Genomic DNA, 57,671 nt, shown 5'->3' with positions numbered 1-57,671 from the left:
AGGTAAACCAGATAAAGGTAAAGCGGATACGCATTTAGCGACTAAAGCGATAGATTATGTGGCAAGTGGCAAGCCGATTTTAGCTGAATTACCCGATGGTGAAACATCAGATTTTTTAAGACGACACGCCACACAACTTTATGAAGTGTCAATAGAAGAGCCAGCGATCTATTTAGATCAACTAAGACATTTATATCAATTGTTTGAGCGTAATAAATTAAGCGTAAAAAAACCGTCTTCTGATTTTTACTACCAGTATGGTTGTGAAAAATTAGCGTCTGACTTTATTCAGGTATTAACAGATGTCACAACTTCTAGCTTTACTGAGCGAGTTAAAACATAACGGTGCTGTTGTACTACCGGAATGTATTACAAAAGATGAATTAGTTAAAATGCAAAGGATCTTTCAATCTCAATTGGAGCGCCCTGCTTTTAACTCATGGACAGGGTATGCGCAAACGGATAGAAAACGATTAATGGTCGAACAACTATTAACATTAGATTCTTATTTTTGCCAATTGCCCTTAATGCCATTAATTAATAGTCTTATTGTTGAATATCTAGGGAAAGATGTTTGTTTGCAAGAAGCGAAAGGCTGGCAAAGTCTTCCGTTTAAAGACAATTTTCATCCACTACATCGTGATGAATGGTATTGCACTGAATATTATCAATCTAAGTCTATTCCAAGATCATTAAAATTAGCTTGTTATCTTGATGATGTAGAGTCAGGAGCATTTGCGTTTGTTGCTGGTTCTCATCGGCATCAGTATCAGGGGCAAGTAGGGGAGTTGCACCATCAAAAAACTGAAGATTATGAATTAACAAGAGTAATTGGTAAGGCTGGAACGCTCTTTTTGTTTGATCCAGAGTGTTTACATCAACAAAGTTATCCAAATTTGACAGCAAGAAATGCGCTGTTTTATCACTTTTTTTCTCCTTCTGTGGTGTTGTCAAATAATTTCACGCAGTGGGGGCGCTTTCAACGTTTGTTGATAGAATCAAGCTTTTTATCGGGACTAAATCATCAGCAATTGGCTTTCCTTGGCTGTTCTCGGCAACCTTGCAATGATATTCCGGATATACAGCATTTTTTGAGCTTAACTAAGCCGTTGAATATAGCAGTGCGTTCTTTGAACGAAGCGCACTTTTTGTTCGAGAAAATCAAAGCGAGATTCTTTGGTAGATAGAGTTAATGGTGGTGAGTCATCTCTTTCGATTATTTTTGTTATTAAATAATGCTTAAATAACAAATAACGTTGTTTTGATAAGCGATTTTTTCATATTATAGTCCATTATATTGATGAAAATACGATCAGTAATCAATGAAACGAGTAGTTGCTGTATTTACCTATTCTTCTTGGTTATAGGGTAGTAAAGGTGTGGTTACAGTATTGCAAGTATGTATGGATATTGTCGAATAGTAATGAATTCAGTTATACAAATATCACAATTAATCGATATTAAACAACACATTAATTACAAAAAAACATTATATATGACGATAAAATGAAACTTAGAACATTATCTATCGAGTAAGAATGCTTATTGGATAGTTATTTAGTATCATTATCGTAGTAATTGATTTAATGGTGAACAACGTGAAAACAACAGATTTTTCGGCAGTAGATGATGATAACGGTGATGTTATGCTTTCAATGCGTGCAGAGCAGCGATCTCAATCTACAAAAAAGTCGTCGTTAACTGCAAAATCATCGAGTCAAGCAGGGGTAGCAACGAGATCTAAACGTTTAACGGATTGTCCTGCTTGTGAAGGTATTGTGTCTCGTCGTGCACATTTTTGTCCTCACTGTGGTGAGCCTGATCCTTCTCGTCATATGCAGCGCTCTAAATGGGTATCGCGATTGATTTGGACTGCAATTATTGCGGCGGGTTGCTGGTATGCCTATGACCAATTAATGCCATGGGTTATTGAACGTCTGAAGTGATTTTTTAGCAAATTTATAAAAAAACCGACACGAATGTCGGTTTTTTTTTATCTGTAGCATTTGATTAACTAAGTTTGTGATAAGGTAATTTCTTCAATTAGTTAAAACCAAATGTCATACCAGCAGCAACGCCCACATTATGATTAGAGTTATATGATGTATCTAACGTCATAATAGTATCAGGCGAGGTATTAATTTTAGCGGCTAATGCAATAGCATCTTGATCGCCATAGTAACCAAGTCCCATACCAATATTATATTTGCGGTTTGGTTTAACTGTGATAGCTGCCATTGCCATAGCAGATGCAACTCCCGCATCTTCTCTATGTTGTAAACCTTCTAATTTCTCATTAAAAGTATTTGAGAGTTGATTTATACGTTGATCTGTATAGTTATTAGCACTCTGCAATGTTTGCTGCGACTTTTCATCCGTATACTGTTTCGAACGGTTGTAATATTCGAGCACATGGCTGTTGGTGTAGTTCACAGACTCTTGATGTAACTGACTAATATTATTTGCATTTGTATGAATTTCTGTACTGTTTGTTGTAATGTTTTGGCTATTGTTACCTATAGCTATTTTGTTGTTGTTAACACCGACAGTATTTTGTTTTATGCCACTGCTGTTATCTGCTATTTCCGTTTTATTGGTCGTAATGGCTTGGCTATTGTTAGTGATATTATTGGCATTATTACTAATGCTCGTTTTGTTATTTGTAATTGATTGCGTATTTGAACGAATATTCGTCTCATTATTGGCAATTGAATTTTTATTAACATCAATAGCTTGTGTGTTTTGGTGGATATTAGCCGTATTGTTTTTTATATCACCAGCATTGTTTTTTATATCACTGGTATTGTTTTTAATGTTATTAGTGTTATTGCTAATATTTTCACTATTGTGGCTTATTTCACCTTGTAAGGCATCCTTTGCCTTAGTTAATTGGCTAACATTGACTGCGTCAGTAGCATTAATACCTGCGCTAACATTAGTAAGACGACGCGTTAGATCTGTATCTGTTACTTGTATTTTCCCGTTAACGATTTTTCGGTTGACGACTTCACCACCAAAGCTCACCGTATTCTTTTCTTCTGCTTTGCTGTTATTACCAATAGCAATACTGTTATTTGTCGCATACGCCTTAGTACCGATAGCAAGCCCATCATTAGCATAAGCCTGAGTACCAATAGCAACGCCATTATTAAGTGAGTTCGTGCTAGTACCAATAGACTCTGAATTATCTTTAGCGTGACTGTAATCGCCAACAGCAAGAGAATAATTACCAACGTTGACATTAGTGCCAAGTCCAACGTTATGTGAACCTGTAATAACAGGGGATGAGCCAACAACAGTATTATTATATTGATCATTTGGTAGCTGTGATTCTGTCTTATTTATAATAACATTACTACCTGATGTACTTGTAGCATCCTCTTGTACACTAGGTTGCGAGACAGACTGTGGTTGAGCTAAAGAGTTATTCTCCGTAGTTACTGCATGTACATTATACGCTACAAATAGCGGTATCGAGTAGAGTAGCTGTTTCATTTGACTATTCATTATTTTTAACCTATTAGTGATCATTTACTGAACAGTATAGTCAATAAAATGCCAGGTAAACATTTCGCGATGCAAAAATAGAAATCATTAATAGTGGTATATGCTTGAAAGGCTTCAAAGTGTTTGTTTTAGAACCTGAAAGTTATCATTTATTCGAGCTGCCAATGAGCCTGTGATCTCTAGAAGAGTCACAGTAAAACAGCTCTATTACTGCTTTGAAGTCTCGTTTAGTTTTGAAATAAGCATCGTTTCTGTTGAAGAGTTAGTGTGATTTTCATGGCTGCTGAGCATGTTCCCTATCTTAACGAAAACAACACCTTCAATGATCATGGGTATATAAAGTCGCTATGAGTACATCGTCACTAATATTGTTATTAGTGACGATTTGAGGAAAGTAAGGATTAATGTGTTTTTTGCATACCACGAGTTTGATTCATGGTACGAGAACCTGCGGTACCATAGGTATTAATGTCGTATCGATTTGGTGAGTAACCAATACGCGAACGATAACGGCGATCAAGCTCTGATAAATTAATACCATAGTTTTGATTTAATTGTTTAATAACAACATTGATCTCTTTTTGAGAACTATTTTGATTTCGTAAGTAGTAGTATAAGTTTTCAGCACGTTGTTGGTTCATTATAACCTCTCATAATGGCTACATAAGGATATTTAGTGGTGGTGCGAAACACCTGCTAAATTAATTACAGCAACACCTACTGCAATAATTGCCATCCCAATCCATACTTTAATATCGATGTGTTGTTTATAAATAACACTTGAAATTACTGTAACAAGTGCAATAGCAAGACCTGTCCACGAAGCATGGACAACACCTACTGGAATATTTTTCATTGCTTGAGCTAGAAAGAGAAAGGCAGTGATATGGCCGAGAATAACAACGGCACTTGGTAGTGGATTGGTAAAACTGTCTGTCGCTTTTAATGCGACATGTGATGTAGCCTCAGCCAAAACACCTAATAGAAGAAATAACCAACTCACAACCACACTCCAATCTAATTCATAAATGAGGCTGTATTATAATTGTTTCTGAAATAATGATAATTGCACAGTAATGAAAATTACTTTTACCATTGGGTAATAATTGTTATTCCAAACAGGAATGCTGACGGTATAGCTAGGTTCTGCAGTAAACTATTAAGGACTTAAAACAGATAGGTAATTGTAGTGCTTCAAGATCGCGCCGGACAAATGACAATATTTCATACTCTTGTAAAAAGTGGCAATTTCACTATTGCTGCGCAAAAACTCGGGGTATCAACATCGCATGTAAGTAAACAGCTGGGTTTATTAGAAGCAGAGCTGCAGGTGAAATTAGTGCAGCGAACAACACGTAGCTTTACTTTGACCGATGAAGGTATTGAATACGCGAAATATTGTGAGCAGTTAGTCTCAGCGGTGTTAGATGCTGATGCGATGATGGCAAATATTCGTGATGAGGTATCAGGTACTTTACGCTTAGGCTTATCTCAATCTTTTGGCACAATGCATATTATCCCTGCAATAGAGCATCTTCGCCGACAATTTCCTGATCTTCATGTTGAAGTCAGCTTATTTGATCATCGTGCAAATATGGTCGATGAAGGGCTGGATTTATGGATCACCAATATCGAAAATATTCCTGAAGGTTACGTAGCGCAACGATTAGCGGATACCCGTTTTATTGTTGCGGCATCTCCTGAATATCTTATTCACCACCCAGCACCTAATCATCCTAGTGATTTGCAGGATCACAACTGTCTGGTTTATCAAAATAGACAAATAAATCACGGCACCTGGTCATTTTTACGCGATCAAGAAGGCTTATGTGTCACAGTATCAGGAAATTATCGGGTTGATTTAGCGGAAGCGGTTCGTGATGCATGTGTATCTGGTTGGGGGATTGCCTATCTTGCAACGTATCTTTTAACGGATGAATTCAAAACCGGAAAGCTGATTCAATTACTTAATGATTGGGAAGCCAATCAGGGCATGCACTTTTATGCGGTGTACCCAAGCCGTAAGCATCTGCCTAAAAAGATCGTCGCTGCCATTAGTTTTTTTAAGCATTATATTGGTGAAACGCCGTATTGGGATGAAAATCTCTCAAATTATGTCAACCTGTAAGCATGCAGAGTAATCTTGCACCATTGCCACTATCGTAAAATTGGTTCTGTTATAAAGTCTTATCAACATACCAATAATGTTAAATACTGATCGAGGAGATAATGAAATGACAAAGTCTCATGGAATTAAAATCGAAATTGATAACAACGGTGATGAGTTTTTTGTTGAATTAAAAGCGACTGGTAAATTAACCCATCAAGATTACCAGCTAATTACGCCTCAAATTGATGAAGCGTTAGCCGATGTCGATAAACCCATTGTTGATGTGTATTTTGATGGTACTGAGTGTGATGGTTGGGATATACATGCGGCTTGGGATGATCTAAAGCTAGGCTTAAAACATGGTAAGCAATTTCGTAAAGTAGCGTTATATGGCAATAAACATTGGCAAGAAGTTGGCGCAAAAGTAGGGAATTGGTTTTTATCCGGTGAAGTGCGTTATTTTGATAACTCAATCGATGCATTAAATTGGTTAAAAGAAGAATAATTGCAGCAAAATATTGTAAGTGGTGCGTAGAATATTGCCACCACTTATTACGGTGTTAATTTCATAACAAGATCGAGTTTTGTTTTCGTTTCAGTATATAATCACATCACTATTGGAATGATGATAAGTTTTAGCCCTTCGTAGGCTTAACGCTTAAATACAATGAAACAGGATGAAACAGATCGGTTTATGAATAAGACATTGCTTGCGAGCGTATTACTTAGTGCTCTTTTTTCTTCAACAACTTTTGCCGCAGAAGAATTATCAACAGAAAATTCAGCTTATACCCCGAGTGAGCCGCTAGTTTTAGAGCCTGTGGTTGCCACACCTGAAAATGGCTTATCACCAATTGAAGATGAAGTGCCAAAATTTGATGACACAATGCACTATTTCGTAGGGTTAACAGGTGGAATGGCTGATATGAGCTTTTCTCTTGTTCATGCAACGTCTTCTTCAGATAAGGTGTCTGCACCTTCACCTGACGCAAGCGGTTTTGCTGGCGCTGATATCGGTTTTTATACTGCTGGTGGTAATGGAAGAATTTACTATAGTTACCAGAAAATGAGTGGTGAATCTGAGTTTGATAATAAAAAGATCGCCGATACTGACGTCACTCTTCATTTATTAAGTGCAGATTATATCTTCCGAGCAGATAAAGCGATTAACCCATTTGTGGGTGCGCATGTGGGTTATATGATTGCTGAAACAACCAGCGAAAAATATGGTTCTTACAAGCAATCAAACCCTGTGCTTGGTATTCAAGCGGGTGTTGCTTGGCGAATTTCTGACCATTTTACGACAGAAATTGGTGCCCGTCACACCGCGAGTCAACGTAAAGATCAGAATTATTGGTCTGGTTCAAAAGTTGATCCTACGGAAATCGTATATCCAAATACTCAATCTGATCTAAAGAGTATTACGACGTTCTACATCTCAGCGAACTACCGTTTCTAGTTCTTCTTAAAAGACGGGTATTAATGAGAGCAGTGATGATAATCATCGCTGCTTTTTTATATCTTGTATTTACTGATTTTGCTTGTTTACTCATTGCGTCAGCAGCGTATAATGCATTCCCCTAGAAACGACAACCATTATCAATAAGGACTTCACTTTGAAGCTATTTGTCAGAGATCTCACTGTAATTGATGCGTCATACCTATGTACCGATCGCGGTATGGTTGGCGAAAGTTGGATTCTTGATGTGGTGATGTCGGGCGAGTTAAATGAAATGAGCATGGTGCTTGATTTCAGTCGTGTTAAGAAACAGATCAAACAATTAGTTGATCAATATGTCGATCACCGTTTAATTGTGCCTGCTAAATCTCCAGCAATTCACACTGCCGCGACTAAAACGGGCTATGCGACAGTCGATCTTCTGCGAGAAGATAAAAGTATTCACTTACATTGTCCTGAGCAGGCTTTCTGCTTTATTGATGCAGAGACAGTAACGATTGAAAGCGTGACTGAGCATGTTTACCACGTGCTAAAAGACAATCTACCTAAGAATGTACAAGGTCTTGAAATAACACTTCGTCACGAAGCCATTCAAGGTGCTTTTTATCATTACAGTCACGGTTTGAAAAAACATGATGGTAACTGTCAACGCATTGCACACGGTCACCGTTCTCCGATTGAGCTTATTGTTAATGGCGAGCGCAATGCTGAACTAGAGAAGCAATGGGCGAAGCGTTGGCAAGATATTTACTTAGGCTCAGAAGAAGATGCATGCAGTGTCAACGAACTGAATTTAAGTGAGTGTGCCAAATCGGTATCGGACGAAACCCACTATGGTTTCCGCTACACCGCACCACAAGGTGAGTTTGAACTGGCGATTGCTCGTTCAGAAACAGAAATGTTAGCCACCGATACCACTGTTGAATTACTTGCCAGTTATATTGCTGAAAAGGTTAAACCAAGTTTATCTGCTGCTGATTGCCTTGATGTTGTTGCCTACGAAGGGGTAGGTAAAGGAGCCATGGCAACCTTGTAATCGCGTTACATTACGCAATAAAAAAGCCTAACTTACTGAGTATTACTATATTAAAAGTGATACTAGCAATGTTAGGCTTTTTTTGTGCCTAATTTTTCAGCGCTAAACATTAAAAAATGAGACTAACGCCACTTTTTATAGCTTAAGTCTCTAAAAAATCAATATTTTATTAGTAGACTGAAGGTAGACGTCGTAACGAGAGGGATCGATTATGTCAGTTAAACCTCTAACCAGTGACAAGCTGTATCGCGTATCAGCGCTAAACGGATTGAGTGATGAGTGTAAGTCAACCAAACACCTTACACCATTAGATGAAATAGTAGGACAAGAGCGAGCACAACAGGCGGTTGAGTTTGCGATGTCGATTAAGGAAAAAGGTTACAATATCTATGCGATAGGTCGTAATGGATTAGGTAAACGCACCATGGTGATGCGCTACTTAAATCGTCACGATCCTAATGGTAACGCCAATACATTGTATGACTGGTGTTATGTTTCAAACTTTGATGATACCCGTTGCCCTAAGGTGCTAAAGCTGCCTGCAGGTCAAGGTAGTGCATTTAAAAAAGATATTGAACAGCTCATGAAGCGCTTAGTAAAAGCGTTTCCAATGGCATTTGATAATGAGCTTTATATTAGCCGAGCTGAAAAGTTAAAAACACAATTAGCGCAGAAACAAGAAAATGCGTTAATGACAATGAAAAAGGGCGCAGAAGAGCGAGGTGTTGGCTTAACCATTACTACCCAAGGTGATTATCAGCTGGTGGCGATGAATGGTGAAGAGCCGCATACCGAAGATTCATTTGCTGAATTAAGTGATAAAGAACAACAAACGTTTGAAGAGACGATCAATGATCTTGAAGTTGAGCTGCGTGGTATTGTTCGTCAGTTAACGGAATGGGAAGAAAAGTACTCGGATAAGCAGCAAAAGCTTGATGAGGATATTGCCAAAGATGTGACTGCGCATTGCATTAAAGATCTGAAAGCGAAATACAGTAAGCTGCCTGAGATTAAAGCTTACTTATCAGCAATGTATAACGATATTCTAGAAAATATTGATATTTTCTTAGAAGAAAGTGAAGAGCAAGTCGCATTAGCTTATGCATCGTTAGACAAGAAAATGCCGCGACGTTACCAAATCAATGTACTTGTTCATCAAGATGTTGATCGTAAGTTTCCTATCGAGGTTGAAGAGAGCCCAAACTACCACTCTATTTTTGGTTATGTTGAAAATGCGACGTTCAAAGGAACCGTTTTTACTGATTTCTCTTTGATTCGTGCAGGTAGTTTACACCGCGCTAATGGTGGCGTGTTAATGATGGATGCGGTAAAAGTTTTAGAGCGCCCTTATGTTTGGGATGGTTTAAAACGTGCACTGCGTGCGCAAAAGTTGAATTTAAGTTCACTTGAGCGTGAAGTGACATTGTCTGGCACCATCTCATTAGAGCCAGAGCCGATCCCATTGAATGTAAAATTGATTTTGTTTGGTGATTATCAAACCTATCAGTTACTACAACATTACGATCCAGAGTTTAAAGAGCTATTTCGTGTCACAGCAGATTTTGAAGATGATATGCCGCGAACAGATACCTCTGAAGAGCAATATGCTCGCTTTATTGCCAGTATCGTTCATGATGGCGATATGCTCCATTGTGATCGAAAAGCGATAGCAAGGATCATTGAATACAGCTCTCGCCAAGCGGATGATCAGCATAAGCTGTCACTACATTCTGCTGATATTGCGAACTTACTACGTGAGACTAATTACGTTGCGAAATCATCTAACGCGACCATGATCCGCAGTAGCCATGTTGAGCAGGCATTACAAAATCAAGAGCAGCGTGTGAGTCGCTTAAAAGATCATGTGATGCAAAGCTTTGTTACAGGGACGACTCTCATCGATGTTGATCATCAAGCCATCGGACAGGTTAATGCATTATCTGTGATAGCAACGTCTGATTATCGATTTGGGGCACCAAGCCGAATAACTGCAACTACAGCTTACGGTAGTGGTGAAGTATTTGATATTGAACGTAGTGCTGAACTGGGCGGAAGTATTCACTCGAAAGGTGTGATGATTCTCTCGGCATATCTAGCATCAGTATTTGGTAAAACAGCGAAGATCCCATTAACAACACATCTTACCTTTGAGCAATCTTACGGTGGTGTAGATGGGGACAGTGCATCAATGGCCGAAGTATGTGCGATTGTTTCTGCTTTCTCTGGTTTACCGCTACGTCAGGATATCGCCATCACAGGTTCGATGAACCAATTTGGTGAAGCGCAGCCGATTGGCGGGGTGAATGAGAAGATTGAAGGTTTCTTTGATGTGTGTGCGATCAAAGGAAGAACCGCTAATCAAGGGGTGATCATTCCACAATCTAACGTACATAACTTAATGCTACGCAAAGATATTGTAGAAGCAGTAGAAAAAGGTGAGTTCCATATTTGGGCGATTGACCATGTTTCTCAAGCCATTGAGATCTTCACAGGTAAACAAACGGGGACTGATGCAGAGCAAGGCATATATCCAAATGATACTGTCTTTGGTATTGCGCAAACTAAGTTAAATGCATTAAGGCGATAATTACTTTATCTCTTGTTGCCGCTTATCAATGTAAAATAAAAGCCGCATATATTGACTCTGTTGAGTTGAACATATGCGGCTTTTTTATCGTGATAAATCACGTTTGATTATTTTTGCGGCTCCAATTTGAGTTTTTCACAATGTTCATTCACTTCATCGAAATGACGTAGTGTCTTTTCACTCGGTTGTTCACCTTTAAGGCTGACAATAACCAGTGCTGCTGATGATAAAATAAAGGCGGGTATGATTTCATAGACGCTAAATAAGGTTGAGTTCGGCCAAGCAGCATGTGCAGCTATCCAAGCAATAACGACTCCTGCACCAACAACCATACATGCGATAGCACCGTGGGCGCTACAACGACGCCAAAATAGCGAGAATAATACAACAGGTCCAAACGCAGCACCCATGCCAGCCCAAGCGTGTCCAACAATAGATAAAATCGTGCTTTGTGGGTTACTAGCAAAAATCATCGCGACTAACGAAACAGCAACAACAGATAAACGTCCAAGGACAACTTGTGATTTCTCGCTCAGTTTGATGCTGAAAAAGTGAGTGATATCTTCTGTTATCGCACTCGATGAGGCTAATAACTGAGCCGCAACAGAACTCATTACGGCAGACAATACAGCGGCAATAAGGATTGCAGCGATCCATGTTGGGAATAAGCCTTTCGCAAGCTCTAAGAATATCATTTCATTATCAAAGTGATGAGCGGCGCCAGAGTAGTACATTGCGCCAGTAATACCAACTGCAAATGCGCCAACTAAAGAGACAATCATCCAACTCATACAAATTTTACGAGCAATACTCATACCTTTGACATCCCCAATTGCCATAAAGCGAACAAGAATGTGTGGTTGCCCAAAGTAACCTAATCCCCATGCCAGTAATGAGAACACGCCAATAGCGCTCGTATTTTCACTAATAACGGAAAAATAATGGGTCGGTAATACATCAGGTGCAATGGCTGGATCCAGGTTATACCAAGTTACGACTGGCGTAATGATGAGTGCAAAGAACATCAATGAACCTTGGAAAAAATCGACCCAGTTAACGGCTAAGAATCCACCTATCGCGGTATAAACCATTAAGAATATGGCTCCAATCCAAACTGCGGTAGTGTAAGGAATATCAAATAAAGTTTGAATTAAGAAAGCACCACTAACAAAACCCGCAGCAGCATAAAGAGTAAAGAACGTGAGTATAACGACAGCAGTCATAAAGCGAAGGGTGCGGTTACCACTACCAAATCGCGTATCAAAATAAGAGGGAATAGTTATCGCATCGCCGACGTTTTCGGTATAAATACGTAACTTTTTTGCTACAAAGCGCCAGTTTAACCATGCACCAATGGTTAAACCAATAGGTAACCAAATTTGATCTAAGCCTGAAACAAAAACTGCACCGGGAAGGCCGAGTAATAGCCAACCACTCATATCAGATGCACCAGCCCCGAGTGCAGTCACACCAGGGCTTAAACTACGACCACCAAGAACATAATCTGAATTACCTTCCGTCTTTCTTGCTGCGAAAATACCTATAGCAAAAATAATGCAAAAATAGATCGCGAGAACGACATAATAAGTAAACATTGAATTTCCTGTATTGCTTTACCTGTAAAGCCAGCCAATTAATTGGTTTGGGTGTTAGGAGTACAAGTACATTTATTTTTTGTTTTATTTAGATAGCTCAGAAATAATTATTTCATAGTTTTAGAATCTGACTAACCCGTATAGACACTGTAATAAAGTGCTTCATTCTAAATAAAACATGAAGATTGCTCTGCTAAATAAAATACGGGTAAAAAATGTGTTATACAAATAAATAACCCCATTTTGGTTATAAAGTGAACTATTTTGTGTAAGATTTTATAAAAGTATGTATAAATATGTATAGGTTTAAGGTGAAGGGGGTGATGATTGAAAATTATTCATCGTTATTATAATCGATTATTTATCTGTAGCATTGAGTATAAATAAACGAATAAGGTTGAATTTATTGATACCATTATTTTAGTTATTAAAACTATAACTAAAAACGATTGTTTTAATAGACATTAAATTTATTCCGCTAATTTAAAGGTATGTCTGTGGTTTATTTCCACAGACATTTTTTATGTAAAACTAACTTCAGCATTCGCAATAATTGTAGAAGAACAAGCAAGAATATAGCCTTGTTCGATTTCTTCTTTTGTTAGTGGCTTATTTTATGCTGACGGCATCGTCTGTTTCCTGCCATCTATCAATACAAATTAATGGGATGGGTGTTTGTCCAGTTAGCTAACATATATAAGCTCTTATAAGATAAAAAACGCCCCCTCATTGATATCTATATCAATGAGGGGGAGGTAAAAATGTTACGCGTTAAGGATTGTTTTTAGATCGTTTTCAACGGTTGTGATTGGGCGCATATCAAATTTATCTTGGATAATTGCAAGTAGGTTATCGGTCAAAAAGGCAGGGGCGGTTGGGCCGGTATAAATGCCTTTAACACCTAGCGCAAATAGCGTTAGTAAAATCACAATGGCTTTTTGTTCAAACCAAGACAATACCAGAGTGAGTGGTAGCTCATTGATGCCACAGTCAAACTCTTTAGCCAATGCCAAAGCAAGTTGAATAGCAGAATACGCATCATTGCATTGGCCAACATCAAGTAGGCGAGGAATACCATTAATGTTACCAAATTGGTTTTTATTAAAGCGGTATTTGCCACATGCAAGCGTTAGAATTACCGAGTCTTCAGGCGCTTGAGCAGTAAAATCGGTGTAGTAACTGCGTTCCGACTTATCGCCGTCACAACCACCAACAAGGAAAAAGTGACTAATATTACCTTTTTTTACTTCATCAATTACAGCAGGTGCTGCACTCATAAGCGCATTGCGGCCAAAACCAATCGTGATCATATGTTCGATTTCATTATGTTTGAAACCTTCTAATGCGAGTGCACAATCAATCGCTTGGCTAAAATCATCACCGTCAATATGTTCAACGCCAGGCCAGCCAACAATACTACGGGTAAATAAACGATCAGCATATTGACCGACATTAGGGTTAAGTAAGCAGTTTGACGTCATCACAATAGCACCAGGGAAGTTGGCAAACTCTTTTTGTTGATTTTGCCAAGCACTACCGAAGTTACCGACTAAATGCGGATACTTTTTTAGTTCTGGGTAACTATGAGCAGGTAGCATTTCGCCGTTTGTATAAACGTTAATACCTTTACCTTCTGTTTGCTGAAGGATTTTTTCTAAATCATGTAAATCATGACCAGAAACTAAAATGCATTTACCTTGTACAGGTTTTACGTTTACTTGTGTTGGCTCAGGGTGACCAAAAGTTGTTGTCTCGCCGGTATCGAGCATTTCCATTATGGTGTAATTCATCAAGCCAATACGCATTGAACAATCTAATAATTGATTAAGATCGGTAGGATCTGTACCTAACCACGCCATGATTTGATGGTATTCTGCGTAAACATCATCATTGGTTTGCCCTAAAACACGTGCATGCTCTAAATATGCCGCTGCACCTTTTAAGCCATACAAGCATAATAAACGTAGGCCAATCACATCTTCATGTAGGGTATCGTGACCACGGTTAACGGCAACTTGCGGAGCAATAGCCAGAATTTCAGCCGCTGATAGTGGTAATTCAAATTGAGCAACAGCGGGTAATACAGGTAAAGCTTCTGCTTGTAATGTTGAAGCTGTGATAACAAGATCTTTTAATTGAGCCTTATAACTTTGCGCTTGCTCTGCAAGTTCAATGACACGGGCAGGATCAAAGTTAACATTCGTTAGTGTGGCGAAAAATGCACGTGGTGCCCATTGATTAATTTCATCATTAATAATGTCAAAACGTTTAGCCAACTCTGCCCAATAAGATACCCCCTGTAGGGTATAAACAAGTACATCTTGTAGATCTGAAACTTCTGCTGTTTTACCACACATACCAGCAGCAAATGCGCAGCCTTTTACCTGTGAGGTTTGAATCGTTTGTTCACATTGAATACAGAACATGGAAAATCTCCAGCATTAGTTTATATAGTTATAAATGACAAGATTGTCGTATTACTAATACTGATAGCACTAACCGTGCCATTATTAAGGTGCTGATTTTTAATGAAAAATTAAATATTATTTAGATGTTGATGTAATAAAAACATCGTTCACTGTTGTTATTATTACATCAGAAAACATTAGGTCTGATTAATGGATATTAAATTTTTTACCCATCCGGTAAAGATTGCCACGATCCATTTGCAAGAATTGCGCGGTTTTTGACCAGTTTTTATCCATTTTGTTATAACTATGGCTGATCAAATGCTTTTGATAATCTTCAACCAATTCACGCATCGGTTGTGATTGTTGTGGGAAAAGTGATGATGTGTTTTTTACATCATCGATTGTGGCGGCGTTATCAAAATAGTGCTCTGTGATTGTTTGCTCACCATGTTGAATTGCTCGTAATGCCGCACGCGTTAAGCTGTGTTCTAATTCTCGAATATTACCCGGCCATAATTGCTTCTCAAGTAGAGCAAGTGTTTTAGGGTGAATATGGAGATTGGGTACATTAAATTGTTGGCGTACTTTTTCTAATAAATAGCCTGCAAGCACAGGAATGTCGCTCAGTCGCTGGCGCAGTGGTGGGACAAATATTGGGAAGACATTAAGACGATGGTACAAATCGGCTCTAAAATTACCGTTTTCTATTTCCTGCTCTAAATGACGATTAGTAGCGGCAATAATGCGAACATCAACATGATGATGACGATCACTCCCGACACGTTGTACGTCACCTTGCTGTAATACGCGAAGTAATTTTGCTTGTAGCGACAGTGGTAATTCACCTATTTCATCTAAAAAAAGGGTACCACTGTCAGCAAGTTCAAATTTGCCGGCTCGATGGCTATTCGCGCCTGTAAATGCGCCTTTGACATGTCCAAATAACTCACTCTCTGCGAGGTTTTCTGGTAGTGCGGCACAATTTACATAGATCATAGCTTTATCTGCACGATGGGACTGAGCATGAATAGCGTGTGCGACAAGCTCTTTACCCGTACCTGTTTCACCACTGATCAACACAGCATAATTGGATTGGGCAACCGTTGATATATTGGTTTTGAGTGCATTCATCTCGGAGCTAAATCCAATCATCTCATTGTGTTGAGATCGTGCTTGTTGGATCAAGGTTTCATTGAGTGACTTTTGTTTTTTATTCTGTAATTTCAGCGCATTGAATTGGGCAATATTACGGACAGTAGCAGCAGCAAGAGCTGCAAATGTTTCTATCGCAAGGTTATCGATATCATCAAATGCACCCACCGCCAAAGAATCTAAGCTCAAAACCCCCACTAATTGTTCATCAACATACAAACTACACCCTAAGCAGTCGTGAACGTTTATTTCTGTATCAACATTAATTAATAAGCCATCAAACGGATCGGGAAGGGGCGAATCAGCGTCAAAGCGTACAGGTGTTTTACTCGCCATAATTTTAGCTAAGCGAGGGTGAGAGCTTGGTAAAAACCGTCGCCCTAATACGGCAGACGATAACCCTTTAACGGCGACAGGGGTAAGAAAACCTTGTTGATCAAGAACAAATAGAGCGCAAGCATCACAAGGAAAGACTTGTTCTACACCATCAATTAAAGATTGGTAATGATGATCACTGGCCAGTCGAGTACTGAGGTTAAGGGCAATATTCAGCAGTGCAGCGTCGATATTTGATTGCATAAATAGAATATCTATATGTCGTTTTGATTATCTGTTGTCTTTATTACAACAAAATAGAGATCGTTAAGGCTTAATCTAGAACAACAAATTAGCTCATAAGATGTATTTTATATAAATGTTTATTTTTTGAACGGAATTGTCGATAGGGCAAAAGTTTTTTTAGTTACTATTTACGTGAAAAAAAACGCCAAAAAATAACGAACTATCATCTGTAGTGATTGATTTGTGACGCTGATTTTGAATGGAAATCGTCGTTTTGACTGTTAGCAGGAATAAAATCCATCTATTACTTATTTTTAAAAAAGCAATTTTTTATAATCAAATTATCTTACTGACGACAAATATTATCGAGTTTTTCATGATCCGCGCTTATGCTTACTTATCTAAAAAGTATCCATTGATACATAAAGTTAACATTTTATTTGTCTTTTCAATTATTATTTTATGCACTTATCAATTACTCGAAAATAGTAAGATTGAATACTCGCTAGGATTGGTCTTGATTCTGTTTCCTCTTTTTATCTTTGCTAAAGCCTCAACCTATAAAAGCAAATATTTAGGCGATAAATAAAATGGTGGCGTAGTGAGTAAAAAAAGACCCAGTTATCTGGGTCTTTTTAGTTTTGATGATTACTTACCTTGCCAAATGCGTTCACATTCAGCAGAACCATTGGCTGCGATGGGCTTTTCAAATAGCCATTGCAATGGTGCTACTACAGGGCTAGTCGTAAAGCGCACTGATGTTTTTATAATAGCGGACAGTGGTACATCAAAATGGAATTTATTAAAGGTACCATGAACATCAACCGGTGTTTGTAAGCTGAAAATCTGAGCTTTTTTCGATTTTGGCGATAAATACAGATTAAAATCACGATTTTTATAACTTGCATTAAAAGCACCATGGACTTGAATACGGGAAGTATCAAGCAATAAATCACGTTGCGTCATGTTGCCATTTTTGACATTAAAGCCACCGGCAACGCAATTTAATACGGAATGATCTTTAGTCACAAATTTGGGTAATACAGCATCGGCTAAACTTACCGCCCATAAATCAATTAAGTTAGCTTGAAAGGCTTTAGGCCAAGCCGCAAAACCGATAAAACCGTTAGCGTTATTCATTAGGCTATCTGGAGTATTGGCTAGACTATTAAGATTAAATTCAAAGCTGATCTTACCGTTCATATCGGTTTTTGGATCGATTCGACGAGCAATAATACCGTAGTCAAAGTTCTTCACTAATCCATCAAGATGGATATCAAACAGCTCTTTTTGTGCTTTAACCGAGCCTTTAATATTAATATTTCCGCCCGGTAATTTAATGTGCAGCGGGTTTAAACTCAATAAACCGTTATGCAATGTCCAGTCTAATTTTCCGGCACCTAACCAGTCTTTACCTGAGCGTACTTCACCTACATTGAGTTTGAAATTAGCATTCAGCTTATTTAAACCTTCAGGGCTAAGAACAGGTACGGGTTTATCGACTGTTTTTGCTGGTGTTGTATTCTCTTTGCTGTCTTTAGGTAGCCATGCTTGCCAATTTTTAACTTTAAAATCGTTAATTTGAATGAACGGCGCGCGAAGATCTAATGATACGGTAGGGCGATCTTGGCCTTTCATTGGGGGTAAGAAATCACCGTTACCTTGTAATTTACTGCTCCCAACCTGAACCAGCATATTACGCAAATGGTAGCCGACTTTATCAGTGGAAAGGGATGCGGCAACCGTCACAGGGCCATACGGTGGCAGCTCAAGACCGGTAAACGCATTAAAGCGATCTAAGTTAGGCGTTGTTGCCTTAAAGGTTAAATTTAACTTTTGTGGATTAATCGGTAGCGATACATTCGATTCTGCATTAAGTGCAATATCACCCACATTAGCCGTTAAGGTAACAGGCACCGATTTACGCCCATCATTGGCTTGTTTCAGTGATACAGAATCAATCTCAATGTTAACGGGCTTATTTGCAGCTTGGCCTGAAATAGTCAAGTGAGTTGCGGTATCGGGACCTGTAATAAACTTACCCTGACGAAGTGCGACATTAAAGGCTTTGCCTGTGTAAGTATCTGCAACACGCAGTTTACCGCCGTTTAATTGTGCTTCGACTTTAGCCTGTTCCATTAATTCAAGCACAGTACGACCTGATAACGACAAAGATAATTTAGCGCTGTCGAGTGTCATACCAAGATCATTGGTCACATTGAACTGTTTTAAGATTTGACCAACATTCGGCTTATCTACCCCTAGATGGAGTTGAGATTGGATAGCGTTATTATTGATATCCAGTGAAATATCACCTTGATACAAACTTCCCGCATAGCGAGCACTAAAAGGGGCGGGTTTTAATTTACCGTCACGTAATTGACCACTAAATTGGGTGTCATCAATTTGTTGATTTGCCCACAGCATTTTATTGATGCCAAGTTTGACATCAGCATCGGCAATCACGACTTTATTGCTAAGTAACGGCATATCAAGATTGACACCTTGAGTTGGCACTGTTTGCTCAACGGTTGGTACTTTTTTACGATCAACAAATTGCCCTAGCTGATTGAAATTTAGGGTATTAAATTGCGCATTAAGGGTTAAAAATGGCGTTTTAGTATTTTGCTTCCATTTAAAATCGACCTTACCTTGGCTTTGCATTAACGCCATCGTGGGGATATTTAATGTTAGCCAATCACCGGTATTGGTGAGTTTTCCTTTGAAATCGATTTTGCCATGCATCGATGCACGTGTACCCAGCCATGGGCTTAGTTTGCCTACATCCTTGCTGTGTACGGTTAGGTTTAACCAACTGCCTTTTTGCCAATTAGTTTTTACAAATTCGCCTTGTGCTTTTATGTCAACAACAGGGCTGGAAAAGTGCAGTGATGGCATCCAATTACGGTGGTTAATAATATCGGATAGTGTGCCTGCTTTAGCTGTGATCTTAACGGGGATATCCATGATCTTACCTTGGATGTCAGAGCTAAAGGGTTGCTCCATACCAGAGGTTAGTGCTGCTTTATCAATGGCAAAAGAGGCTTTGGCACCCCAATCAATATGCGCTTTATCAATATTCAGCGAGAGCTGGCTATTATCAATCCAGTCTTGAAGTTTAGTGCCTTGAGTCGTCAGTTGTAGTTGAGCCTTATCAAGATGCCCTTTGGCATGTGGGATCCCTGAGATCCAACCTGCCATTTCACCTAATTGGGAGTCTTTAGCGCCTAATTTCACATCAACGGTTGATGTCCATTGGGTAGCATCAATATCAGCCGTGCCACGAAATGGCACATCGGCAATATTGGCAGTCATTGGGGCGTGAAGTTTACCTTTATCGCCTTCCACTTTAAGCGAGATATTATTAACAGGTGTACCTAAGCCTTTGATCTCATCAACGGATAGATCAAGGTGGGTTTCTGTTTTAACCAGCCATTGATCTAGCGCTTTTTGTAGGGGCGATTGTTGAGGGGCTGCCGCTGCATAACCGACACCGTACATAACCGGAGGCTGGGGTTGTAACCATGGACGCAGATCGATTAACGGAATATTTAGCTTACCGTTAATATGATTAAGATCTTTGGCGTTTTGAGCCAATGAAATATCAAGGAAACCTTTAGCAGACGTGATAGGGCTCGTTAGCGCGATATCAGCCAATGAAATGCCTTTGCTAGACGCCGTAATTTGGGTTGTTAATGACATTGGTGCAGCATGACGCAAATCAATATCAAGCAGGGATTCAAGCTGCGCGGTATCAACCCAATCAAGTTTTACGTTGGCTGTTGACGGCGTACTACTGTGGAATGGATGAATATCTGCATCAATATTGAGTTTCGCCCCAGCAAAGCTGCCTGTTGCGTCTAATTTACCTTGCTGCTCATTGACCAGGGATTCTAAATCACCGGCCAGTGAAACATCATATTCATTCCCCATGGCATTACCTTTCGCTTGTAATAGCCATTTATTCGGTTTGGTTAACGATAATTGATCTAAATATACGTTGGCATACTGTCCGGTATGTTGATCTAAATAATCAACCGATACTTTTTCCGCTCGAATATTATTGCTCAGTGCCAGTTTAAACGGTGTTGATTGAGTGGTTTCTTTCGGTTTTTCACTGGTTTGCTCGGCAAACACCCAGTTCGCTTTCCCTTGATTATCTTTTGATAGGTGTAATGAAATATCTTTGAGATCCAGATAGTCAATCTTTAGGGTATGAGATAAAAGAGGCAAAACAGAAATTTTTGCACCAATGTAGCCTGATTTCAGCATCGGCTCCCATTTCATTGCTTTAGTATTGGCAACGGTGACATCGCTTAACTCAATTTCAGGGCTAAATGATAGGGTCAGTGACATGTCACCACCAATGGTTGTTTCACGATCTAAAGTAGAACTTAACCATTGGTTGATATCATGCCGGTGGTTAGCTAAATCGATCTTAACCCCATAAGCGAGTACCCCAGTTGCGGCAATGATAGGGGTGAGTATGGCAATAGAAGTCCACTTTGCCACTTGTTTTAGTTTGTTTTTCTTTGGTGGCTGAACCGGATTATCCTGTTTTTCAGAGGATGAGTCCGTCTCAGCTGGAATGTGTGATTGCGTCATAATTGGTCAGATTTTCTCTAATGAAGGCGTGCAGCATGCTGGCATCTTGCGAAAAAGCGATAATTAATCGGCATTGCAGATTGCTGGCAAAGATATACTGCCCAAATAATATAGTCAGACAGTATAGCAAAAATAGGGTTCCCTTATATTACGCCGTTAGAGGTAACAAAAAATAAATTCAGCGATTTAGCTCTTGTTGTAAGGCAATGCAAATGATGTCGGTCAGCGTTTGTTGTGCTGCAAGGTGTAAATTGAAATGCTGATTCGCAATGCTATGCAGTGGTGGTTCACAAATTATATTGAGCTTCATGTCAGCAAGGGAATTAAGCAGTAAATCGTCGGGTGTGCTTATGACAATAATGCCAGCGCCATGAAGCTTAGCGGCATGGGCTGTAAGTTGTAAAATAGGTTGTTCACTATTATTGCTGATCACAAAAAGCACGTCTTGCTCTGTTAGTGTGTTGGCGATGGTACTTTGCAATGCATGATCTTTACTGTGAATAACAGGTAAACCTAAGGCTAGCAATTTATCATTAAAATCACGGGTAATAATGGCATTTGCTCCCAGCCCGACGAGTTGAATCCGTTGGGCTTGGCTTAACCGTGCTGCAATATCGGTCAGTAATTGAGTATCAATCGCTTTGGTTGTATCAATAATGGCATTGGCTTTTTGTTGCGCCATTTTACTTAAGCTACTCGCAAGCGTGTTATTGGGCTCTGGTTGAGTCGATAATTGATTTAGCACATTACCGCCGATGGTATTGTGCCTTGCTAATTCTTCACTGATCGCCATTTTAAAGGCAGGAAATCCTTTAAAACCAATACGCTGAGTGAATTTTACAATACTCGATTGACTAACATTGGCCGCTTTCGCAAGCTCTTGTGATGACAGTGAAACCACTAATTCAGGTTGTGCTAAAACCAAGGTCGCAATCTTTTGACCATTAGGGGAGAATTGTGATTGTAGGTTGGCGATTTTATCAAGTGCAGTCATAGTCATAACAGTTCGAGCATTTGTCTTGATAATAGCCTGAAAAACACTGAGTTACCGTGATATTTACAGCGTTATGTTAATCGCGAACAAGAATCTAGAGCCTGATACGCTTGTTGAATATGATGAATAAAGAACGAATAAAACTAGGATGAAAACCTTGAAGATTGATCTGACCCAACTCGTCACAGAAAGTCGCAATACGGCAAGCCAAAATATCGATATGTTATCCACGGTTGAGATGCTAAAGGTGATCAACAATGAAGATAAAAAAGTCGCGTTAGCGGTTGAACAAGTATTACCTGAAATCGCCATTGTCGTTGATGCTATTGCAGCAGCTTTTCAACAAGGTGGACGTTTAATTTACGTAGGTGCAGGTACATCCGGTCGATTAGGTATTTTAGATGCCAGTGAGTGTCCGCCAACCTATGGTAGCAAGCCAGAGCAGGTTGTTGGCTTAATTGCTGGTGGACATAAAGCGATTTTAAAAGCGGTAGAAAACGCAGAAGACAATCGTGAAATGGGCGCACAAGATCTGATTGATCTGAACTTTAATTCAAAAGATGTGTTAGTGGGCATTGCAGCCAGTGGACGTACTCCTTATGTGCTTGGTGCGATGGAATATGCCAAATCACAAAATGCGATGGTCGCGTCTATTAGTTGTAACCCACAAAGCCCAATGGCTGTACTGGCAGATGTAGCTATCACACCTGTGGTTGGGGCAGAAGTTGTAACGGGATCATCACGTATGAAAGCAGGCACAGCGCAAAAGTTAGTGTTAAATATGCTGACAACAGGGGCGATGATCCGGGTTGGTAAAGTGTATGGCAACTTAATGGTGGATGTGGAAGCAACCAACGCTAAGCTGGTTGAACGCCAGAAAAACATTGTGATGCAAGCAACCGAATGTAGCCGTGATGAAGCTGAACGCGCATTAACCGCCTGTAATGGTCATTGTAAAACCGCGATTGTGATGATCTTAGCTGGTGTTGATGCTAAAACAGCCGCAGACTTATTAGCGAAAAATAACGGATTTACTCGCCAAGCCATCCAAGCCTAACGATACAAAACACAAAGCCCTATCTCGATGGTCGATGATAGGGCTTTGTTAGTGCTATAGGCGGTTATAAATTTTGAAATTCTTTTTGGAAGTTCAGCACTTTTTCTAAGTATCGGCGCGCTTCAAGTTTTGGGTGCTTATTTGTGAGCGCCCAATAGGCTTGATTGGGTTGCAGTTGATTGAGCTTATCCATGGCTCGTTGTCTATCGGAATCAAAGGTTGATAACACGCCACCTGCACCACTGTTATAAGCGGAAATCATACTGTAATGCTTAGTGGTAGGATTTTGCACATCCCTTAAATAGCGGGTTTGTAAAATGTGCAAATAAGCGGTCCCCGTATCAATGTTGTTAGCCGGATCAAACAGGTAGTCTTTGGTTGGTATCCCCGGTTTGTTCTTCACCAGTTTAAATACATCCGCCCCCGCTGTTTTCGGGATCACTTGCATTAAACCGTAAGCCCCTGCGTGGCTGACAGCAAACGGGTTAAAACTACTTTCAGTTTTTACCACCGCATAGATAAGATCTTCTGAAATACCGTATTGGCGAGAAGCTCGCTTAATTAAATCCGCATATTGGTATTCACGTTGCTCAAGGTGATCGCTCACCATATCTATTTCAACATAGTAAGCTGTGCCTCGTTTGAGTGGCTTGGTGTGCAGCTTATTTTCAATCAGATAATCAGCAAAACGCCCAGCGCGCCAAGGCCATTGAATATCTTGGTTATCATGATCTTTAACTTGCCCCAGTAAGAAAGGCTTACCGTTAAGGGGAATCGATTTGTCACTGAATAAATCCACTTGAGAAGGATCGGCTGGCATCAGCAAGGTTTCTTCAATCGCTTTTTTCAGTGTGGCTTCGGGGGCGTATTGAGCAACAGTTGAAACGTAAATTTTCCCGTTATCAAAATCAATGTGCGCACGTGTACGATAACCATCAAAGTATTTCACATAACGGTGTTTTCCTGCTTGCAGGTATTCGTCATCGCCCCATTGCTTTTTCACTTGCACACCAAGATAAGCCAATAAGGCCTGCATGGCTTGCTCATTATTCACATTACCAGTGCTTATATTCCCGCTATGATTGGGATAAGTGGGCTTGCAGTTATAGAGACATTCAACTTGGTTTGATGAACACCCAGCGGCAAGTAAACAGGTTGTAATAATGAGCAATGCTTTTTTCATGGTTATCCTTACCACATATTTCCGTGATTAATGGGTATTGGCGGCATCACGGATAGCTTTATTAAGATCAGACGTTAAATTATCGACAAATTTATGTTGTTCTGCACGTTGTTTACGTTCACGTGCTTGTTGAGCGAGATAGTTATTCCAGTAGTTTTCTTCATCGTCATCATCTTTGATGTTGTTCCATCCCTTTTTGAGGCGCTCTCGGTTCTCTTTTCTTTCTGTGAGCTGACGTTTCGGCTGTTAAATACTGTTTTGCCGCTAAGCCATTACTCACTGAATGTAGCGTGTCGACGAGAACTTGGCCTGAGTAGATGTTGAAAAAATGCTTACAAATGCAATTAATAACCAGAAATTATGTTTCATTATCGCTCTATATTTAACAAAAAGTAAAATATAGAGTTTCCATTTTGAGAGGAAGAATTCAAGATTATTTTACCGTGTATTTTACTACTACCATTAATCGCCACTCTGGATGAGTTATACGGTAGGCGTCGCTTACATGTTGTTACAATATCTCAATTGTTATTCGCAATGGTTGTGGTTGAATAGCGCGACTTTAATTTTAAGAGGTATAAAATACATATGGACGACCCCACGAGTTGTTCTCTTTTCCTAAACTCCTTTGTTAAGGAGTCTATTCAATGCTAGATCTTTTCCTTCAACCTGAAGCAATGATGATATTTGCGACCTTATTTGCCTTAGAAGTGGTATTAGGTGTCGATAATATTGTATTTATTTCAGTGCTATGTGAGCGATTACCAGAACATCAACGCAAATTAGCCCGTAACCTAGGTATTGCACTAGCAGTTGCTGCGCGTATTGGTCTTGTGTTCTCAATCAGTTGGGTAATGTCATTAACTCAACCGTTATTCTCTATTGCTGATTCTCCGTTCTCTGGTCGTGATTTGATCATGATTGGTGGTGGTGCATTCTTATTAGCGAAAAGCTTAAAAGAATTGTGGATGTGTTTCTCTGGTGCTCATCACCAAGAAGCCAGCAAAGTACGAGCAGGTATTGCTTTAGTCTTGCTGCAAATCGTAGCGGTGGATGCGGTGTTCTCTATGGACTCTGTGATCACAGCGGTAGGTATGACAAGTGAAGTCCCACTGATGGTTGCTGCAATTTTAGCGTCAGCAGTTGTGATGGTACTGTGTGCTGAGAAGATCAACGATTATGTATTGCGCTATCCGGGCTTGAAAACATTAGCACTACTATTCTTAGTAATGTTAGGTGGTATGTTAATGGCTGAAGGTTTTGCGATTCATTTGAATAAAGGATATGTGTATTTTGCGATGGCATTTGGTTTATTAATTGAAACCTGCCACATCCTATTGAAAAAGCGAAATAAGACAATTATTCGTCGTATCTATCCACAGCAATGTGGCTGGGCAGTTAAAGTTAAATAACCGCGTATTCGACAGATAATATAAAAGCAGAGCCTATGTGCTCTGCTTTTTTATTTTTGCAGTATAAAACCTTCATCGTTTATTTATCACTGTTGGTTTGTAACCAAATTGCATTGTTATATTTAACTAAACGAAAGTCTTTTCACACGCATAATATGAGTCATCACAGGCTTAATTTTTAGTGTCCTAACTTGTTTCTGCCCCATTTCTTGTTAGAACTTTTACTCATTCATATCCTGTTAATTGGGTTTTGCCTTACTAAAAGTTATCCATTCTTCTAATGCTGTTAATTGTGAATCCCCGTGTTGTATCACGGGGATAAATTCGACCAACCTATCAGCTCTTGTTTAGCCAATGTTTAACTGGAAATTTTCTACTAATCACAGGGGATAAATGGACAAACTGCACAACAAAAAAGCTTACACACTAGTGAGTATGACCAATATCTTATCTTTTTCAGTAACAAGTGATATATTCAATTCACTAAAGCAAATAGTACGCTTTGAAAAGAGATTGAGATGAAAAAAAATCAAAACTGGGCAGAACGTTTTCCATTCTTCATTAAAAAAATTGAAGTAGAAGGTTTACTTACAAGACGAGACATCGAATGGTGTTTAGGCGATATCAATGTTTTAGTAGGTAAAAACGGCTCAGGTAAATCCACTCTATTGAACTTAGTAGATTTGGCATTAAATGCGTCAGATTATGAAGCTAAGCGTTCTGCTTTTAACAACAAGTTTAAATCGGTTAAGGTTACCTTAAACAATGGGATGAGCGCTTCAAGTAAAGTTGAAAATGGTAAAGAACACGAATCCTTAATGCTCCAAGCAATTACCAATGCTCTTCAGAATGAAAATAATCAATTCTCAACAGATGAACTAGAAAAACTACAAGCAACGCTCGAAACAATGACGTCGAATGTAAATTCAGCTCAATTACATAAGTCATTTTTGTCTGGGAAAGCTGACTTTCTCGCTTTTGATCCAAATACTGACAAACAAGTCAACAAGCTTCTTGAAAACGTTAACTTGGAGTTCATATCTACTTTCGACATGCTAATGCTGTCTAAAGAAGAACAAGACGAATATGGCGGTCAAGCTTATTCTCAGCTAGATGTTATGATTAGGAAAGAAATTAGTAAGTTAAGTAATCTAATACTTAGGCTTACTAATCAGTCATCTAGAGAATACACTCTGTCATTAACTAAAGACAGAAACCTAACTAACATCAGAGATATTAACTTAGCCAATGTAAATAGGTTTGTTGTTGAAATAAATAAACTTCTTTCACCTGAATCTAAAGAAGTTGTTATTGGCGATGATGGTAACATTCAGATATTTTACCAAAATAAACTAATTCAGAGTGACGAATTATCATCAGGTGAGAAACAATTACTTTTGATTTTTCTTCGAGTTCTGAATAGTACAAACAAACCATCAATTATTGTTCTAGACGAACCTGAAATCTCAATGCATCTGAGCTGGCAAGAGAAGCTTATTAGCTCCCTGACAGCAATCCACCCTGACTCACAGATTATTGTTGTATCTCATTCCCCTGCGATAGTTATGAAAGGGTGGCTGAACAAGTTAATAGATATGAATGAAATCAGTAAGTAGAGGTTGATCAAATGTTAGATTATTTAGTCGACCCTGATTACATAAAGGCTCATGGTATTTTTAAATACCAAAATCAAGAAAGAGGCTTCATTTATATAGAGAATGAAAAGGACATTAGTTTCTGGGAGTTGTTCTTTGGCCCTGAGATTCTAAAAAACTATGAGTTTAATATGGCTTCTGGACCAGGGGCTGAAGATGATTCTACAAGAGGGAAAAAGCGATTTGAAGACTTGTTAAAGAAAGCTAATAAATTAGCTGTTTTCGCTGTAGATGCAGACTTTGACCATTTGACACCTAATCGTTTTCCTAAATGTAAAGAGATTTGTGATAACAAATTCGTCATTCATACATATGGTTACAGTAAAGAAAGTTATTTAAATAGCGCATCTGTTCTAAATGACTGTTTATCAAAATACGCTTTCTATAAACCTTCAGGCTTAGTGTTTTGCGAATTTTTAAGATCTTACTCAAATTCGATTTATGATGTTCTAGTAAAGTACTTATATCTTTTAAATACTAACCCGGAATTCTCTAATGAAAAAGTTTTTCACGACGCAATCACGCCAAGGCATGACATCCTTTTTCAGATGTATTTCGAGTCAAATTACGCTGAGTTTAATGCTACTTTACAGACATATGAAGCCAAATTAGATGACGCATTAAAAGAGATCAACCTTGACGCACATTTTTCTATGTGTAAGTCATACAACTTGACCCCTGATACCGCTTATCAATATATAAACGGACATGTCCTTGAAAACAGAATTATTGACTGTATCGTAAATGAAATTCGACGGCGCCTCTCTGTAGAAGAATTACATAATTTTAAAAATTCTGGAGCAACTGGTAAAGATATTAATAATAGAAAAAATGAAATCTCCAATTTTTTTAAAAATGAGAGAAACTTTTCCACAATGAGAAGTACTTCAAACAAATACGAGTACGAAGAACTGTTCGCACATGCTAGAACTCAATTAGAATGTCTTCAAACTAATTAGTAAGCGGAAGGGCTGATGTTTGCTTTATACAGCCCTTCTAACAACCAATAACACTATTTGGAGTACCTAAAGTCGATAAGAATTTAGGTCAATAAATTATAATTTAATTTTTGCTATCGCTAGTCTAAAAAGATGTGTTTGAAGCCTTGATCTCTAACTCAGATTAAATCCCCAGAAGCGCAATTCCCGCCAATATTTGTAGTGGTCTAACTACCTGCCCAGTCGGTATCTTCATCCGTTCGTATAACATTTTGAACTGTTTCCAGTCTTCATTTATGCTTAGTTCTCGCCCCTTTGCTATTCGCATTAGCCTTTTACACTCGGGAGGGATTGGATTTCCTTCGTCCCAACCTGTAACAGTTCTCACAGATTTAAAACACAGTTCAGCAACCTCGTCATTTGGCATTCCAATTCTCGAAAAATGTAATTTTTACTTATTTCGCGACACTTCACAGAAAAAACATCTAAACACAAGAGGTTGTAATAAAATAGTCAGATATGCATAACAAGGTAAAGTGCGCACTGTACGAAGGGGCACTAATTGGCAAGTTTGCCTTATAAAAAATTACTCATGAATTGCTAATGTTCGATTTTCCGAAAATGATAATTGTCCAGTTTCGTACTTGCTGCACGGCCGACTCAGTTCTGCCCAAAAGCGTCTTGACGTCAAACCTAGTTGGCTATAGGTCACTATACCCACCAAAAGAATCCGATTTTTGCTACTGCAGGGTTAACGACGTTGAGTATTCTGGAAAACGAGAATTTGGTAGCACGTTGTGAGGAGATGGGCCATTGGTGGAAAAAGGAATTAAACGAAGCTGTAATTGGTAGCAAGATTCTTATGCCCCCTGTAGGTGAAGGTTTATTACTCCGTCTTGAAATAGTCGAAACTGCGCATTTAGCTAATATATATGAGCTGTGTTTTGAGCAAGGGTGTCTTGGTTGGTGATGCAGAAGGACGTTATATTACGCTTTCACCGCTACTGTCAGTTAGTTCTGAAGAGCTAAAATCCTGTACCAACATAGTCGTAAGTGTCATAAATTATCTTAAGGTAAGCTAGTGACGTTACGCATCTAGTCGGGTAACGATTAAAATCACAGGGTGAATATCTAAAAATCAGTTCGCTTGTACTTCTTCATGACTTTGATATATATGAACCGTTTGTTGCCACTATCCAGTCTCAATAGATTCTGGATAGTGGCTGGTTACCCTTTACCGAAATGACCACTCAGTGATCGCAAAGTCCACGATTTTTTTATGCCGTTCATCTATTGCTTCACAATCCCACACTGGGTTCTCGCTATCTTTAACGAAAGAAGCAATCTCAGCCTGTTGGTTGAGAATGGGGTTCTTTCTGTAAGATATTAACTTATCGGCAAATGGTTTGTTTCCGATGGACGCATTATGCGACCCTGATATGAGCATCAGGTTACCAAGGCAATTGAGGTATTTAGAGCTAAAGTCTTCGGAATATTCACCTTGCTCATTGAGTTCATATCCTGTTTCGAGAGTACTTCCATCAGTAGGCGTACGCGGTGCTATATGTTCAATTTGTTGGTTAGTAATCTTGAACCCTTCGACTGAATATCCCAAACTCTGAAGATAACTCTCGTAGCTCCAAAGTAGGTAGCTTAATACATTATTTCCGTACATCCCGCCATGTAGATAGTTCTTCGTATTTGTATCACTCCAATACCATGTATCGTTGAGCTTACTTGTTATTTTTTCTGATAAGACAGCATTGTTGCCATTGTAGGAAAGCAAAATTTCATTGAGACGATCTTGGATATTTGCCCGACTATTGATGAGCTTAGCTCTAAAGGTTATCACTTCAAGAATGCGGAAAAGAGTTGGGAGATCTGAAGAGTTATAACGGTAGCCCTTTATAATGAATGGGTAAATGTACGCGGGGATCCCAAGTTTAAACAATCTTTTCGCATACAGACTCTCTTCATGTTGTAACTTATCTATGGCCACGAATGAATCGTTTAAACTTCGAACGTACTCTTTTATCCAGGTAACTTTGTCATCTTTGTTACGGAAAGCTTCCTTCAAGTCATCCAAAGTGCGATAGGCATACCCCTTGATATACGCATTGTTATGGTATATCAGTACACTATCTTCATTAATCCGCTCTATGTTGTAGATTACCTGATAAATGCGTTTAAATATGTTCGATACAAATTCGATATTGTTATCAACATCGTCAGCAGGGCTATTCACGTACATCTGATACATGAAATACGATTTAACCTTTTCCATATTGGTCAATTCTTTGCCTCTATTATTTTCCAGTTCAAACATCAGAGCCGCATCCTTCTTACCCTCCAACTCGATGATGGTAAGGTCGGTATTTTCAAGCTTCTCTTGGATACTGACAAGGCGTGCAGTATCAAGTTTAGAGAGTTGTTTAGTGAAGTATACTTTCGCTTCAAGTAGTTTCTTTTGTGATGGAGAATAGGTATCAAACTGATCGTGATTTTCGACAATTAGGCAGTCATAACAACTTCGATCATATTCAACTGGGCGGAGTTTAATATTTTTATCTCTGATGAAAGCTTCTTCAGTGTCATCAATGTCAAAATCATGTTCTGACAGGTCATTTCGTGTCTTTAATACATTGAGTAGAGAGCGAACAAATATAGTAATGGTAGTGACCCTTTGCTGGCCGTCAATGATTTCGTATAACTTGTTCTTTTCTACGCATTCAAGAAGAATATTCCCGAAAAAATAGTTGTTTTCCCCATCTACTTGCTCATAAAGATCTGACAAGAATTCATTCCAGTTGTTCTCTCCCCAAGCATAAGCCCTCTGGTATACAGGGATCTCGTAACTAACCTTAGAGGGCTCAAAGAAAGCCAATACTGTGGTTTGATTAAAGTTCATTTCACTCCCATTACTAAACATTACAAAGCGTTTAATATCAATGGGTTAATCATAGTTGATGCAGTAAAAGGAAACAGTGACTAATGCAGTATTTTTTGATTCATTACATTAGAACCCATATTTGGGCTTATAGTGGTTCACTAAATTGGCTACTGATATAGAGTTTTCCCATATTTTTATTTATGCGAACAAGGCAGACAGTGATGGCATTCGTAACTCAGAAATGTCCACTTTCGAGCTAGCTGATGTGGTTAGCTCACATTTGCCCCTAAGTGTGCTGGAGCCATTAGTAAGGATTTTTCTTCGAGCCCCATAATTGCCCTACCAAATCTAATCGTGCAAAGGGTAAGACTTTTCCCCGTTTTCTTATAAAAACGCATTGGGCAATTCTGCAATCTATAGAAAGGTGGGAGCGGAGAGTCCCCTGTATCGATAAATTTTTAGAGCTAGAGCAGTAGCTTGGATAGAGAGTGAAGTAGATGAGAAAGTGGAACATTTTTTGAAAAGATTATTGTTTTGTCTGTTAAGTCTGATGGTTAACACAATGTTTGAGCTGTGATTGTGGTATAGATACGATTCTTTTATTATAAAACTAGGTGATTATTCATGAGTGAATTTGACTTTTTCGCTCAGGCGCAAAAGTACTACCAAAAATCTCCTGTAATCATTCTTGGTAGCGGCGCATCAGCTGCGTTTGGACTATCGGGAATGGGAGAACTGTCGAAACATTTAGTAAGTACAGTTGAAACTAGTGGGCTTGATGGTGCGGAGCTTGAAGCTTGGGAACGATTTAAAGCGTTGCTGGAATCAGGAACCGACTTAGAATCCGCTTTGCATGAGATTCGCTTATCTGAAACCTTAACTGATGCAGTAGTTAGTGCTACCTGGAACTTACTCAATCCACAAGATTTAGAGGTGTTTAAATCTTCTCTTTTGGGAACGAATGAGTTTCCTTTAGCAAAGTTGATTAAAGGCCTATTTCGTTCGGTCGCAGATCAAATTGATATTGTGACAACTAACTATGATCGTCTTGCTGAATACGCAGCTGAGCAAGCTGGGGTTCATCATTACACTGGATTTACTCACGGCTATCGAAGATTACAAACCCCACCTCGATTACTTCGAGCAGACAGAGTAGTTAACATTCTAAAGGTACATGGCAGTCTAGACTGGTTCACAAGTCCTATTGGTGATGTGATTGGTTTAAATCAAGTCGAAACTATCCCTGAAGGGCATAAGCCTCAGATTGTAACGCCAGGTATAGCTAAATATATGACGACTTACCATGAACCCTTCAGAACAATTATTCAGATGGCTGACAGTGCGATTAGAAATAGCGACTCATATCTTTGTGTTGGTTTCGGCTTTAACGATGAACATATTCAAGAAAAGTTGGTAGAAAAATGTATCCGTGGCGGGGGGTATATAACTCTTGTTACCTGGGGATTGAGTGATACTGCTAGAGACTTTCTTTTATCGGGAAGAGCCCATAACTTTTTGGCTATTGAACGAGGGGAACACGACAATCAATCAATAATTTACAGTTCAGAAACTGACGGCCCTATTATCGTCAATTGTGATTTTTGGAGCCTATCTGGTTATTTAGAATTAGTTCTCTAGGGAGAGATGGAATTGCCATTATTTACTTACAGTGATGAGCAAGCACTTGGTAAAGTTGCTTCAGTTGACACTACTACCGTTATTGTTGAGGTTGAAGATAGCGAATTATTGAAGCGCTTGCAGGTGAACAGGCTTGCTGTGTTACAAAGCGCTAAACCGGGGCAGCACTTGATAGGGTTAATCTCTCAAGTTACTCGTAAAAAGTTATTCGAGCTTGAAGATGGGGATGAGGATGCATCGAATGAGCAAAACCTTTGTAAGGTGGCTTTAATTGGCACGATGCTTGACCGATATGGATCACGTCGAGACGTTTTTAGAAGAACGTTGGAAAGTGTCCCAGAAATAGACGCTAATTGCTTTGCTTTAGAAGGAGATGAACTTACTGGTTTTATGCGAGTGTTATCTAATGCAGCAGCTGACGGTAACTCCCTTACGTTGGGCAAGTACACCTTGGATGACAATGCTATTGCGTATCTAAATGGCAACAAGTTTTTCCAACGACATGCATTTATTGGTGGGAGTACTGGTTCGGGTAAGTCATGGACTACTGCAAAAATCATCGAGCAGATGGCTAATTTAGAGTCATCCAACGCAATTGTCTTTGACCTCCACGGTGAATATGCCCCTTTGCAGCATCAAGGCTTGAAGCATTATAAAGTCGCGGGTCCAGGGGAAATTGATGCAGGAAGAACAATTGCTGATGGTGCAATTTACTTGCCTTATTGGCTCTTGTCTTACGAAGCTCTTGTATCGCTATTTGTTGACCGCTCTGATCAAAACGCACCTAATCAGGCCATGATCATGTCACGGGAAGTCAATGCCGCCAAACAGCAGTACTTAGAGGCTGGAGGGTATGCTGATATTCTAGATAGCTTTACTGTAGATAGCCCAGTTCCTTTCGATATTGATGTGCTGCTAGATCGGCTGAATGAAATAAACTCGGAGATGGTCCCTGGAGCAAATGGTAAGCCTAAACAAGGAGAGTTTTATGGGAAACTTTCTCGGCTTATAGCGAGGTTAGAAAATAAAGTTACAGACAGAAGACTAGGCTTTCTGTTTCAAGGTGGTGCAGACACGTTGGAGTTTGGCTGGCTTGGTCAACTAACGGACGCTTTGTTGGGAAGTACTGAAGAAAATGGACAAGGTGGCATAAAAGTCATCGACTTCTCAGAGGTTCCTTCTGATATTTTGCCATTGATCGTTTCTATGGTTGCTCGATTAGCTTTTTCTATTCAGCAGTGGACTTCTAGTGAGGAGCGACATCCAGTAGCTTTGCTGTGTGATGAGGCGCATCTATACATCCCACAACGTAACACGGCTGGTGCTGCTGATGATATTTCTATAGAGATTTTTGAACGAATTGCTAAGGAAGGACGAAAATATGGGGTCAGCTTAGTAGTTATTAGTCAGCGTCCTTCAGAAGTAAACAAGACCATGTTGAGTCAGTGTAGTAACTTCGTATCAATGCGTCTTACTAATGCAGATGATCAGGCAGTTGTGAAAAGGTTGCTACCAGATAGTCTAGGAGGGTTTAGTGATGTTCTGCCGACATTGGATACTGGCGAAGCGCTGGTCGTTGGTGACGCTAGCTTATTACCAAGCCGTATCAGAATTGATGAACCTATCCACAAACCAAATAGTGGTACTGTCGATTTTTGGGATGAGTGGCAACAACAGGCCGTTCATGGTCGCATAGCCAAGGCGATACAAAACTGGCGAAAACAAAACATTCAATGATTCTGAGAGGGGGTTTCTCCCTCTTTTTTGTAGGATTAAGAGCTAGTAAAAAGTAATAGGGACTTAACAGCACTAGCAGGTCTAGAAACTTCAGCGATTAATTTTGCGTCTCTAATTACAGCTAACACATATCCGAAGTGTTGGACAAGCCCAAGCCACCTTATATAAGTAAATATTGAAAATATCATGAAGGGTGATATTGAACAGTCGAATATAAAATTACCCTTATTTTTCCTAATACCTAACAGCCTAAATAAAGCCAAGTCCCTAACGCGTTTTTGTCCATATGTGAGTTAGCTATTAGGCTAATTCACATATTAGACAAACTCGTTATGTTATATTGCTATGCATCATGCATAAGATTGTTGCTAACCCCTGATCGCCTATTGGTTCTCATGGATAATTCTGATTAACTTTGCAGGTGTTCCACCATATAGTGAGTCAGGTGGGACATCGGTATTTACCACGGAGTTAGCGGCAATGACAGAACGCGCACCAATGGTCACACCTTTATTGATCACAACATTGCCCCCAATCCATACATCGTCCTCAATCGTAATAGGATCACAAATGGTTTCCCAGTTACGGCGATTGAGATAGTTTAGATCATGGCTAGCACAGTAAAGCTGGGTGTTCGGGCCAATCATTACGTTATTGCCAATAATAATTTTAGCGCCATCCAACATTGTTACGTTCATATTGATGAAGGTCTTTTCCCCAATCGAGATCGTTTTACCGAACTCACAATAAAAGGGGGAGCGGATGTGACTCGATGCAGAAATCTTTCCCATTAGCTGTTGAAATAGTTCATGACGCTGAGAGTCATCTGTACTTTGGTTAATGGTCTGTAATAAGTTCGAAGCATTTTGACGAATCTGGTTAATACAGTCTGCGCCGCCGTCAAAGTCTTCACCGGCAAGCATTTTTTCGAATTCAGTCATGTTGTCTCTCAACGTGCTATAGAGTTATTTGAAATAAAAACGTTATGTTTACTGATTTATATTGTTATTGAGTAAGTAATCTCCAAGAAAATAGAGCCAATCTACCCAAAAGATGAAAGCAATGGCTAAGGGTTTATTTATGCAGTGAATCCCAATCAGAGAAATAATGAATTAAATAGTCTATTGCTAAGCGAGCACGCGCAGGAAGAAAACGTTGGTTTTGATATACGATCCAACTGCTATTACCTTTACCCCAAAAATCTTGCAGTATCGGAATAAGCGAACCTGAATCTAACCCTTTCGCTAGGCTGGTTTTGGGCATATATGCGATGCCTAGCCCTTCTTCGCATGCCGAGATAACAGCATTAGAGTTATTGCTTTTCCATCGACCGTGAACACGGGTATTAAGGGTGTTGCCTTCTTTTTCAAAAAGCCAGTGGTCATTATTGGCAATAATGCAGCTATGTTGTTTCAATTGGCTAGGGTGAGTAGGCTCTCCATAACGGGTTAAATAGTCTTGGCTGGCAACCGCAGCCATAGGGCGATCAACGAGTTTTCTCGCGACTAAACCTGAATCTTTTAGTGCCCCATAACGGATCGCAAAGTCGATACCATCTTCGATAAAATTCACCATACGAGAGTTAAAATCCATCTCGATAGTAAGATCTGGGTAAGACTTCGCGAATGCCATTAGCGCTGGAGCGACATGCTCTTCGGCAAATGCACCAGCAGCGCTGACGCGTAAGGTTCCACTCAGCGTAATTTGCTGTGTGTTTACGCTTTCGCTGGCTTGTTGTAACCCATTTACCAGTCCTCTGCATTGTTGATAATACAATTGTCCAGCATCGGTTACATTGACCTGTCGGGTTGAGCGAGCTAATAAGGCGACACCTAATCTCTCTTCTAACCTTGAGACTTGTCGGCTAACGTGGCTTGTGCTGCAACCGAGCTGTTTAGCCGCAGAGGAAAAGCCATGGCTTTCAGCGACTGCAACGAATTCAATGATCCCATCGAAACTATTCATAGACCTTTATCTTTGCTATTTAACAACAATGATTTGCCAATTCTCTATATTATCAGCCATATTGATTTGAATTAACATGTTTTTGAACTCAATCATTGAAGGAAAAGACAATGAAAAGGATCCTGATCCCTGTAACGAATCATGCAACTCTGGGCGATACTGACCAAGCGAATGGCACTTACTCACCAGAGATAACGCACGTTATTCATGAGCTGACTGCCGCTGGTTTTGACTATGACATCGCATCGATTAAAGGGGGTAAAGCGCCACTTTATGGTACGGATATCGAAGGTGATGAGGTAAACCGCATTGTGTTGGCGGATGATAATTTTCAGAACCGAATCAATAATACGATCCCCGTCTCGCAAGTGAATATTGATGAGTACGATGCGGTATTTTATCCAGGTGGCTTTGGTCTTTTATCTGATCTTTCCACCAATACTGATTTTGCGCAATTAGCTGCAAAACATTACGAAAACGGTGGCGTTATAGCGGCGGTATGTCATGGCCCAGCGGCATTGCTTCCTATTACATTAAGTAATGGTGACAGCCTACTTGCATCTATATCGGTAACGGGCTTTACACGTGAAGAAGAAATAGATTTCGGTACGATTACGCATATTCCATTCTTACTGGAAGAAGCGCTTTCAAGAAAGGCGGCGCGCTTTAGTAAAGTACAGCCTTGGCAAGAACTCGTTATCGTTGATAAACGAGTGATTACTGGCCAAAACCCGACTAGTGCTCACGGTGTTGGTAAGGCGTTAGTGACATCACTGACGTAATTAGATTGTTGATAGGGTTTAACAAGTATCTGATTTTAAATAGCGCAGTGGTTTGAGTTATTGACTAACATGATATTTTGTATCGGTGCTGCTAAATATCATAGTCTAGTAATATTTGCCCTATCATGGGATGCAAACATTACTGGGCTATGCTTTTTATTTATAAAGTGGGTTTAAAATTAAGCGAATTTTTTACGTTCAATAAAGAAGTGAAGCAGTGCCATACCGCCATGACCAATTAAGTATGCTTCAATTAAACCTGTCAGAGATTTATGGATCTCTCTCACATCGTTAGCATAAGGTGAGTGACTTAACCACAGCGCCAGCCATATCAGTGCTGCGGCTTCAATTAAGATCAACGCGCCAATACCTAATCCTTGAATAATATTCCCTAAGCCTTTTTCTCTTGGCTCGGGTAATTTACCGTGGCGTAGTTGTCTTAAGTCATCGAATAAAACGGCATTGTCACCAAAAAGGTAAGGGAAAAATTGACGAAATGATTGTTTAACTAACATGTAGCTAATCATTGCGAGTGTGACGACAACGGTCAATATGCCAAGAATAATATGTACCCATAAGAAGAGGGTAGAGAAAACGCCACTTTCGATTTCACCGGCATGGGTCATGTGCACTAAATTACTATTTAAGATCTGTAAGATCACTAAAGCGGCTAATGAAGTATGAATATGGCGCAGCCCCGTATTGGGAAAGTAATGTTTGATGTAGCGCCAAAAAGAATGAAGTAGCGGCATAGTGAACCTTAATCAGTGGTATAAGAATGATATGATAGATATAGGAAATTTAGCATAAAGGAATAAAATAAGCAGATAGAAAGTAGATTAAAACTTGTAAAGTAAATATTCATTTTTAATGCGTAAATAGGCAAAAATGTTCGATAGATTTCTTTTTTAGCCCTGTTAATACAGTGTTACACTATTGCTGCCAATACATATTGTCATGGAGAGAGTAGTGAGCACACTTTCAGATACACCACAATTATCCCAATTAAATGTCTTTCCCGTAAAATCAATAGCAGGCATCAGCCAGTCCAAAGTTTGGGTCGAAAAACAGGGGATCAGTTTCGATCGTCGTTTCATGGTTGCGACCCTATCAGGCGATATGATCACGGCACGTAAATCTCCCAAAATGGTAAAAGTGAAGGCGGCGCTAATTGCCGATGGCATCGTACTGAGCTATGAAGGTAAAGCCTGTTTAGTATTGAAGTATGCTCAATTTGCTATGGCAGAAGCATCCTCAACCGTGTGGGCAGATACATTCATCGCCTATACCACGACGGAGCAAGCCAATGCATGGTTTAGTGACGTACTAGGGCAACCTGTTCAGTTGTTATTTACGGGTGAGCAATCAAACCGTGTGCGTCCTAAAATTAGTCAAAATGTGAGTTTTGCTGATGGTTATCCGTTATTAGTGATCAGTGAAGCCTCGCTTCAAGCGCTTAATGCGCGTAGTAGTGAACACCACACCATGGATCAGTTTAGAACCAATTTAGTGGTGAGTAATACGGAAGCGTTCGCAGAAGACGGTTGGAAACGTATTCGGATCGGTGAAGTAGAGTTTGAAGCGGTCAAACCTTGTGCTCGATGCATTTTAACTACGGTCGATCCTAAATCAGCAACGTTTAGCGAAAGTAAAGAGCCGTTGGTTACGATGGCAAAATTCCGCTCAGATGAAACGGGTAATGTCTATTTCGGACAAAATCTTGTGGCACTTAATGAAGGTATTATTTCTGTTGGTGACACCATTGAAATATTAGAAACGAAACCGAAAGAAATATATCCAGATAATAGTGAACAAAAATTACAGCTTACGTGTGTCGAGCGTGAAGATATTGCGCAAGATTTCACTACATTTTGGCTAGAATCTCATCAAGAAAACCAAGCGTTACCGACTTATTTACCGGGGCAACATTTACCTATTCAGTTAGAAGTGAATGGTGAATATATTTCTCGTCGCTATACATTATCTTCTAGCCCATCACGTCCTGGGCGTTATGCAATATCAGTAAAACGAGTTAATGACGGTCGCATCTCTAATTGGTTACATGAGCACTTTCAAGTCGGTGATACATTGGTGTCTGAATCGCCGAGTGGTGATTTTCACCTAGGGGTACATACGGATAAATTATTATTGCTCTCGGGGGGGAGTGGTGTAACGCCAATGATGTCGATGCTACGATATTTATCCGATCATGATTTAGTGCGTGATGTGGTGTTTTATCATCAATGCCGTACTGAAGCTGATATTCCTTATTTAGAGGAATTACGCGCAATAGAAGAGAAGCATCCTTCTCTTGATTTACGTATCGTATTAACGCAACCCAAACGCGACTGGCAAGGTGAATCTGGACGACTAAGCATTGGTCATTTAGCCATGATGAGTGATTTAGATAAACGTCAGGTATTTGTTTGTGGTCCTGATGCCTTTATGTCGTCGGCGAAAAAGTTATTGCTCAATATGGGCATGGCAGCTTCTCGTTATCACCAAGAAGCGTTTGGGCCTGTACGTCATGCACTCGAAGAAAAAAAGACGGTCGAATTATCAATTGATGGACAGCTTTTCCAAGGGAATAACCAAGCGACGTTATTAGAGCAAGCAGAAACGGCTGGTATTAAGATGGATTATAGCTGTCGTGCTGGTTTTTGTGGGGTTTGTAAGGTCACAGTGAAATCTGGAGAGGTAGAACAACCAGAGGTTCCAGCACTTTCATCGCAAGAGCGTGCTGAAGGAAAAGTGCTAGCATGTTGCTGTGTGCCTAGAAGTGATCTAGAAATCATTAAATAGTGAGCTACAGGTAATTTAGGAGGCGATGTCGATGATTATAAGTCAAGGTGATATTGATAAATCATCGCTTACCTTAAAACGTTGACGGGTGAATACAAAGGTCAACAATTGCAATAACTTTGTTATTTAGATGGCTTCTTATGTACTTTCAACTGGAAGGTAAGCATAGAAGCCATTTTTTATATATTCAAAATAAAAAGTTGGTTTGAAAGAATATTATTTTGAGTTCTATTGCTGAAAAGGTTTTAAATGTGGAGTATGCTGCTCGCGCAAACGATTACAATAGAGTAAGGATCTCGTATGTTTAGCAAACCTCTTATCGCACTTTCTATCACTTTAGCTATTTCAGGGTGTGCAACAACGCCTATCGTTCAACACCAACCTTTTACGCTAACGGTCGCACATATTAATGATACCCACTCTAATTTTGACCCCGTAAAATCGAGTTTTAAAGCTGACGATACCAAAGTTTATAACGAGTTTGGTGGCTATCCTCGCCTGCAAACGATGGCGAAAGAATATAAAGCTGAAGCTAAAAAAGATAATCAAAGCTTACTATTCTTACACGGTGGAGATGCTTGGCAAGGTAGTGCTTACTTTAAGCTAAACCATGGGGCAATGAATGCTGACATGCTAAGCAAAATGGGCTTAGATGCAATGGCATTAGGTAACCATGAATTTGATTTAAATAATAAAAAATTAAATGCTTTTATCGGTAGTGTTAATTTCCCTGTGCTTGCAGCTAACGTAGATGCTAGCCAAGATGCTGATTTGAAAGATCAAACTAACTTACGCCCTTACCAAATTTTTGCTTTTGATGGCAATAACAAGACAGTCGTTAAAGATATTAACCACTTACCTAAAGATAAAAATCTTGTTGCGGTATTTGGTATTGCCTTAGATAACATGGCAAATATTGCACCTAATACGGGTGATGTGAAATTTTACGATATGGTGAAAACGGCACAAGCCACCGTCGATATGCTAAAGAGCAAGGGGATTGATAATATTATTGCGCTCACGCATATCGGTAATGCAGTAGATCTTGATGTTGCGTCAAAAGTTAACGGTATTGATCTTATTGTTGGCGGTCACTCACATACGTTATTAGGTGACTTTGCTGACTTGGGTTTAAACAATAATGGTATATATGCCCAAATGGTGAAGAACCCAAATGGTACAACGGAAACATGTGTTGTTCAGGCGGGTGAGTATGCTCAAGCGATTGGCCGAGTAAATGTAAGCTTTGATGCGAACGGTGACGTGGTGAAGTGTGCAGGTCACAATACCTTATTGAGTAACGATGAGTTCTACCATCATGCCGATCGTAAACAAAGCGATATGTTTACCCCTGTACAAACGGCAATCGTTGAAAAATTCATCGACAATCATGAAAAAATCACGATCACAGATGAAGATGTTTTATTACGCCAACGTATTGATACTAAATACAAACCAGCAGTAGATAAAGCGTACGGTAAAACTATTGCTCAAGTGCCGGTAGAAATTAAACATGAGCGACGTCCTGGCGATCGTGGCACAGATAAGCATGGCTCAGATGTCGCGCCTATTATAGCTGAAGGCCAATATTACTGGGCGAATGAGCCTCAAGTTCAAAAAGTAACGGGTATGAAAGTGGACTTTGCTTTGATCGGAGCAGGTGGCATTCGTACCAATATTGAGGCGGGTGAATACCGTGAAGGTAATGTGTCATTAGAGCTTTTACCGTTCTCAAACTTTATGTCTGTAGTACCACTTAAAGGTGCTGTGATTAAACAGTTATTACAACAAACGGTTTCTGCAACGCTGCCTGAAGGCGCTCATGCGGGTAAATTCCCTTATGGCGGTCATATTCGTTATAGCTTTACCGAAACAGCAGCAAATAAAGCAGGCAAGCTTAATAATGTTGAGGTGATGACTGGCACAGAAAAGAACCCAATTTGGACGCCAATTCAAGATAATAAAACCTACAATGTTGCAGTAAATAATTATAACGCAACGGGTAATGATGGTTGGACACCTGTTTATCAAGCGCAAAAGGATCACTCTGGACGTGTCGATTTAGCCTATGTTGATGGCAAGTTAACAGGCTTTAAGGTTAAGAACATTGAAAAAGTAGGCGACAAGTACCAAGTAAATTACCAAGGAGCTGCGCCAAACTGTAAAGCCGCCAATATGCGCTGTAATACAGATGCTCAAGCTGTGATTGATTATATCCAGCAAAGTCGTCCTAACCTTGTACCGCTAAGTTATGAAGTTGTTACGCTAGATCGCGTACAAAAATAAACCTTTGCGGTTTTAGGTAAATAAAGTAGGCGCCCTACATGTGATTAATAAAAGCGGTAGGGTGCTTTTTATTTTTTGGAATCGTCTAAAAAAGACAATGAAAATGCGGTTTTCACGAAATATTAATAGAATATTAACTGGTTTATTCGTGTTTAACCTTATGATATATATTGCTTTTGTTACCCATAAGATTAAAAAATAAATTATTTAAAAAATAAAGCTATACAATTCCCTAAATATCATTACTATAGTCCTCGGCCTGTAAGTCAGACCTATTTATATGTAACATTATGTTTTAGAAAATCTTCGCTGTAACGCTATACCAGTGTCATGAAGCTTTCCACTCATAAGCTATAACGTAAATAATTCTTTTCTGGCTACAAACGCATTTTTGCGAATTATTTAAAAAATATTGGAGACTCTCATGTCTAAATCAACTGGTATCGTTAAGTGGTTTAACGAAGAAAAAGGTTTCGGTTTCATCACTCAAGACAACGGCGGCGCTGACGTATTCGTTCACTTCCGTGCTATCACAGGCGAAGGTTTCAAGACTCTTGCTGAAGGTCAAAAGGTTGCTTTTGATATCGAACAAGGTCAAAAAGGCCCTCAAGCTGCTAACGTTGAAAAAGCTTAATTCTTTTTTACGTTAAAAGTTTAAAAAATGCCGACATTATGTCGGCATTTTTGTATCTGTTATTCAACATTACGTATCTAAGAATCTCTACTATATCTCTCTACTATATCTCTCTACTTACCACTATTTCGTCTTTCGTTATTTTATTTTGAACGAAACTGTTTGAGTCCGCTATCTTGCTTCAATACACTTAACGTTCGTTTTTAGTATTTTGGGTGCAATGGATGCAATCAGAATCATCTCAAAATCACATTGATATATTAGCCTTTAATCAATTGCGTTCAGGCTTTGAATCGCATAGTGATTGCTCGCTTTCTGCTTGTATAAAACAAGGGCAACACCTTGCAATATCTGGCGTTTCTGGTTGTGGTAAGAGTAGCTTGCTACAAGTGATTGCTGGGCTTAAAGCTCCTCAGTTAGGTACTGTTACCTTCAATAAACAATTGATTGATGTAAAAGCATTCAACTTTTGGCGTCAAAACATTTGTTACTTGCCACAACAAGCCGTTATGGGCGGAGAATGTGTACGTGATGTCTTACATCTTCCTTGGCGTTTAAAAGCCATTACTCATTTTCCTGTACCTAACGATGAGTTGTGTTTATCTGCTTTATCACAAGCGGGTATTACGGTGTTATTAGACAAGCCTATTGATACTCTTTCTGGGGGCGAAAAGCAGCGTGTAGCCATCGCTAGAAGCATATTAATGCAGCGCAATGTGTGGTTGATGGATGAGCCCACATCCGCCCTTGATCCTTCAGGGCGAGATCGAATTATTCAATTGCTTTCTGAGCTAACAATTATTTGTGTTTCTGTATCACATGATCCTGTTTGGTTAGCAAGTGCAACACATGTGCATGCTATGTCGTTAAGTAAGGATGAGTGTAATGTCTGAATCAATCAATAGTACTTTGGATATTCATTGGCTGGCGATGGCGGGCTTCTACCTGTTATTACTTATCCCCATGTTCTTGTTTCAGCGTTGGCAATTAGGGTTAAATCGCACTTTAATTAATGGCGTATTACGCATGACACTTCAGTTATCTGTTGTGGGTATTTATCTTCATACCTTGTTTGGTTTGCAGAGTGTGGCAATAAATATGCTGTGGCTAACAATCATGGCATTAGTGGCAAGCTATACGATTTGTAAACGGGCAGAGGTGAATGTAAAGCGTGTGTTGCCTGCGGTAATAACAGGGCAGTGTGCTGCATTATTGGTTGCTTTGCCTGTCATGCTGATAGGGGTGATTCAAGTCGACCCTTGGTGGCAAGCACAGTATATGATCCCAATTGCGGGAATGCTGCTTGGTAATAGCTTAATGGCAAATGTATTAGCCTTATCTCGCTGGGGGAGCCTATTAAAAGATAACCATCATGAATATCAGTATTATTTGTCATTAGGCGCTCCTGATCCTGCCTTGCCGTTTATACAGACAGCAGTAAAAGCAGCATTAACTCCCCAATTAGCCGCGATGATGACATTAGGGATTGTCAGTTTACCTGGAATGATGACAGGACAAATTTTAGGTGGAGCGGCACCGTTGGTGGCAGTGAAATACCAGTTAGTGATTATGGTCGCGATTTTTATTTCTGGCGTAATTTCGGTAGCGACTACCTTGAGCATTGTTAGGCGGGTAACATTCAATGCTTATGGTGAGGTGCAATAAGTACTATTTCCGACAATAAAAAAGCAGCAATTAAGCTGCTTTTTTAATTAAGATTGTTAGTGTTCACTTAGTTAATTTCGCTAATCGGAAAAATTTCACTTGGTGATACAATTTCATCTTGTGCTGCAATGGTTTGTAATTCCCATTCGCCACGTTTATGTGTTTCTTTTAACACAGCGTAGCAGGCATTGTGCGCATGTTCAAAAGCCTGTTCTGGTGTCCAGTCTTTCAATAGCCCTGCAGTAAATAATGATGAGATCAAATCACCAACACCTACTGGTTGTTTATCAAACTTAAGGTGCGGACGCTGTGCAAGGAAACAACCCTTTTGCGTTGCTAACATCATCGTAAACTTATCATCAGATATACTGTGTAAGTGCTTAACCAGTACCATTTTTGGGCCCATTGTTAAGGCTTTTTGACATGCAGTAACAGCATCAGCAAGGTTATGGATTTCCATACCGACAAATTGGCTTAGTTCAAATTGATTCGGTACGATAGCATCAGCAATAGGCATTACATCATTAATTAGGTATTCAGCAATACCATCGGCAACAATACAGCCTTTTTCTGGGTCACCCATTACAGGATCACAGATATAAATCGCATTAGGATTTTGCTGTTTAACTTTTTTCACAGTATCGATAATAGCAAGACATTGCGCTGCACTACCTTGATAGCCTGTCAATACAGCTTCGCAGTTCTTTAATTGATCAATGCTTTCAATACCTGCAACAAGCTCACTAATATCATCACCAGAGAAAGCTTTGCCCGTCCAACCTTCTTTATATTGGGTGTGATTAGAAAATTGCACAGTATTAAGCGGCCATACTTCAAATCCCATACGTTGCATAGGAAAAACAGCAGAGCTATTTCCTGCGTGACCATACACTACATGTGATTGAATAGATAGAATACCTTTCATCGAAGTTCCTTATAACCTTCGGTCTCTTTAAGCATACTTTACCCTTGCTTATATAAGAAACCTAGTCATTTTATATCGTAATTATTCCTTTCATTTATGCAGATTAAAAAATAGACGATTATTTATATTATTATCGACTTATTTTAGATGAGAGTGTGTTATTTATAATTGAAGATTGTTTTATTATAGGTTTTTTCTTCTGTTATCGTTTGTTTTTTGACCGTTTTATGGTTTTTATAATAAATAAAAAACGATATTTTTTTATTTAAAAAACAATGAGTAAGGTTTTTATTCAGTGGTTACCCACAGTTTTTTACAAAAAAAAGACATAAAAATATTTACAGAATAAAATTTAGCGTTTAATGTCTGTCTCGTCTGTTACTCGGACCTCATGTGTTTTTTTTATCAAAACGTCATTTCTAACATTGTTATTCGTTATTGTTGCAAACGATAGGCGCAATGATCGGCTAAAAGAAGGGTGATCTTTTAGCTCAGAAGTAGTAGGTCAATGAGTAAAACGATAATTACCGCAATTATTATTAATTGGTGGTTTTAACTATTCGAACTCAAATTGATAGCCACAAACAAAACCGCTAATTTAAAGCGCTGTTTGGGCTGAAAGGAAATATAACTATGACTTCACAAACAGGTATTATTCGTAGCTTCAACCCAGTAGAAAAGATTGGCTTAATTACAAGCGATCTTGGTGGCGATATTCGTTTTGACGCATCTCAAGTATGCAGTCATTCACAGCCTTCATCTGGTAGTATGGTTGAGTTTTCTCTAGACGATTCAAGCAATAAGCTAAAAGCAGTAAAAATTCGTTTCATCTAAAAACGATAAATTATAACTCATACTTTCTATAGATTATGAGAATAACATTCAGCCTAAGAAATAATATAACTATTATATCTTGGGCTGTTTTGTTTTATGGTATTAAAAATTAACTGTTCATTACTATTAATGATTTCTTTATATAAATACATTTAGAATAGATAAGTTTATGCTTCGCTACTTTTATATAAATCAGTTATCTCAAGGTGCTTACGTTCACTGGTGATATTTAGTTTTGAAAGGATGGTAAAGAATTGTCTTTAATATCATATTATTTCTACTGTGCTACATGTTGAACTGATGTAAACAGGCAACCGAATCAAAAAATTGTTATTGGTTGAACGTTAGTTAAAAAAAATCCCGAGTTAAACTCGGGATTTTTTGTGTATCAGTTTTAATGGTTACGCCATGAAATGCGTTAAAAACTGGGTAATTGGCTCTAAGTAATTTTGGAATATAACTAATGAGATTAAGCCACTAATTACCACCCAGATAAGTCCAAAGCGTAGGCTTACGATAGTACAAACAATCGCTGCGAGTACTTTCGGGTTTTCAAGGTTAAAGGCAAAGTTTGAACCTTTACCTAGAATTTCTACTGCAATGATTGCTGGCAATACTGTTACAGGAACAAAGCGTAATGTCTTTTTAAAACGCTCAGACATATTGAAGCGTCCTGCCATACCAATAACCGCGAAACGGATAACAAAAGTGGCTACCGCCATGACTAATGATAAGTAAATTACAAATTCATTACTTAAAACGATATGTGTATGAGAATCCATAATAGTAGCCCTTATTATTCAGCAGTTGCGTTAATTGGTTGAATATTTATTTGCTTTTTATCTTCTTTTTCCATTTCGTGACGAACTTCTTCTTTCAGCTCGGCTTCCATATGCTCAGTTGATAAATCCATTTTGTAGCCTGCGTACACACCAACGACTGCTGCTATAACTAAACCGAGTGAGTAAGGAAGGCCTGAAAGTAAGATCCCTGTGACTGTTGCGACCACTGCGGCAACAATACATTCACGATTTTTAACTTGTGGGATAACGATGGCAATGAAGGCGGCAACCATTGCAAAATCTAAACCGTAATCGGCGATGTGAGGAAAATACGAACCAATCATGGCACCAGAGAAATCAGCAACAACCCAGTTCACCCAAAAACCAAACATTGCTGCTAAATAAAACCAATGACGCCCTGGTTTTTCATGTTTCATCTCACCCACGGTTGCTGCGTATACCTCATCGGTTAAGCCGTATGCCATTAGTGCGCGTGTTGGCATGGAGTATTCTTTTACATATTCAGACAGTGACGCGCTATAGAGAATGTGGCGTAAGTTGATAACAAAGGTGGTTAACGCAATCACTATTAATTCAGTAGAGGATTGCACCAGACCAAGCGCAACCATCTGTGCTGAGCCTGCAAAAACAGTCAGTGACCATAACGTACTTTGTAGAACGTCCATACCTGCGTTAATACTGATTGCCCCCACAATAAATGAAAATGGGAATGCCCCTACGCAGAGCGGGAAGATTGCCTTTAAACCTGCTTGTATAAGTTGTTTTTTCATGCGGCGCCTATTTGTTCTGTGTCGTTAAATGAAAAAAAATTTGCAATTAAGCTGAGTGATTATCTTTTTTTGCTGCCTTATTTGTCTGCAAATATATTTTAATGCAATATTTTATTCAATCATTTTTACTATCAAGCTATTAATATATTTTCATATAGTGGCGGTTTTTTGATACTATTTTTCGTTTATCTCTTTTAAAACAGTGTGTTGCGTAGGTTGTTTCATTTTTGGAAGTATTGATCTTGATATTAGATGCAAAAAAAATTGCAAGTTTTGATTTTTAAAGGTTAAACTAAATTTGAATTTTCGATAGCGAGATAAAAATCATGACAAAAGTAATCACATCTAAATCAGCACCAGACGCAATTGGTCCATATTCACACGGTAATGCATTTGGCGATTTGATCTTTACATCGGGTCAGCTTCCAGTATGTAAAGAGAAAGGTGGCATTGTAGATGGTGGTATTGCAGAACAATCTCGCCAGTCATTAGTTAACTTACGTTCAGTTCTTGAAGCGGGCGGTGGTGACATGGATACAGTTTTAAAAACAACATGTTACTTAGCAAATATTGAAGACTTTGCTGCTTTTAATGCGGTTTATGCTGATTTCTTTAAAACAGAGTGCCCTGCACGTAGCTGTTTTGCAGTGAAAGATTTACCAATGGGTGCACTTGTAGAAATTGAAGCGATTGCACACCGTAAATAATTAGATCTGCATTAAACAATAAAAATAAAACCGTTAGGGGTTACTTATGAATACACAATGGCAGCAATACAAAGATATCATTAATACAGTTGTTAAACCTGCGTTTGGTTGTACAGAGCCGATCTCAGCCGCATATGCATCAGCTGTTGCCGCTGAATTGCTTGGACGAGAGCCTGAAGAACTAGACGTTAAGGTTTCTGATAACCTGTTTAAAAACTCTATGGGTGTTTTTGTTCCTGGTACTGGCCGTATTGGTTTACCTATTGCTTCTGCTGCTGGTGCTATTGGTGGTAACCCTAATGGTGGTTTAGAAGTACTTGTAAATATTAAGGCAGAAGATGTCGAGAAAGCACAGCAGCTGATTGATAACGGTAAAATTAAAGCAGGTCGTAAAGACGTTGAAGAATTTATTTACTGTTGTGTTGAAGCAAAAGTGGGTGACGATGTTGCGATAGTTGAAATTAGCGGCGGTCATACACAAGTTGTGAAAAAAATGCTGAACGGCAAAGTTGTGTTTGATGCGTCTTCTGATGTCAATACGAGTGAGAAACCAAAATCAACGGCGTCTGTGTGTGAAGGTGTCGATATCTCAATCAAAGGTATTTATGAGTTTGCTACCAGCGTTGATTTTGAAGAGATTAAATTTATTCTCGAAGCGCGTGATTTAAATAGTGCGTTATCAGATGAAGGTTTAAAACATGCCTATGGATTACAGGTAGGCAGAACGATTCAAAAAAGTATTGCTAAAGGTCTATTTGGCGATGGTTTAATTAACAATGTCGTCATGCGTACCGCTGCGGCATCTGATGCTCGTATGGGGGGCGCAACTCTGCCAGCAATGAGTAATTATGGTAGTGGTAACCAAGGTATTGCGGCAACGATGCCGATAGTTGGAATCGCTAAACATTATGGCTCTTCTGAAGAGCAACTAGCGCGCGCGTTAATCATGAGCCACCTTGGCGCTATTTATATGAAATCATTCTATCCGCCACTATCACCGTTCTGTGGTAATGCGGTAACAAGCTCAGCAGCTGCAATGGGCATGGTTTATTTAGCCGGTGGTAATTTTGAGCAAATGTGTTCAGCGATTCAAAATACCCTAAGTGATACTACAGGTATGTATTGTGATGGCGCGAAATCCACGTGTGCTATGAAAGTTAAAAGCTCAACAAACTCTGCGGTAATGAGCTTTTTAATGGCGATTGAAAATCATGAAGCACAATCTCAAGGCATTGTTGCTGAAGATGTTGAAACAACTATTCGTAATGTCGGTAAGATGGTTCGATTTGGTATGGTAAATACTGATGCAACAATCATTGATATTATGTCGGCATAAGTAACAAGAATTATAAGCGCCATTGCGAGTAATCATGTTTATCGCAACATGATTACGCAATGGCTTTTTCTATTTGTGGAAAGCCGTACTGTTTTTCTGAATGCTTCTTTATTTTCATTTAAAAAGAAAAACGTAGATACTCTGAATGTATTATTATTGATACAATAATAGCAATGAAGTCATTGGGAACGTTATGTTCAAATAGGGGATCAAGCGTGAATGAATTAACCGAAAGCGATTACGATATCCTCCGTGCGATGGAGAATATCGTTGATGGTATTGCGGCAATGTGGGGAGAGCATACAGAAGTGCTACTACATTGTTTGGATGCAAATAATCCATCAATCATTAAAATTGCGAATGGTCATATTACAGGGCGTGAAGTCGGTGCACCAATCACGAATATTGCGTTAGTAAAGCTGAATGAAGGTAAAGATGTTTCTGATGCTTACATTACCAAAAGTCCTGATGGTAAAACATTGCGATCGTTAACTACCATTATTCGAAATAAACAAAATAAAGCGATTGGTATGTTATGCGTAAATTCTAATTTAGACGCACCGTTTCAGTCGATGATGCAAAGTTTGTTACCTAATATCCATTCGCATTTTGAGTTTGGAGTAACATCAGAAACGTTTGCAAGAAACAATGATGAAATGATGCACAGTTCAATTGAAAATGTGCGAGAACAAGTGGTGAATGATAGCAGTATCCCACCATCGAAAAAAAGCCGTGAGATAGTAACTCGTTTACATGAATTAGGCATTTTTGATCTAAAAGACAGTGCACAAATTGCAGCGAAAGGATTAGATATCTCTATCCATACTATTTATCGCTATTTGCGTGAAATTCGTGCCCACGAAGCATGATATATACATTGTGAATGTTCTTATTAATATGCCTTCAGGTGATTTTTTGAAGGCGTATAAATCTAATCTAGTCTCCTATTTATATTTATTGTTAATAGCCTTAAGTTTTACAATAGCGATCCATTCTATTCATACTTTCCTCAGGTTTTAATGCTCTATTAAAATTTTGTTCACATCAAAAAATTCTACAACAAATTTGCGAAATAAGAATATTACTAAAATTGAGAATAATCTTTTTTTATTTTCATTCAATTTCAAATAGTTAATTGCTGGCATTTTTTTTGCGTACTAAATATAAGCTATTTATTGGTCTCATATTTAGAGGAGAAATCGATGTCGGTAAAATTATTACCAACAATACTATTGCTTTTTTCTCTTTTTGCTTTGATTTTTTCGTCTCCAGTTGAAGCTGGGCATTCAAATCACGGTGATATGCGCTGGAAGTTTTGTTTTTTTAACGAAGGGCGTGATATACCCGCGGGTGAAACGATACCGTGGTCGTTCTATATTTTTGAATACCAAGCAATGGATACTGATTATTGTACGATGGCAAATCTTAATTGGTCTTGGGATAGCACAATGGGAGGCGGTCACGACATAGAAGGGCCAATACCAAGGGGAACGGTGAAATGTTCAAATAATCGTATTTCTCATGAGATAAATGTAAACGGTTCTGTTCGCGCACTTGTTGCTGGTCGTCATGTGGGGTGGAGCTTTAATGGTGAAGGTTCCCATAATGAATGGTGGCATGATTTCACTAAATGGGAAAACAACTGTGCTAACGCTGGGAATCCGATTGAGTTTTTCGATGATCATTCGATGATTGATAGTCAAGATTACTCTGAGGCTAATATTAATCGAAATACCATCAAATACTGGCCAAACTATACCGCTTATGATGAGGGTGACGATTACCCACGAGCCGAAGATACCGGAAACAATTATCACGGTGATGGAAAAGACGACATAGATGATCCTTATCATATGTTCATCACTGTTTTTGATACATTGTCAGGGTATGAGCTTTGGGACTTATCTGATGCGCCATCTCCTTATGTGACAGATCCAAATAATGGTGGTCCCTCTCACAAATTGTATGATCAAGATAACGATGGTGTTACTGATTTACGATTAGGGTCGTGCTGGGATGGTGATGATTGGATAAGCGATGGCGTAACCTTAAATAGTTCGGCGACCTCCGATGATAATCAAGTTGGTTATACTCTTAATGGGACCTGTTCTGGTAATGATACAGATGATGGTGTTACTTTCCCATCCGGTACAACCTTTGAAAAAGGAGGCAATATAGAGTTCATCGTTAATTGGTCTTACGACAGTGATGCCCCTGGTGTGAATACAGACTATGGTATCGCCGCTGTTTGGATCGATTACGATAAAGATAACGATTTTTCCGATGAGATGGTTTTATTAAGTTACCCGAGATTTGATGTTTATCCTTCTAACAACACAGGGCTCCACTCACTTGCAATTCCTGAATCTGCGCTAACAGGTGATGTTTATCTCCGAGTAAGAATTTGTATTGAAGATGCTGCTAGTCAGTGTACTCAGCCATTAATGTCTCCAAATGCTCCCTACCTTTCTGGTGAGGTTGAAGATTACAAAATTACTATTGTAGAGAGTGCTGATTATGGTGATGCACCCGATACGACATCAGGCACAGGTACTAACGATTACCAAACTTTATCTGCAAATTCAGGAGCTTCTCATCTTAAAAAAGATATTGATAATGATGGTACGGTAGATTTAATGTTGGGTACCAGTTGGGATACTGATGATGGGACGTTACAAAATGCCGATGCAACAGCAGACGATAATAATGGCTCTGATGATGAAGACGGTATTGCTTTAAATAGCTCAGTACGAGCAGGGCAAACTGAATATATTACGATTACAACGACGAAAGACTTCGATTCAGGGTTAAACGGTTTACAAGTTTATGCTTGGGCTGATTGGAATCAAAATGGTGTTTGGGAAAATAGTGAAAAAATAGTCGATAGACCCTCAGCTGTTGCAAATAGTCAAGCATACGCTTTTACAATACCAACAGGAGCAATGGTTGGAAATACATTCATCCGTGTTAGAACCTGTTCTAGTGACACTTCATGTAACTCCCCAACCGGTAGTGCTGATGATGGTGAGGTTGAAGACCAAAAAATTCAAGTACTTTCCATCTATTCTTGTGATCTCTCACCGCTCAATGATGCAATACCAAGTACTTCTCATGGCAGTCCAATTACCAATACTGTTATCTCAAGCTCGCCATTAGTCTTAAAACATCTGGTGACAGGGGGAGTTGCATTACAAAAAGACGGACAGAGGCAAAGCTATGCTTACAACAATATAAGTTGTGGCTCTACAGCTCCTTTCTTGTGGTTATCTGATGGGGTCTCATCATCAGGAGTTAGCTGTGGGGCGAGTAAAATGAGAGGCTTTACTATAACCGACGTGACAGGTTCAGGGGCAGCACTAGATCCTTTCACTGTATGGTCTACTCGGTACTGGGATAGAAATAGTAATAATAATTACGATGGTAATGATATTCGTGTAACAACACGTATTAGTTATGTTGCTGGTGAGCTTTTCTATGATACGAAATTTTTGCTTGAGTCAGCTAACGGTTCTAATACAAATAATATTTTAGTCTCTGTTGGCTTTGATACGTATTTAAGCGGTGGAGATAATGGGGGTGCGTTTGCTGTCCCTTATAATGCAGCCAACTATCAACCTGATGGTTCCGGTCAATATAATGTTGTTGGTGTAACAAAAAATTATTCTAATAGTGACCAATTTATGGGGTATCTGAAATTAGATACGTCTTGGGTCAATTACTTCTCAGGACATTATGGCAGTCCTAAAAATTTGTTGAAGAGTAGTCCTTATACATTAAACAATGAGTTGAATACGAATGTAAATACCGATAATGGTATTGCTGTTCAGTGGAACTTTGGCGCCGTTAATATGTGTGAGGAGCACAATGTTAGAATGCTCTTCTCAACACTGGGTGAAGCCGTTGTTCACGCGTTTGAAAATGACCTTGGTGATGCGCCTGATCCAAATAGTGGAACAGGTACGGGGAATTATCAGACGACCGCGGCAAATGGTGGTCCTGCTCATAGAAAGTATGACTATGATAATGATGGGCAGGTTGATTTAATCTTAGGGGATATTTGGGATAACGATTTAGGTACATTACAAAGTGCGACAGCCAACGCCGATGATGAAGATGGCGCTGATGATGAAGATGGCGTGACCTTCCCTGCGATATTCAAGGCAGGGCAAACGATGTCTGTTGATGTGAAAGTATCTCGTGATCCCCAAACGAATTTATCAGGCGTTTATGTTAAAGGTTGGGTAGATTGGAATCAAAATGGCGTGTTTGATAACAGCTCAGAAGTGATTTTTTCAGCGGGTGATACAGGTAACGCCTCTAGCCTAATAGGTACCAATACTTTTTCTGTCAACGTCCCCAATAATGCCCTTAGTGGAAACACGTATATGCGTGTAAGGGTATGTTCTCAAACTGCAGGCTGCCAAAATACGATGATAGATACTGGCAGTGTCAGTGACGGTGAGGTTGAAGATTATTTAATTACAGTAGAGCCAACCAGCATTTCTGGGTATGTTTTTAACGATGATGGATTCGGTGGTGGTATTGAAAACAATACCATAAAAGACGGTTTTGAAGCTGGTATAAGTGGTATTGGCGTAACACTTTATAATCAAACTCAGAATAGTTGTTTGTTTGTTCAAACGTCTAATGGCAATACCGATCAAAATAATGATGGCGTTGTTGATGATTTAGATAAAGGGTACTTTGAATTTGAAATTACCCCGGGCGATGCCTATTTTCTTTATGAGACAGCACCTCTGACTGTCGCACCCAATTGTGGGGCTGGCCCTCCTTCTCAAGGCACGGTTATTGATGGAACAACTATCACAAATGCTCAAATAAGAGATCCCTCTGGCTATATATCGACGTCACCTAATGTGATTGAATTAGGTACGGTCAATGATGATTTATCGAATCAAAATTTTGCCGATAAGGCATATCAATTTACATTTGGAGTCTGTTCTTCAGAAGCGTATCTGTTTAAAAATGCCCCATCAGATATGTATGAAATTAGCCTATTAAATGGTACCGAAACTGTAGTAAATAATACTCAGGATATAGTTATTACTGGTGTCGGTCACAGTGTTAGGCAGAATATTTTATGGGGTATGAATGCTGGCGATATTATTGCAATTGATCGTTCAGGAAGTGAAATCTTTAGGTTTGACGTACCTGGTATTTTCTGGGCAGCAAACAACCCTAATAATCAAATTCAATATTTAGCGGGTGATGTAACTGACGATGATATATTGATCATGATGGATTCTCAACATAATGGCCGTCGTGTTCATTTCTTTGATGTAAACCCAAACTCTCCAACCTATAAAACTCAGCTAGGTATGAGCGACACACTTGGTCCTATTGATCTTGGTGATATTGCTATAAATCCAATAGATAAATCAATTTGGACTATTCGATGGTATAACATGACGCTCTTTAGGATCGACGTTAATCTGAATAATTATACGGCATCAAAAACCCCGATGGGCTCAATAGATAATATTCCTCGAGGAGGAAATAGTGATGGTCCGGGGGCGCTTTATTTTGATGATAATGGATCACTATATGCGAGTATTAATGGTACAGGGGAATTGTGGAGGATTGACATTTCCTCACCCGCTTCACCAAACTTAAATGCACAGCTAGTTGGAAACGGTGTAACTGCAACGGTTAACGATGGTGCTCGGTGCCGATATGCAGAAACTTCTGCCATAGTCACTACTGATACATATAGTCAGCTTTCTGGTTATGTTTTTGAGGATGATGGCAATGGTGGTGGTGTTGCTGACAATGGTACAAAAGAGAGTAATGAAAACGGTATAGCTGGCGTAAATGTTCTCATCTATGAATATGATCCGAGTAACGGAAATAGAAGTTGTTATACGGTGTCAACAAGCGATGGCTCTTTTGATGTCGATATCGGTTACTGGAGTAAAACAGTAACTAATGGGCATGAATACACTGTTTTTGAGGCCGGACAACTCACCTCCGCGCCTGATTGTAGTAGTGGGCCACCAACATTTGGTACTGTTAGTACGCTTGATGGCTCTGTAAGTAATAATTCTATTTCTGATCTAAGCGGATATATTTCTACATCAACAAATACAATTTCTCTTGGCACCGTGACAAGTGAACAATCGAATGTCAATTTTGCTGACAAAATAGTATCAAACCTATTCTCATCATGCCCAGTTAAAGCATATACAGCCCTTAATAATGCTCCGAATAATCAATGGGGGCTATTAGGTATGCAAACGGGATTGATATCGCCATCACCGATTGACGACCCTTTTTCTGCCTTAGGCTTTAGTATGCGTCAACAGGTGATTTGGGGCGTAAACAATACGACAAATACGATTCAGGCTTTAGACGCTAGCGGAACGGTCATCGCAAACCTCAGCAGTGTTTCAATGGCCTCTGGTGAAATTACTGGGGGGGATGTCACCAATGATGATGTATTAATACTCACAGTAAGTGACAACACGTCAACAACGATTTATCTATACGATGTTAATCCAGCCTCTGAAAACTATTTACAACGTATTGGTAGTCAGAACTCCAGTTCATCAAATATGTTTCATGACATAGCGATTTCTCGCACCGGGGAAATTTATGCTGTTTTTGTTAATGGACAAGTAAATAGAATAACGATTAACTTTACGACGGGTACTTTTACTACATCAAGCGTGGGTAGCCTCTCCAACAGCTTTAATCGAGACTTTGATTCTTTGTTTATCGATGTCGACGATAACTTATATGGATTAAGTGGGGCTGTAAATGGTGGTAACGGTAATGGAACGTCAACCATGGATATGGTTTGTTTCCAAGCCAGTAATCCATCGTCGACGGCAGTTTTAGTGGGGACATCAACGGTATCGATAGATGATGTTTCTACCGATGGCGCATTATGTCGTTATGCGAGTGTGCCTCCACCTAGACAAATTTCTGGTTATGTTTATGAAGACCAATTGACCCAAGATATTGATGGCGTTTCAAGGCAGAATGGGGCAAAAGATGCTGGTGAGCCCGGCATATCGGGTGTGACTATCACTCTCTATGATTTAACTGATGAAGTCTGTCAACAAACAACAACTGACGGTTCCGGTTATTATCAGTTCACTGTAGGTAAAGGTCACGAATATGAAATTTATGAAACAGCGGATGCTGGAACAATAGATTGCTCAACGGGACCGCCATCATTTGGAAGTGTGGATAAATCGACGGGTTCAGTGGTGAATAATGATGTCGCTGATCCTTCTGGTTATGGTTCAATAACGCCGAATAAAATTGTTCTTGGAACAGTCGATAACGATAGCACTAACAATAATTTTGGTAACTTTGCTGCAAGTCAACCATTTGATACCTGTAGTATTACCGCTTATCTTTCAAATAATTCCCCAACAGCGACAAATTACAGTCAAATAGATTTAATTTCTGGTGAGCGTACCAACATAAACAGCTCTTCAGCTGCGACCGTTCACGCCATGGGATACAGTGTGCGACAACAAAGAATATGGGGGGTGGCTGCCAATTACAATGATCTCATTGCTCTCAATTCACAAGGTGATACGGTGGCAAGAATATCCAATGCTGATGTACCGACTCAAACTACAGTCGCGACGGTGACTGATGACG

The 57,671-nt window shown here is 39.3% G+C and carries 41 protein-coding genes and 2 pseudogenes (2 of these 43 running past the window's edge); 25 read left to right on the top strand and 18 right to left on the bottom strand.

The features are described 5' to 3' along the window. The 3 genes from C9J38_RS09115 to C9J38_RS09105 form a co-directional block, all read left to right on the top strand. Nucleotides 1-343: the 3' portion of a glycosyltransferase gene (locus C9J38_RS09115; protein WP_107206791.1), read on the top strand. The gene continues 923 nt to the left of window position 1, outside the view; 343 of the gene's 1,266 nt are visible here — the last part of the coding sequence; the start codon falls outside the window, past its left edge; it ends in the stop codon at nt 341-343. Then, nucleotides 303-1,187 carry a phytanoyl-CoA dioxygenase family protein gene (locus C9J38_RS09110; protein ID WP_107206790.1) on the top strand — a complete coding sequence of 295 codons (885 nt, stop codon included), beginning with the start codon at nt 303-305 and terminating at the stop codon, nt 1,185-1,187. The genes C9J38_RS09115 and C9J38_RS09110 overlap by 41 nt, the downstream gene beginning before the upstream one ends. 411 nt (nt 1,188-1,598) lie before the next feature. Beyond that, nucleotides 1,599-1,946: a hypothetical protein gene (locus C9J38_RS09105; protein WP_233217695.1), complete on the top strand. Its 348-nt coding sequence runs from the start codon at nt 1,599-1,601 to the stop codon at nt 1,944-1,946. A 97-nt stretch (nt 1,947-2,043) separates the two neighbouring features. Here C9J38_RS09105 and C9J38_RS09100 read toward each other — a convergent pair whose 3' ends face one another. The 4 genes and pseudogenes from C9J38_RS09100 to C9J38_RS09085 all read right to left on the bottom strand — a co-directional run bounded on the left by C9J38_RS09100 (nt 2,044) and on the right by C9J38_RS09085 (nt 4,510). Then, a complete protein-coding gene (locus C9J38_RS09100; protein ID WP_158259300.1) occupies nt 2,044-3,507 on the bottom strand; it encodes a YadA-like family protein in 1,464 nt (487 codons plus the stop codon). A 114-nt stretch (nt 3,508-3,621) separates the two neighbouring features. Further along, nucleotides 3,622-3,763: pseudogene (locus tag C9J38_RS22005) on the bottom strand (IS630 family transposase); the annotation flags it as partial. A 145-nt stretch (nt 3,764-3,908) separates the two neighbouring features. Next, nucleotides 3,909-4,148, bottom strand: a complete 240-nt coding sequence (locus C9J38_RS09090) for a hypothetical protein (protein WP_107206787.1) — start codon at nt 4,146-4,148, stop codon at nt 3,909-3,911. A gap of 32 nt (nt 4,149-4,180) precedes the next feature. Continuing rightward, on the bottom strand, nt 4,181-4,510 hold the full coding sequence (locus C9J38_RS09085) for a multidrug efflux SMR transporter (protein ID WP_107206786.1): 330 nt from the start codon (nt 4,508-4,510) through the stop codon (nt 4,181-4,183). 186 nt (nt 4,511-4,696) lie between these two features. Between C9J38_RS09085 and C9J38_RS09080 the strand changes: the two genes are divergently transcribed. The 5 genes from C9J38_RS09080 to C9J38_RS09060 all read left to right on the top strand — a co-directional run bounded on the left by C9J38_RS09080 (nt 4,697) and on the right by C9J38_RS09060 (nt 10,699). After that, nucleotides 4,697-5,635 carry a LysR family transcriptional regulator gene (locus tag C9J38_RS09080; RefSeq protein ID WP_107206785.1) on the top strand — a complete coding sequence of 313 codons (939 nt, stop codon included), beginning with the start codon at nt 4,697-4,699 and terminating at the stop codon, nt 5,633-5,635. A 106-nt stretch (nt 5,636-5,741) separates the two neighbouring features. Then, nucleotides 5,742-6,122 carry an STAS/SEC14 domain-containing protein gene (locus tag C9J38_RS09075; protein ID WP_107206784.1) on the top strand — a complete coding sequence of 127 codons (381 nt, stop codon included), beginning with the start codon at nt 5,742-5,744 and terminating at the stop codon, nt 6,120-6,122. Nucleotides 6,123-6,311: 189 nt separating this feature from the next. After that, nucleotides 6,312-7,076: an outer membrane beta-barrel protein gene (locus tag C9J38_RS09070; protein ID WP_233217693.1), complete on the top strand. Its 765-nt coding sequence runs from the start codon at nt 6,312-6,314 to the stop codon at nt 7,074-7,076. A 157-nt stretch (nt 7,077-7,233) separates the two neighbouring features. Then, nucleotides 7,234-8,112, top strand: a complete 879-nt coding sequence (locus C9J38_RS09065; protein ID WP_107206782.1) for a 6-carboxytetrahydropterin synthase — start codon at nt 7,234-7,236, stop codon at nt 8,110-8,112. Between the two features lie 211 nt (nt 8,113-8,323). Next, the gene (locus tag C9J38_RS09060) at nt 8,324-10,699 is read left to right on the top strand and encodes a Lon protease family protein (RefSeq protein ID WP_107206781.1); all 2,376 of its coding nucleotides are present in this window, start codon (nt 8,324-8,326) and stop codon (nt 10,697-10,699) included. Nucleotides 10,700-10,806: 107 nt separating this feature from the next. On the opposite strand, the gene putP is transcribed toward C9J38_RS09060, so the two are convergent. The 5 genes from putP to C9J38_RS09030 form a co-directional block, all read right to left on the bottom strand. After that, a complete protein-coding gene (putP, locus tag C9J38_RS09055) occupies nt 10,807-12,294 on the bottom strand; it encodes a sodium/proline symporter PutP (protein ID WP_107206780.1) in 1,488 nt (495 codons plus the stop codon). Nucleotides 12,295-13,058: 764 nt separating this feature from the next. After that, nucleotides 13,059-14,720: a hydroxylamine reductase gene (gene hcp / locus C9J38_RS09050; protein WP_107206779.1), complete on the bottom strand. Its 1,662-nt coding sequence runs from the start codon at nt 14,718-14,720 to the stop codon at nt 13,059-13,061. A gap of 189 nt (nt 14,721-14,909) precedes the next feature. Next, the gene (norR, locus tag C9J38_RS09045) at nt 14,910-16,436 is read right to left on the bottom strand and encodes a nitric oxide reductase transcriptional regulator NorR (RefSeq protein WP_107206778.1); all 1,527 of its coding nucleotides are present in this window, start codon (nt 16,434-16,436) and stop codon (nt 14,910-14,912) included. A 630-nt stretch (nt 16,437-17,066) separates the two neighbouring features. Beyond that, the gene (locus C9J38_RS09035) at nt 17,067-21,023 is read right to left on the bottom strand and encodes an AsmA family protein (protein ID WP_107206777.1); all 3,957 of its coding nucleotides are present in this window, start codon (nt 21,021-21,023) and stop codon (nt 17,067-17,069) included. 178 nt (nt 21,024-21,201) lie between these two features. Then, nucleotides 21,202-22,023: a MurR/RpiR family transcriptional regulator gene (locus tag C9J38_RS09030; RefSeq protein WP_233217692.1), complete on the bottom strand. Its 822-nt coding sequence runs from the start codon at nt 22,021-22,023 to the stop codon at nt 21,202-21,204. A gap of 151 nt (nt 22,024-22,174) precedes the next feature. Here C9J38_RS09030 and murQ point away from each other — a divergent pair, with 151 nt between their 5' ends. After that, entirely contained in the window at nt 22,175-23,074 is a 900-nt protein-coding gene (gene murQ, locus C9J38_RS09025; protein ID WP_107206805.1) for an N-acetylmuramic acid 6-phosphate etherase, read from the top strand. Between the two features lie 64 nt (nt 23,075-23,138). Here the strand turns inward: murQ and mltC are convergent, their stop codons facing one another. Continuing rightward, nucleotides 23,139-24,257, bottom strand: a complete 1,119-nt coding sequence (gene mltC / locus C9J38_RS09020; protein ID WP_107206775.1) for a membrane-bound lytic murein transglycosylase MltC — start codon at nt 24,255-24,257, stop codon at nt 23,139-23,141. Between the two features lie 647 nt (nt 24,258-24,904). Between mltC and C9J38_RS09010 the strand changes: the two genes are divergently transcribed. The 3 genes from C9J38_RS09010 to C9J38_RS09000 all read left to right on the top strand — a co-directional run bounded on the left by C9J38_RS09010 (nt 24,905) and on the right by C9J38_RS09000 (nt 28,283). Further along, nucleotides 24,905-25,669: a TerC family protein gene (locus C9J38_RS09010; RefSeq protein ID WP_045083054.1), complete on the top strand. Its 765-nt coding sequence runs from the start codon at nt 24,905-24,907 to the stop codon at nt 25,667-25,669. A gap of 518 nt (nt 25,670-26,187) precedes the next feature. Beyond that, on the top strand, nt 26,188-27,285 hold the full coding sequence (locus tag C9J38_RS09005) for an AAA family ATPase (RefSeq protein ID WP_107206774.1): 1,098 nt from the start codon (nt 26,188-26,190) through the stop codon (nt 27,283-27,285). 11 nt (nt 27,286-27,296) lie between these two features. Next, a complete protein-coding gene (locus C9J38_RS09000; protein WP_107206773.1) occupies nt 27,297-28,283 on the top strand; it encodes a DUF4435 domain-containing protein in 987 nt (328 codons plus the stop codon). 96 nt (nt 28,284-28,379) lie between these two features. On the opposite strand, the pseudogene C9J38_RS22000 reads toward C9J38_RS09000, so the two are convergent. After that, nucleotides 28,380-28,736 (bottom strand): annotated as a pseudogene (locus C9J38_RS22000) (regulator). Between the two features lie 760 nt (nt 28,737-29,496). Next, nucleotides 29,497-31,170 carry a DUF262 domain-containing protein gene (locus C9J38_RS08985; RefSeq protein WP_107206771.1) on the bottom strand — a complete coding sequence of 558 codons (1,674 nt, stop codon included), beginning with the start codon at nt 31,168-31,170 and terminating at the stop codon, nt 29,497-29,499. 606 nt (nt 31,171-31,776) lie between these two features. Between C9J38_RS08985 and C9J38_RS08980 the strand changes: the two genes are divergently transcribed. Continuing rightward, complete coding sequence (locus C9J38_RS08980) at nt 31,777-32,790, top strand: SIR2 family protein (RefSeq protein ID WP_107206770.1); 1,014 nt, start codon at nt 31,777-31,779, stop codon at nt 32,788-32,790. Between the two features lie 6 nt (nt 32,791-32,796). Then, complete coding sequence (locus C9J38_RS08975; RefSeq protein WP_233218486.1) at nt 32,797-34,527, top strand: ATP-binding protein; 1,731 nt, start codon at nt 32,797-32,799, stop codon at nt 34,525-34,527. Between the two features lie 383 nt (nt 34,528-34,910). Here the strand turns inward: C9J38_RS08975 and C9J38_RS08970 are convergent, their stop codons facing one another. Both C9J38_RS08970 and C9J38_RS08965 read right to left on the bottom strand, forming a co-directional pair. Next, on the bottom strand, nt 34,911-35,468 hold the full coding sequence (locus C9J38_RS08970) for a sugar O-acetyltransferase (protein WP_045150568.1): 558 nt from the start codon (nt 35,466-35,468) through the stop codon (nt 34,911-34,913). 133 nt (nt 35,469-35,601) lie between these two features. Next, on the bottom strand, nt 35,602-36,492 hold the full coding sequence (locus tag C9J38_RS08965; RefSeq protein ID WP_107206769.1) for a LysR family transcriptional regulator: 891 nt from the start codon (nt 36,490-36,492) through the stop codon (nt 35,602-35,604). A 110-nt stretch (nt 36,493-36,602) separates the two neighbouring features. On the opposite strand from C9J38_RS08965, the gene C9J38_RS08960 reads away from it, so the two are divergent. Then, nucleotides 36,603-37,274, top strand: a complete 672-nt coding sequence (locus tag C9J38_RS08960; RefSeq protein WP_107206768.1) for a type 1 glutamine amidotransferase domain-containing protein — start codon at nt 36,603-36,605, stop codon at nt 37,272-37,274. Between the two features lie 179 nt (nt 37,275-37,453). Here the strand turns inward: C9J38_RS08960 and C9J38_RS08955 are convergent, their stop codons facing one another. Then, nucleotides 37,454-38,026 (bottom strand): cytochrome b/b6 domain-containing protein, encoded by a 573-nt coding sequence (locus C9J38_RS08955; RefSeq protein ID WP_107206767.1) that lies wholly within the window; start codon nt 38,024-38,026, stop codon nt 37,454-37,456. A 205-nt stretch (nt 38,027-38,231) separates the two neighbouring features. Between C9J38_RS08955 and C9J38_RS08950 the strand changes: the two genes are divergently transcribed. From C9J38_RS08950 to C9J38_RS08930, 5 genes are all read left to right on the top strand, one after another. Next, nucleotides 38,232-40,076, top strand: a complete 1,845-nt coding sequence (locus C9J38_RS08950; protein WP_199189219.1) for a hybrid-cluster NAD(P)-dependent oxidoreductase — start codon at nt 38,232-38,234, stop codon at nt 40,074-40,076. A 300-nt stretch (nt 40,077-40,376) separates the two neighbouring features. Next, a complete protein-coding gene (locus C9J38_RS08945) occupies nt 40,377-42,362 on the top strand; it encodes a bifunctional UDP-sugar hydrolase/5'-nucleotidase (RefSeq protein ID WP_107206765.1) in 1,986 nt (661 codons plus the stop codon). A 424-nt stretch (nt 42,363-42,786) separates the two neighbouring features. Then, nucleotides 42,787-42,996: a cold-shock protein gene (locus tag C9J38_RS08940; RefSeq protein ID WP_006644751.1), complete on the top strand. Its 210-nt coding sequence runs from the start codon at nt 42,787-42,789 to the stop codon at nt 42,994-42,996. A 224-nt stretch (nt 42,997-43,220) separates the two neighbouring features. Beyond that, a complete protein-coding gene (locus tag C9J38_RS08935) occupies nt 43,221-43,889 on the top strand; it encodes an ATP-binding cassette domain-containing protein (protein WP_107206764.1) in 669 nt (222 codons plus the stop codon). Further along, complete coding sequence (locus C9J38_RS08930; protein ID WP_233217691.1) at nt 43,882-44,661, top strand: ABC transporter permease; 780 nt, start codon at nt 43,882-43,884, stop codon at nt 44,659-44,661. Before C9J38_RS08935 ends, C9J38_RS08930 begins: the two co-directional genes overlap by 8 nt. Before the next feature lie 67 nt (nt 44,662-44,728). Here the strand turns inward: C9J38_RS08930 and pdxY are convergent, their stop codons facing one another. Next, nucleotides 44,729-45,586, bottom strand: coding sequence for a pyridoxal kinase PdxY (gene pdxY / locus C9J38_RS08925; RefSeq protein ID WP_107206763.1), 858 nt, complete (start codon nt 45,584-45,586; stop codon nt 44,729-44,731). A 633-nt stretch (nt 45,587-46,219) separates the two neighbouring features. On the opposite strand from pdxY, the gene C9J38_RS08920 reads away from it, so the two are divergent. Further along, a complete protein-coding gene (locus tag C9J38_RS08920) occupies nt 46,220-46,420 on the top strand; it encodes a hypothetical protein (RefSeq protein ID WP_006644747.1) in 201 nt (66 codons plus the stop codon). Nucleotides 46,421-46,821: 401 nt separating this feature from the next. Here the strand turns inward: C9J38_RS08920 and C9J38_RS08915 are convergent, their stop codons facing one another. Together C9J38_RS08915 and C9J38_RS08910 are read right to left on the bottom strand one after the other, a co-directional pair. Then, nucleotides 46,822-47,202, bottom strand: a complete 381-nt coding sequence (locus tag C9J38_RS08915) for an AzlD domain-containing protein (RefSeq protein ID WP_107206762.1) — start codon at nt 47,200-47,202, stop codon at nt 46,822-46,824. Between the two features lie 14 nt (nt 47,203-47,216). Then, nucleotides 47,217-47,993, bottom strand: coding sequence for an AzlC family ABC transporter permease (locus C9J38_RS08910; RefSeq protein ID WP_107206761.1), 777 nt, complete (start codon nt 47,991-47,993; stop codon nt 47,217-47,219). A 326-nt stretch (nt 47,994-48,319) separates the two neighbouring features. Between C9J38_RS08910 and C9J38_RS08905 the strand changes: the two genes are divergently transcribed. The 4 genes from C9J38_RS08905 to C9J38_RS08890 all read left to right on the top strand — a co-directional run. Then, nucleotides 48,320-48,700 carry a RidA family protein gene (locus C9J38_RS08905; RefSeq protein ID WP_008989716.1) on the top strand — a complete coding sequence of 127 codons (381 nt, stop codon included), beginning with the start codon at nt 48,320-48,322 and terminating at the stop codon, nt 48,698-48,700. A 46-nt stretch (nt 48,701-48,746) separates the two neighbouring features. Continuing rightward, nucleotides 48,747-50,036: a serine dehydratase subunit alpha family protein gene (locus tag C9J38_RS08900; protein WP_107206760.1), complete on the top strand. Its 1,290-nt coding sequence runs from the start codon at nt 48,747-48,749 to the stop codon at nt 50,034-50,036. A 215-nt stretch (nt 50,037-50,251) separates the two neighbouring features. After that, nucleotides 50,252-50,905, top strand: a complete 654-nt coding sequence (locus C9J38_RS08895) for a transcriptional regulator (protein WP_105061497.1) — start codon at nt 50,252-50,254, stop codon at nt 50,903-50,905. Nucleotides 50,906-51,238: 333 nt separating this feature from the next. Further along, on the top strand, nt 51,239-57,671 hold the 5' end (the start) of the coding sequence (locus C9J38_RS08890; protein WP_107206759.1) for a GEVED domain-containing protein. It continues 10,193 nt past the right edge of the window; 6,433 of the gene's 16,626 nt are visible here — the first part of the coding sequence; it begins with the start codon at nt 51,239-51,241; its stop codon lies beyond the right edge, outside the window.

The sequence above is a fragment of the Photobacterium sp. GB-210 genome, from assembly GCF_003026075.1.
GTDB lineage: Bacteria > Pseudomonadota > Gammaproteobacteria > Enterobacterales > Vibrionaceae > Photobacterium.
Note: the sequence above shows the minus strand (reverse complement) of the source record. Positions and strands in the feature narration are given on the sequence as shown.

Bases quoted from the DNA above. Each gene is read 5' to 3' on its own strand.
- hcp (WP_107206779.1), bottom strand. From the start codon at position 14,720: ATGTTCTGTATTCAATGTGAACAAACGATTCAAACCTCACAGGTAAAA.
- C9J38_RS08965 (WP_107206769.1), bottom strand. From the start codon at position 36,492: ATGAATAGTTTCGATGGGATCATTGAATTCGTTGCAGTCGCTGAAAGC.
- C9J38_RS09100 (WP_158259300.1), bottom strand. From the start codon at position 3,507: ATGAATAGTCAAATGAAACAGCTACTCTACTCGATACCGCTATTTGTA.
- C9J38_RS09030 (WP_233217692.1), bottom strand. From the start codon at position 22,023: ATGACTATGACTGCACTTGATAAAATCGCCAACCTACAATCACAATTC.
- C9J38_RS08960 (WP_107206768.1), top strand. From the start codon at position 36,603: ATGAAAAGGATCCTGATCCCTGTAACGAATCATGCAACTCTGGGCGAT.
- mltC (WP_107206775.1), bottom strand. From the start codon at position 24,257: ATGAAAAAAGCATTGCTCATTATTACAACCTGTTTACTTGCCGCTGGG.
- C9J38_RS08985 (WP_107206771.1), bottom strand. From the start codon at position 31,170: ATGAACTTTAATCAAACCACAGTATTGGCTTTCTTTGAGCCCTCTAAG.
- C9J38_RS08915 (WP_107206762.1), bottom strand. From the start codon at position 47,202: ATGGATTCTCATACACATATCGTTTTAAGTAATGAATTTGTAATTTAC.
- C9J38_RS09010 (WP_045083054.1), top strand. From the start codon at position 24,905: ATGCTAGATCTTTTCCTTCAACCTGAAGCAATGATGATATTTGCGACC.
- C9J38_RS08920 (WP_006644747.1), top strand. From the start codon at position 46,220: ATGACTTCACAAACAGGTATTATTCGTAGCTTCAACCCAGTAGAAAAG.
- putP (WP_107206780.1), bottom strand. From the start codon at position 12,294: ATGTTTACTTATTATGTCGTTCTCGCGATCTATTTTTGCATTATTTTT.
- C9J38_RS08905 (WP_008989716.1), top strand. From the start codon at position 48,320: ATGACAAAAGTAATCACATCTAAATCAGCACCAGACGCAATTGGTCCA.
- C9J38_RS08975 (WP_233218486.1), top strand. From the start codon at position 32,797: ATGGAATTGCCATTATTTACTTACAGTGATGAGCAAGCACTTGGTAAA.
- C9J38_RS08910 (WP_107206761.1), bottom strand. From the start codon at position 47,993: ATGAAAAAACAACTTATACAAGCAGGTTTAAAGGCAATCTTCCCGCTC.
- norR (WP_107206778.1), bottom strand. From the start codon at position 16,436: ATGCAATCAAATATCGACGCTGCACTGCTGAATATTGCCCTTAACCTC.
- C9J38_RS09090 (WP_107206787.1), bottom strand. From the start codon at position 4,148: ATGAACCAACAACGTGCTGAAAACTTATACTACTACTTACGAAATCAA.
- C9J38_RS08900 (WP_107206760.1), top strand. From the start codon at position 48,747: ATGAATACACAATGGCAGCAATACAAAGATATCATTAATACAGTTGTT.
- C9J38_RS08970 (WP_045150568.1), bottom strand. From the start codon at position 35,468: ATGACTGAATTCGAAAAAATGCTTGCCGGTGAAGACTTTGACGGCGGC.
- pdxY (WP_107206763.1), bottom strand. From the start codon at position 45,586: ATGAAAGGTATTCTATCTATTCAATCACATGTAGTGTATGGTCACGCA.
- C9J38_RS09035 (WP_107206777.1), bottom strand. From the start codon at position 21,023: ATGACGCAATCACACATTCCAGCTGAGACGGACTCATCCTCTGAAAAA.
- C9J38_RS08930 (WP_233217691.1), top strand. From the start codon at position 43,882: ATGTCTGAATCAATCAATAGTACTTTGGATATTCATTGGCTGGCGATG.
- C9J38_RS08935 (WP_107206764.1), top strand. From the start codon at position 43,221: ATGCAATCAGAATCATCTCAAAATCACATTGATATATTAGCCTTTAAT.
- C9J38_RS09070 (WP_233217693.1), top strand. From the start codon at position 6,312: ATGAATAAGACATTGCTTGCGAGCGTATTACTTAGTGCTCTTTTTTCT.
- C9J38_RS09060 (WP_107206781.1), top strand. From the start codon at position 8,324: ATGTCAGTTAAACCTCTAACCAGTGACAAGCTGTATCGCGTATCAGCG.
- C9J38_RS08950 (WP_199189219.1), top strand. From the start codon at position 38,232: ATGGAGAGAGTAGTGAGCACACTTTCAGATACACCACAATTATCCCAA.
- C9J38_RS08945 (WP_107206765.1), top strand. From the start codon at position 40,377: ATGTTTAGCAAACCTCTTATCGCACTTTCTATCACTTTAGCTATTTCA.
- C9J38_RS08940 (WP_006644751.1), top strand. From the start codon at position 42,787: ATGTCTAAATCAACTGGTATCGTTAAGTGGTTTAACGAAGAAAAAGGT.
- C9J38_RS08980 (WP_107206770.1), top strand. From the start codon at position 31,777: ATGAGTGAATTTGACTTTTTCGCTCAGGCGCAAAAGTACTACCAAAAA.
- C9J38_RS09075 (WP_107206784.1), top strand. From the start codon at position 5,742: ATGACAAAGTCTCATGGAATTAAAATCGAAATTGATAACAACGGTGAT.
- C9J38_RS09005 (WP_107206774.1), top strand. From the start codon at position 26,188: ATGAAAAAAAATCAAAACTGGGCAGAACGTTTTCCATTCTTCATTAAA.
- C9J38_RS09000 (WP_107206773.1), top strand. From the start codon at position 27,297: ATGTTAGATTATTTAGTCGACCCTGATTACATAAAGGCTCATGGTATT.
- C9J38_RS08955 (WP_107206767.1), bottom strand. From the start codon at position 38,026: ATGCCGCTACTTCATTCTTTTTGGCGCTACATCAAACATTACTTTCCC.
- C9J38_RS09110 (WP_107206790.1), top strand. From the start codon at position 303: ATGTCACAACTTCTAGCTTTACTGAGCGAGTTAAAACATAACGGTGCT.